The 51,749-nt window shown below is 61.5% G+C and carries 36 protein-coding genes, 2 rRNA genes and 1 pseudogene (2 of these 39 only partly in view); 22 read left to right on the top strand and 17 right to left on the bottom strand.

What is annotated here, in order from left to right; all coding sequences use genetic code 11:
- The 3 genes from WHX55_RS22270 to mrdA all read left to right on the top strand — a co-directional run.
- A 23S ribosomal RNA gene (locus WHX55_RS22270) occupies positions 1–459 on the top strand (it extends 2,435 nt beyond the left edge of the window).
- Between the two features lie 161 nt (positions 460–620).
- Positions 621–736: ribosomal RNA gene (gene rrf / locus WHX55_RS22265) — 5S ribosomal RNA — on the top strand.
- A gap of 199 nt (positions 737–935) precedes the next feature.
- The gene (gene mrdA / locus WHX55_RS22260) at positions 936–2,828 is read left to right on the top strand and encodes a penicillin-binding protein 2 (RefSeq protein WP_353741336.1); all 1,893 of its coding nucleotides are present in this window, start codon (positions 936–938) and stop codon (positions 2,826–2,828) included.
- A 97-nt stretch (positions 2,829–2,925) separates the two neighbouring features.
- Here mrdA and WHX55_RS22255 read toward each other — a convergent pair whose 3' ends face one another.
- The 8 genes from WHX55_RS22255 to WHX55_RS22220 are packed head-to-tail and all read right to left on the bottom strand — an operon-like array spanning position 2,926 to position 11,923.
- Positions 2,926–4,056 carry a glycosyltransferase family 4 protein gene (locus WHX55_RS22255; protein WP_150753238.1) on the bottom strand — a complete coding sequence of 377 codons (1,131 nt, stop codon included), beginning with the start codon at positions 4,054–4,056 and terminating at the stop codon, positions 2,926–2,928.
- Entirely contained in the window at positions 4,057–5,187 is a 1,131-nt protein-coding gene (locus WHX55_RS22250; RefSeq protein WP_353741335.1) for a glycosyltransferase family 1 protein, read from the bottom strand. It abuts the gene before it with no gap.
- Positions 5,171–6,538: a glycosyltransferase family 1 protein gene (locus WHX55_RS22245; RefSeq protein WP_150753236.1), complete on the bottom strand. Its 1,368-nt coding sequence runs from the start codon at positions 6,536–6,538 to the stop codon at positions 5,171–5,173. Before WHX55_RS22245 ends, WHX55_RS22250 begins: the two co-directional genes overlap by 17 nt.
- Positions 6,535–7,788: an ABC transporter ATP-binding protein gene (locus WHX55_RS22240; RefSeq protein ID WP_150759307.1), complete on the bottom strand. Its 1,254-nt coding sequence runs from the start codon at positions 7,786–7,788 to the stop codon at positions 6,535–6,537. The genes WHX55_RS22245 and WHX55_RS22240 overlap by 4 nt, the downstream gene beginning before the upstream one ends.
- Positions 7,788–8,585 (bottom strand): ABC transporter permease, encoded by a 798-nt coding sequence (locus WHX55_RS22235; protein WP_150725691.1) that lies wholly within the window; start codon positions 8,583–8,585, stop codon positions 7,788–7,790. Before WHX55_RS22235 ends, WHX55_RS22240 begins: the two co-directional genes overlap by 1 nt.
- The gene (locus WHX55_RS22230) at positions 8,586–10,028 is read right to left on the bottom strand and encodes a mannose-1-phosphate guanylyltransferase/mannose-6-phosphate isomerase (protein WP_150725692.1); all 1,443 of its coding nucleotides are present in this window, start codon (positions 10,026–10,028) and stop codon (positions 8,586–8,588) included. It abuts the gene before it with no gap.
- 3 nt (positions 10,029–10,031) lie between these two features.
- Complete coding sequence (gmd, locus tag WHX55_RS22225; RefSeq protein ID WP_353741334.1) at positions 10,032–11,012, bottom strand: GDP-mannose 4,6-dehydratase; 981 nt, start codon at positions 11,010–11,012, stop codon at positions 10,032–10,034.
- Positions 11,009–11,923 carry a GDP-mannose 4,6-dehydratase gene (locus tag WHX55_RS22220; RefSeq protein WP_353743075.1) on the bottom strand — a complete coding sequence of 305 codons (915 nt, stop codon included), beginning with the start codon at positions 11,921–11,923 and terminating at the stop codon, positions 11,009–11,011. The genes gmd and WHX55_RS22220 overlap by 4 nt, the downstream gene beginning before the upstream one ends.
- Positions 11,924–12,347: 424 nt before the next feature.
- Between WHX55_RS22220 and WHX55_RS22215 the strand changes: the two genes are divergently transcribed.
- The 5 genes from WHX55_RS22215 to WHX55_RS22195 are packed head-to-tail and all read left to right on the top strand — an operon-like array spanning position 12,348 to position 18,082.
- The gene (locus tag WHX55_RS22215; protein WP_353741333.1) at positions 12,348–13,925 is read left to right on the top strand and encodes a glycosyltransferase; all 1,578 of its coding nucleotides are present in this window, start codon (positions 12,348–12,350) and stop codon (positions 13,923–13,925) included.
- Positions 13,919–15,214, top strand: coding sequence for a glycosyltransferase (locus WHX55_RS22210; protein WP_150725694.1), 1,296 nt, complete (start codon positions 13,919–13,921; stop codon positions 15,212–15,214). Before WHX55_RS22215 ends, WHX55_RS22210 begins: the two co-directional genes overlap by 7 nt.
- Entirely contained in the window at positions 15,211–16,101 is an 891-nt protein-coding gene (locus WHX55_RS22205) for a class I SAM-dependent methyltransferase (protein WP_353741332.1), read from the top strand. Before WHX55_RS22210 ends, WHX55_RS22205 begins: the two co-directional genes overlap by 4 nt.
- Positions 16,098–17,255: an acyltransferase gene (locus WHX55_RS22200; RefSeq protein ID WP_150753231.1), complete on the top strand. Its 1,158-nt coding sequence runs from the start codon at positions 16,098–16,100 to the stop codon at positions 17,253–17,255. The genes WHX55_RS22205 and WHX55_RS22200 overlap by 4 nt, the downstream gene beginning before the upstream one ends.
- Positions 17,249–18,082, top strand: a complete 834-nt coding sequence (locus WHX55_RS22195) for a class I SAM-dependent methyltransferase (RefSeq protein WP_150725697.1) — start codon at positions 17,249–17,251, stop codon at positions 18,080–18,082. The genes WHX55_RS22200 and WHX55_RS22195 overlap by 7 nt, the downstream gene beginning before the upstream one ends.
- Before the next feature lie 316 nt (positions 18,083–18,398).
- Here the strand turns inward: WHX55_RS22195 and WHX55_RS22190 are convergent, their stop codons facing one another.
- The 4 genes from WHX55_RS22190 to WHX55_RS22175 form a co-directional block, all read right to left on the bottom strand.
- Positions 18,399–19,946 carry an amino acid ABC transporter permease/ATP-binding protein gene (locus WHX55_RS22190; protein WP_353741331.1) on the bottom strand — a complete coding sequence of 516 codons (1,548 nt, stop codon included), beginning with the start codon at positions 19,944–19,946 and terminating at the stop codon, positions 18,399–18,401.
- 64 nt (positions 19,947–20,010) lie between these two features.
- Complete coding sequence (locus WHX55_RS22185; RefSeq protein ID WP_150725699.1) at positions 20,011–20,805, bottom strand: ABC transporter substrate-binding protein; 795 nt, start codon at positions 20,803–20,805, stop codon at positions 20,011–20,013.
- Positions 20,806–20,851: 46 nt separating this feature from the next.
- The gene (locus WHX55_RS22180) at positions 20,852–21,922 is read right to left on the bottom strand and encodes a 2-oxoglutarate and iron-dependent oxygenase domain-containing protein (protein ID WP_150725700.1); all 1,071 of its coding nucleotides are present in this window, start codon (positions 21,920–21,922) and stop codon (positions 20,852–20,854) included.
- A 14-nt stretch (positions 21,923–21,936) separates the two neighbouring features.
- A complete protein-coding gene (locus WHX55_RS22175; RefSeq protein WP_150753229.1) occupies positions 21,937–22,788 on the bottom strand; it encodes a TIM barrel protein in 852 nt (283 codons plus the stop codon).
- A gap of 414 nt (positions 22,789–23,202) precedes the next feature.
- Here WHX55_RS22175 and WHX55_RS22170 point away from each other — a divergent pair.
- From WHX55_RS22170 to WHX55_RS22150, 5 genes and pseudogenes are all read left to right on the top strand, one after another.
- Positions 23,203–23,676 (top strand): annotated as a pseudogene (locus WHX55_RS22170) (M20/M25/M40 family metallo-hydrolase); the annotation flags it as partial.
- Positions 23,677–23,971: 295 nt separating this feature from the next.
- Positions 23,972–25,876: a sigma-54-dependent Fis family transcriptional regulator gene (locus WHX55_RS22165; protein WP_353741330.1), complete on the top strand. Its 1,905-nt coding sequence runs from the start codon at positions 23,972–23,974 to the stop codon at positions 25,874–25,876.
- Entirely contained in the window at positions 25,876–27,594 is a 1,719-nt protein-coding gene (locus WHX55_RS22160) for an ABC transporter ATP-binding protein (protein WP_353741329.1), read from the top strand. The genes WHX55_RS22165 and WHX55_RS22160 overlap by 1 nt, the downstream gene beginning before the upstream one ends.
- Positions 27,584–28,261 carry a S8 family serine peptidase gene (locus WHX55_RS22155; RefSeq protein WP_353741328.1) on the top strand — a complete coding sequence of 226 codons (678 nt, stop codon included), beginning with the start codon at positions 27,584–27,586 and terminating at the stop codon, positions 28,259–28,261. Before WHX55_RS22160 ends, WHX55_RS22155 begins: the two co-directional genes overlap by 11 nt.
- On the top strand, positions 28,258–29,556 hold the full coding sequence (locus WHX55_RS22150; protein WP_353741327.1) for a tryptophan 7-halogenase: 1,299 nt from the start codon (positions 28,258–28,260) through the stop codon (positions 29,554–29,556). The genes WHX55_RS22155 and WHX55_RS22150 overlap by 4 nt, the downstream gene beginning before the upstream one ends.
- Before the next feature lie 125 nt (positions 29,557–29,681).
- Here the strand turns inward: WHX55_RS22150 and WHX55_RS22145 are convergent, their stop codons facing one another.
- Positions 29,682–31,172 (bottom strand): aldehyde dehydrogenase family protein, encoded by a 1,491-nt coding sequence (locus tag WHX55_RS22145; protein WP_150753223.1) that lies wholly within the window; start codon positions 31,170–31,172, stop codon positions 29,682–29,684.
- Between the two features lie 545 nt (positions 31,173–31,717).
- On the opposite strand from WHX55_RS22145, the gene peaA reads away from it, so the two are divergent.
- The 4 genes from peaA to peaD all read left to right on the top strand — a co-directional run bounded on the left by peaA (position 31,718) and on the right by peaD (position 36,275).
- The gene (gene peaA, locus WHX55_RS22140) at positions 31,718–33,298 is read left to right on the top strand and encodes a quinohemoprotein amine dehydrogenase subunit alpha (RefSeq protein WP_150753222.1); all 1,581 of its coding nucleotides are present in this window, start codon (positions 31,718–31,720) and stop codon (positions 33,296–33,298) included.
- 81 nt (positions 33,299–33,379) lie between these two features.
- Complete coding sequence (gene peaB, locus WHX55_RS22135) at positions 33,380–34,810, top strand: quinohemoprotein amine dehydrogenase maturation protein (protein WP_008056152.1); 1,431 nt, start codon at positions 33,380–33,382, stop codon at positions 34,808–34,810.
- Between the two features lies 1 nt (position 34,811).
- Entirely contained in the window at positions 34,812–35,135 is a 324-nt protein-coding gene (gene qhpC / locus WHX55_RS22130) for a quinohemoprotein amine dehydrogenase subunit gamma (RefSeq protein ID WP_008016081.1), read from the top strand.
- Positions 35,136–35,156: 21 nt separating this feature from the next.
- Positions 35,157–36,275 (top strand): quinohemoprotein amine dehydrogenase subunit beta, encoded by a 1,119-nt coding sequence (gene peaD, locus WHX55_RS22125; RefSeq protein WP_150753221.1) that lies wholly within the window; start codon positions 35,157–35,159, stop codon positions 36,273–36,275.
- A 130-nt stretch (positions 36,276–36,405) separates the two neighbouring features.
- Here peaD and WHX55_RS22120 read toward each other — a convergent pair whose 3' ends face one another.
- Together WHX55_RS22120 and WHX55_RS22115 are read right to left on the bottom strand one after the other, a co-directional pair.
- Entirely contained in the window at positions 36,406–36,807 is a 402-nt protein-coding gene (locus WHX55_RS22120) for a lysozyme inhibitor LprI family protein (RefSeq protein WP_150753220.1), read from the bottom strand.
- A gap of 62 nt (positions 36,808–36,869) precedes the next feature.
- On the bottom strand, positions 36,870–37,268 hold the full coding sequence (locus WHX55_RS22115) for a GFA family protein (protein WP_150753219.1): 399 nt from the start codon (positions 37,266–37,268) through the stop codon (positions 36,870–36,872).
- 198 nt (positions 37,269–37,466) lie between these two features.
- On the opposite strand from WHX55_RS22115, the gene WHX55_RS22110 reads away from it, so the two are divergent.
- Positions 37,467–37,955 (top strand): SRPBCC family protein, encoded by a 489-nt coding sequence (locus WHX55_RS22110; RefSeq protein WP_150753218.1) that lies wholly within the window; start codon positions 37,467–37,469, stop codon positions 37,953–37,955.
- A gap of 285 nt (positions 37,956–38,240) precedes the next feature.
- Here the strand turns inward: WHX55_RS22110 and inhA are convergent, their stop codons facing one another.
- Positions 38,241–38,927 (bottom strand): isonitrile hydratase, encoded by a 687-nt coding sequence (gene inhA / locus WHX55_RS22105; RefSeq protein ID WP_150725713.1) that lies wholly within the window; start codon positions 38,925–38,927, stop codon positions 38,241–38,243.
- Between the two features lie 89 nt (positions 38,928–39,016).
- Between inhA and WHX55_RS22100 the strand changes: the two genes are divergently transcribed.
- The gene (locus tag WHX55_RS22100; protein ID WP_353741326.1) at positions 39,017–40,000 is read left to right on the top strand and encodes a GlxA family transcriptional regulator; all 984 of its coding nucleotides are present in this window, start codon (positions 39,017–39,019) and stop codon (positions 39,998–40,000) included.
- 39 nt (positions 40,001–40,039) lie between these two features.
- Here the strand turns inward: WHX55_RS22100 and WHX55_RS22095 are convergent, their stop codons facing one another.
- Complete coding sequence (locus WHX55_RS22095; protein WP_353741325.1) at positions 40,040–41,863, bottom strand: glycoside hydrolase family 15 protein; 1,824 nt, start codon at positions 41,861–41,863, stop codon at positions 40,040–40,042.
- A 271-nt stretch (positions 41,864–42,134) separates the two neighbouring features.
- Here WHX55_RS22095 and WHX55_RS22090 point away from each other — a divergent pair, with 271 nt between their 5' ends.
- The 3 genes from WHX55_RS22090 to WHX55_RS22080 form a co-directional block, all read left to right on the top strand.
- Positions 42,135–43,307 (top strand): MFS transporter, encoded by a 1,173-nt coding sequence (locus WHX55_RS22090; RefSeq protein WP_150753214.1) that lies wholly within the window; start codon positions 42,135–42,137, stop codon positions 43,305–43,307.
- Positions 43,308–43,496: 189 nt separating this feature from the next.
- Positions 43,497–44,231, top strand: coding sequence for an alpha/beta fold hydrolase (locus tag WHX55_RS22085; RefSeq protein ID WP_353741324.1), 735 nt, complete (start codon positions 43,497–43,499; stop codon positions 44,229–44,231).
- A gap of 258 nt (positions 44,232–44,489) precedes the next feature.
- Positions 44,490–51,749: the 5' portion of an amino acid adenylation domain-containing protein gene (locus WHX55_RS22080; RefSeq protein ID WP_353741323.1), read on the top strand. It continues 1,989 nt past the right edge of the window; 7,260 of the gene's 9,249 nt are visible here — the first part of the coding sequence; its start codon is at positions 44,490–44,492; the stop codon falls past the right edge of the window.

The following is a 51,749-nucleotide window of genomic DNA, read 5'->3' as shown; positions in this document are numbered from 1 at the left end:
GGATAACAGGCTGATACCGCCCAAGAGTTCATATCGACGGCGGTGTTTGGCACCTCGATGTCGGCTCATCACATCCTGGGGCTGAAGCCGGTCCCAAGGGTATGGCTGTTCGCCATTTAAAGTGGTACGCGAGCTGGGTTTAGAACGTCGTGAGACAGTTCGGTCCCTATCTGCCGTGGACGTTTGAGATTTGAGAGGGGCTGCTCCTAGTACGAGAGGACCGGAGTGGACGAACCTCTGGTGTTCCGGTTGTCACGCCAGTGGCATTGCCGGGTAGCTATGTTCGGAAAAGATAACCGCTGAAAGCATCTAAGCGGGAAACTTGCCTCAAGATGAGATCTCACTGGGACCTTGAGTCCCCTGAAGGGCCGTCGAAGACTACGACGTTGATAGGTTGGGTGTGTAAGCGCTGTGAGGCGTTGAGCTAACCAATACTAATTGCCCGTGAGGCTTGACCATATAACACCCAAGCAATTTGCTTACTTCGAAAGAAGCATCAGATTGCGGTGTGTGAAGACGAAACGAACCGAAAGTTCGAGATGCTCACAAAACACCGAAAACTGTCACATACCCAATTTGCTGAAGCGCGGCCAACCGGCCACGACTCAGTACCCGAATTTCTTGACGACCATAGAGCGTTGGAACCACCTGATCCCATCCCGAACTCAGCAGTGAAACGATGCATCGCCGATGGTAGTGTGGGGTTTCCCCATGTGAGAGTAGGTCATCGTCAAGATTAAATTCCGAAACCCCAATTGCGAAAGCAGTTGGGGTTTTGTTTTTGTCCTCAGAAAATCAGAGGCTCGCCCGCTCAAGGTCAATTGTAAAAAAATCACACAAACCTGACTCCGCGCTTTTGCTAAGGTGCAGCTCATTTTTAATGGACTGAGTTTGCGCCCACGGATCGGCATTCTTTTCATAGAGTTGCTGCACAAGTGCCCGAACCGATACCCATCAAGGACCACGAGAAAGAGACACGCCTGGTCAATAAAAGGCTGCTGGCCTGCGGCTTGTTCGTTGCCGCTGTCACCTGTGCACTGGTGGTGCGCATGTATGTCCTGCAAGTAGTCGAGTTCGACTATCACTCGACCATCTCCGAAAACAATCGCGTACATGTCCTGCCGATTACACCGACCCGCGGGTTGATCTATGACCGCAACGGCGTACTCCTCGCTGACAACCGTCCCAGCTACAACCTGACCATCACCCGCGAACGTGCTTCCAATGTAAACGAAGAACTGGGCGAGGTAGTCAATCTCCTGCACTTGCCCGCTGAAGATCGCACGCAGTTCGACAAGGCAATGAAGCAGGCACGTCATCCGTTCGTACCCGTGACGCTGTTCTATGAGCTGAGCGAAGAACAGATTGCCGTACTCGCCGTCAACGAGTTCCGCCTGCCGGGCCTCGATGTCGAACCGCAGTTCGTTCGACACTATCCGTTGGGCGAGCACTTCGCTCATTCGGTCGGCTACGTCGGACGTATCAACGAGAAAGAGTCAAAGGCTCTGGATACGGTCGAGTACCGAGGCACCCAATCCATCGGCAAGACCGGGATCGAAAAATTCTACGAGTCGCAGCTGCACGGCCATGTCGGGTATGAGGAAGTCGAAACCAATGCCCAGGGCCGTGTGTTGCGAGTGCTCAAACACACTGACCCGGTGCCCGGCGAAAACATTGTCCTGAGCCTCGACGTCAAGCTTCAGGAGGCCGCCGAGCAAGCCCTGGGTGATCGCCGTGGCTCGGTGGTCGCGCTGGATCCGTCGACCGGTGAAGTGTTGGCCATGGTCAGCAACCCGAGTTTCGATCCGAATTTGTTCGTCACCGGTATCAGCTCCAAGGAGTACTCCACACTACGGGACTCCATCGACCGCCCGCTGTTCAACCGTGTACTGCGCGGTCTCTACGCACCGGGTTCGACTATCAAGCCGGAAGTGGCAATCGCCGGCCTCGATGCCGGTGTCGTCACGCCACAGACCCGTGTGTTCGACCCCGGCTATTACCAACTGCCGGATTTCGATCACAAGTACCGCAACTGGAACCACAGTGGCGATGGGTGGGTGGATATGGATGCGGCGATCATGCGTTCCAACGACACCTACTTCTATGACCTCGCACACAAGCTCGGTATCGATCGCCTGCACGACTATATGGCGATGTTCGGGCTGGGTGAGAAAGTGTCCCTGGACATGAATGAAGAATCCCCCGGCCTGATGCCATCCCAAGCCTGGAAACGCACCACCCGCCGTCAGGCCTGGTTTCCGGGCGAGACGGTGATTCTCGGTATCGGCCAGGGCTACATGCAGGTCACACCACTGCAGTTGGCCCAGGCGACGGCGCTGATTGCCAACAAAGGCGTGTGGAATCGCCCGCACCTGGCCAAAACCGTGGACGGTGTCGCGCCGGTGGATGAGCATCCGATGCCGAACATTCTGCTCAAGGACCCTCGTGACTGGGAGCAGGTCAACCACGGCATGCAGATGGTGATGCACGATGCCCGCGGGATTGCCCGGGCCGCAGCGGCGGGCGCGCAATACCGTATCGCTGGCAAGAGTGGTACCGCGCAAGTGGTGGCGATCAAGCAGGGCGAACGTTACAACCGGGAGAAAACCCGCGAGCGTAACCGCGACAATGCCTTGTTCGTCGGTTTCGCCCCGGCCGAACAACCGAAGATCGTGATTTCGGTGATGATCGAAAACGGCGAGGCGGGTGGACGCGTTGCCGGACCGGTCGTGCGGCAGATCATGGACGCCTGGCTACTCGATCAGGACGGCCACCTCAAGCCGCAGTACGCAGCGCCGAGCAAGGCGCCGGGCGATCCTCACGCCTGAACCCCCATGGCTTCACAGCGCAGGCTCACGGATGTTGAGCACGTGCTGGAAGCTCTCGAGGAACTCTGTTTCGGCTTGGCTCATCTTCTGTAAAGCCTCATGCGTAGGCGAGGGCTTTTTCTTCCAGCAGTTCCTCATACAACGCCGCCCATTTGCGGCCCATTTCGTCCGCGGTAAACAGATTTTGATAACGGGCCTGCGCCTTCTCGCCCATTTGCGCCGCCAGCACCGGGTTTTCCCAAAGCGTACGCATCGCCTCACGAAATGCCGATGGATTGCTCGGCGGCACCACCAGCCCAGTCTCGTTATGGATGTTGATGTAACTGGTGCCAGTGCCAATTTCACTGGAGATCATCGGTTTTCCATACATCGCGCCTTCAAGCAGCGAAATGCCGAATGCTTCGGAGCGCAGGTGCGATGGGAACACGATGGCGTAGCTCAGTTGCAGCAGCGCCACTTTGTCCTCGTCCCCCAGACGCCCGAGGAAGTGAACATTGCGTAAACCCAAGGCAGCCGCCTGGGCATGCAGCTCTACTTCCAGTGGGCCGGCACCGACAATCACCGTCGGGTAATCCAGGTCCTTCAGGGCGTCGAGCAGGATGTGCAAACCTTTGTAATAGCGCATCACACCGACAAACAGAAAAAACTTGTCGCCGAGTTTTTGCCGCCAGTGGGCCGTTCGATCACTGTCAGGCTGTGGGTAACCTGCCTTGTTCAGTCCATAGGGAATCACTCGGGTCTTGTCCTGAAACTGTTGCAGCACATCACTGGTGTGCAGGTAATTGGGTGATGCTGCGACGATCCGGTCAGCGCTGTGCAGAAAACGATTCATCAGCGGCCGGTAAAGTTTGAGCAGCTGTTTCTGGCGGATAATGTCCGAATGGTACGTCACCACGCTGGGTTTTTTCAGGCCGTTGGCGAAATGCACCAGGTCCATGAACGGCCATGGAAAGTGGTAATTGACCACGTCGGCCTCGGCTGCCAGCTCGCGAAACTGTTTGAAGACGCTCCAGGAAAACCCAGTGGAGGCGAACTGAATGTCGAGCCTGGCTCGATGGACTTCATGTTGAGCGATCTGCATCACCGGCGGTGTCGGATCGGCACTGAGTGTCAGCACCTTGCCTTCAACGCCGTGCAGGGCACCGCTTTCGCACAACTGGAAAATCACTTGTTCGATCCCGCCGACCGAGTCAGGCAGATACGTCTTGAAAAAATGAAGAACTCGCATTCAACCTCCCATTGCCTGGCGGTAAGCGCTGGCCGTGACTTGCGCGCAGCGTTCCCAGGTAAAAAGCCTTGCCTGTAGCAATCCGGCCTCTCGGCATGCCTGCCAATGCGCTAGATCCTCGATCAGACGACTCATTGCATCGCGCAAGCCGTCGGTTTCATCCGGTTCAACATAGTTACCCGCAGAGCCTGCCACTTCGGGCATGGCCGAACGTCTGGTCAGAATGACCGGTGTGCCACAGGCCATGGCCTCCAGCACCGGCAGGCCAAAACCTTCGTAAAGCGACGGAAAAATCAATGCCCGGGCGCCGGCCAGCAGCTGTGCAACGTGCTCGTCAGGCAGATAGCCGAGCAAACAGACATGACCGCAGGCCAGGGCCTGGTGCAATTCTTCGCTGAACTGCTCGCGCTGCCAGCCGGCCATGCCGACGATCAGCAATGGAAAACGCTGACGGACTGATTCCGGCAATCGGGCGTGGGCGCGCAGGGCCAGGGACAGATTCTTGCGCGGTTCCAGGGTGCCGACACAGAGGAAGTATTCCCGCGCTTCGACGCCATGGGTCTTGAGTACGGCGTCGATAGCCTCGGGGGACCGCGGGTGAAAACGCGCGGCTACACCCAGCGGTGCGACGACAAATCGCTCGGCCGGTAACCCGAAATGCACCTGGGCTTCTTCAGCAATGTATTGCGAGTCGGTAAGAATCAGGCTTGCCTGTCGCACGCCGTCGGCCACGCGCCGTTCGATTTCTCGCAAGCGCGCCGGTGGCTGCGTTTCGGGATAGTGCAGGTGAGTCAGGTCATGCAAGGTGATGACGGTCGGGCCGTCGAACGACAGCGGCCACAGACTCGGTTCGTGGTAGAGGTCGATGGCTTGCGCGCGGCCTTGATCGAAGCGTTTCTGCTCCAGCCACCGTCGGGCCTGATAGGCCCCCGGAATCTGCCGCAGCAATGGCGTCAGTCGGGAATAACCGGGCATGGCCGCTTCAGGCAGCACAGCACTCCAGCCCCAGCCATGAAACAGCGCCAGTTCAATATCCGGTTCACCCGCCAGGGCGTTCGCCAGTTCGGCAACGTAGTGGCCGATGCCGGTGCGCGGCGCCTGGAGGATGCGGGCGTTAAGGGCAATGCGCATGTTGCCTCTCTTGTTCGAGCGGCACGTCCGAGAGATTGCGCAGGGTGCGTGAAGCCAGTTGCGCACTGGCTTCACGCCAGCCGATCCAGCGCCAGTCCGCGACGTCGCGAGTGGCCGGGAATTGACCGCTGCTCTCGAAACGAATGACCAGCTCAGCCAGGCTTTGTGGCTCGGCCAGATCGAAGTACGCCATGAACTCGCCGCCGATTTCGCGAAAGACCGCAATGTCGCTGCCCATGGCCGGCAGTCCACGCTGCATGGCTTCTACCAGCGGCAGGCCGAAGCCTTCCACGAAGGATGGAAACACCAGTGAGCTGGCGTGGGTGTAGGCATGTTCGAGGCTGGTGTCGCTCAGGTCGTTGAACATGAACAGTCGTTGGTTCAGCTGTGGGTGATTACGGACCCGGGCCAGCAGTGCATCGCATTTCCAGCCGACTCGCCCGGCAATGCACAGCCGGGCATTGGAGCCCGCCGCCCAGGCCCGTTCGAAGGCATCCAGCAGGTAGTCGTGATTCTTGCGCGGCTCGATGGTACTGACCATCAGAAACACCGGTTCCGGCGTTTTGAAAATGCGCGTCAGTCGCGGCTCGACGGCGGCCGTGACTTCGCTCAGGTCCAGTTCGGAGCCGAGGTGAAAATAGTCGAACCACAATTCACTGGCCTTGGCAGGACCCAGGCGGCGCTGCAATTCATCACGCACCTGATCGCGCACCGTGGCGGAAATGGCCACATAGCCATCGGCGGTTTTGGTGATCCAGTCAAACCACTCGTTGAAAACCTGCACCAGCCGTGTGTCGTAAAACTGCGGATGCGTCACGGGAATCAGGTCGTAAATCACCGAAACGATGCCTACGCCTTCACGTTTGAGTTGTTCGGCAAACGGGAAGAAATCGGTGTGCCAGGACGAATCCAGCAGCACCAGTTGATCCCCCGGTTGGTGCTGCAGCGGCGTGCAACGTTTGGGCAGTTGATACTGGTTGATGCCCTCGATCGCACGCAGCGGAAGGCTGAAACAGGTGACCGCTGTCACCCGGTAGGCCACGTGCAGCAAACGCTTGATCACCCGCGAGTTGCTTCGGTTGTGCAAGCGCTGATGCAGTTGCCAGAAGCGGTGAGCCAAGCGCCCAAGTCGTCCACCAAAGATCATCAAGGCATCGAAAAACGGGATGTTCAGCGCGCCGAGCATCAGCACTCGGTAGAGTTTGCCCTTAAGCATCACAACCGGGATGCATTCAACACCGTCGACCGATTCCGGTAGCTGGTTGACGACGTTGCGCACCACCCGCTGAATGCCCGAATTGACCTTGGGGTGTTGGAATACGTGCGTGCACTCCACCAAAAGACGCGTCATGGCGTGCTCTCCGAGGTGACCGGCGCGCTCGAGCGCGTGACAGTGGTCTTCGCGGCCAGCCACGAGCAGCCGACAAAATCTTCCTGGCGGTTGTTGATCACATGGAACACCAACCCGTAATCGCGCCACTCGAAGTTGCGGTCCAGGTGCGAATCCAGGCGTGACAAGCTCAACGCCACGGAATAGTTACCCTTGCCCAGTCCCATGACGAAAGCAAAGCGATAGGTCACGCGCTCGCCAGCCTGCAAGTCGGTCAGCGCCTGATCCTGGCGATGGGTGTTGATGCCGTACATGGCCTGGCCCAGGCGATCCTTGATCATGAAGCCCAGTACCAGCCGTTCGATGTCCTGGCGAACCTCGACATTCACCTCCAGCACGACCGGCTGGCCGACTTCGGCGGCGTCGATGGAGCGTTCATGTTGGTCGAGCAAGCGTACGTTCAGGATCCTGGCTTCACCCGTTCCCGAAATGGTACTGACCTGGCCGCCAGCGAGGGCTTCCTGGCGCACGGTCTGTCCTTCACGCTTGGCGAGCAGGGCGTTGTAGTAATCCATGACGGTTTCGGGTGTGTCGTGCATGGCCATGTGGCCGTTTTCCAGGAGGATCGCCGAGTCGCAGATCGACTGAATCGCCCCTCGGTCATGGGAGACGATCAGCAGCGTGGTACCGGCTTTGCGAAAGCTGCGGATGCGGTCGAAACTTTTGTGCTGAAAGTAGGCGTCGCCCACCGACAGTGCTTCGTCGACGATCAAAATGTCCGGGCGCCGCGCGGTGGCCACGCTGAACGCCAGACGCATTTGCATACCGCTGGAATAGGTGCGCACCGGGTGGTCGATGGCGTCGCCTATTTCCGCGAAACGTTCGATTTCCGGCATCAAGGCTTGTATTTCTTCGATCTGCATGCCCAGCAGTTGCCCGGCCATGACCGCATTCTGGCGGCCGGTAAAGTCCGCATGAAAACCCATGCCCAATTCCAGCAGGGCGGCGACGCGGCCTTCGAGTTCAATGGCTCCGCAGGTGGGTTGGGTGGTGCCGGTGATCATCTTCAACAAGGTGCTTTTGCCAGCGCCGTTGACCCCGACGATACCCACCGATTCTCCGGGGGCAATCTGGAAGGTCACGTCCTGCAGCACCCAGTGCTGGTGATGGCGGATCGGCGAGAACGGGACCAGCCATTCAACCAGTCGACTCCAGCGGGTAGGGTATTGTTTATAGGCCTTGCCCAGGCCGGTGACGCGTATGTGCCCCATCAGAGTTCATCCACCATTTCACCGACCCTCTGTCGAAACAGCCGCAGGCCGATGACGAAGAGCAATACGCTGGCGACCATGATCGGCAGCAGCGAACTCCAGACGGGCCATTGGCCGTACAGGAAGATGTTCTGGTAGCTGGTGATCAGGTTGGTCAGGGGGTTGAATTGCAGCAAGCGCTGCACCCAGTCGGGCAGGATGCTCATCGGGTAAACGATTGGCGTCAGCCAGAACCAGAATTGCAGACAGATGGCGAAAAATTGCCCGACATCGCGAAAAAACACATTCAATACGCCAAGAATAATCCCCAACCCGGCACAGAACATCACCTGTAGCGCCAGCAGAGGAATGAGCGCCAACAGCGCCAGGCCCGGTAGTCGACCGGTGATCAACAGAAAACCGAGAAACAAGCCGATGATGATTGCGAAGTTGATACCGGCATTCAACAGCACGATCACCGGCAGGCAGATCCGTGGAAAGCTGATTTTTTTCAGCAGGTTGGCGTTATCCAGAAACATGTTCTGGCTGCGCACGGTGATTTCCGCGAACAAGCCCCAGGTCAGCAACCCGGCGCAGAGGTAGATGCTGTAGGCCATGCCGTCATCTACCCCTGGCAAACGCGCGCGCATGATCTGGGAAAAAATCACGGTGTAGACAATGATCATCGACAGCGGATTGAGCACGGTCCACAGGGCACCGAACAACGAATTGCGATAACGCGCCTGAAACTCTCGCTGGACGCTACCGAGAATGAACCCTCGATAGCTGCTCAGCGTGCGGTAAAGGGAAAGCAGCATTCAATCCGTCCTGCCGTATTGATCTTCGAAGCGGACAATGTCGTCCTCTCCCAGGTACTCGCCGCTTTGCACTTCGATGATCACCAGGTCAATCACGCCGGGATTCTCCAGGCGATGCTTGTGACCGGCAGCAATGAAGGTCGATTCGTTCTTGGCCACCAGGTGCGTGCCGGTGCCATTGTTGGTGACCTTGGCCATGCCTTCGACCACCACCCAGTGTTCATTGCGATGATGGTGCATCTGCAGCGACAACTTGGCGCCGGGCTTGACCACGATGCGTTTGATCTTGAAGCGGGGGCCTTCTTCCAGCACGGTGTAGGTGCCCCATGGCCGGCTGACCGTACGGTGCAGGCGATAGGCTTCGTGCTCTTTGTCCTTGAGTTGCCTGGCCACACGGCGCACATCCTGGGCGCGGTCGGCGTGGGCCACCAGCACCGCGTCGGCGGTGTCGACGATGATCAGGTTATCCACGCCCACGGTCGCGACCAGACGGTTATCGCTCTGGACGAAGTTGTTGTGGCTGTCGATGAAAATCGACTCGCCGACGGCGCGGTTGTTTTGTGCATCCGCCGGTACCAGCGCAGCCACCGCACCCCAGGAGCCGATGTCGCTCCAGTCGAAACGGGCCGGCACGACGACCACCTTGTCGGAGCGCTCCATCAACGCGTAGTCGATGGAAATGTCCATGATTTCGCCAAACAGGGCCGGCGACAGTTCCTGTTGCAGGCTCCCCGCGTTTTCCACCGCAGCGCTGGCGGCCATGCAGGTCTGCGTCTGCTCCAGCAAGGCGGGAGCATGGGTTTGCAGTTCGGCCAGCAGGCTGGCGACCGAGAAGCAGAACATCCCGGAGTTCCACAGGAAGTTGCCGCTTTCAACGTAATGCGTCGCGGTTTGCAGGTCGGGTTTTTCGACGAAGCGCCGCACGCGGGCAGCGCCTTTATCGTCCAGCGATGTGCCGGCTTCAATGTAGCCAAAACCGGTTTCCGCAGCGGTCGGCACGACCCCGAAGGTCACCAGGTGACCGCGCCTGGCCAATGTCACGGCATGCTCGACCGCGTCCTTCAGGGCATCGACATTGACGATCAGGTGGTCGGCGGGCATGACCAGCATGATCGCGTCGTCACCATGCAGGGCCTGCAGGGAGAGGGCGGCGGCGGCAATGGCCGGCGCCGTATTGCGCCCCGTCGGCTCCAGCAGGAAATGCCCGCGATGACGGCCCAGGTGCGCGTCCCGAAAGTGATCCTTGCTCTGGAAGTAGTACTCGCGGTTGGTCACCGTGACGATATCGCCCCAGCCGTCGAGCAGCTCCGCGGCCCGCCGATAGGTCTTGCCCAGCAGCGACTGGCCGTCAGGCAAGGCCATGAACGGTTTGGGATGGCCTTCACGCGACACCGGCCACAACCTTGTCCCGGCACCGCCGGAGAGAATCACGGGAATCAGCATGGCCTACTCCTTGGCGACGCGTTTCATGTCCGCATCCATCATCATGCGGATCAAGGTATCCAGATCGGTTTTAGGTTTCCAGCCCAGCACACGCTGGGCCTTGGCCGGGTTGCCGAGCAGCACTTCGACTTCGGCCGGGCGGAAGAACGCCGGGTCGATCTTCACGTAATCGCGGTAGTTCAGGCCCACGTGATCGAAGGCGATCCGGCACATCTCGCGCACGGTGGTGGTGACGCCAGTGGCCACCACGAAGTCGTCGGGTTTGTCCTGTTGCAGCATCAGCCACATGGCTTCGACGTAATCCCCGGCAAAGCCCCAGTCGCGCTTGGCGTCGATGTTGCCCAGACGCAGTTCCTGCTGCTTGCCCTGCTTGCCCTGCTTGATGCGGGCGGCGGCGTCGGTGACTTTGCGCGTCACGAACTCGATGCCGCGCAGCGGTGATTCATGGTTGAACAGAATGCCGCTGCTGGCGTGCAGGTTGAAGCTTTCGCGGTAGTTCACGGTGATCCAGTGGCCGTACAGCTTGGCCACGCCATAAGGGCTGCGCGGATAGAACGGCGTGTTCTCGTCCTGCTGCTCGGCCTGGATCAGGCCGAACATTTCGCTGGTGGAGGCCTGGTAGAAACGCGTGTGCGGGCTGAACTGACGGATCGCTTCGAGCAGGTGGGTAACACCCAGGCCGTCGACGATGCCGGTGGTCACCGGTTGATCCCAGGAGGCCGCGACAAAGCTTTGCGCGGCAAGGTTGTAGACCTCGTCCGGCGCCGACTTGATCACCGCGCGCTGCACTGAACAGGCATCGGCCATATCGCCGTCCAGGTAGACGATGTCCGCCTCGACCCCCATCTCGCGCAGGCGCCAGCGCGAGTCGCTGCTGCGACGCGCTACCAGGCCGTGGACTTTGTAGCCCTTGTCGAGCAACAGTTTCGCCAGATAAGCGCCATCCTGGCCGGTGATACCTGTGATCAATGCACTTTTAGTCATTCTTGTCGTACTCGCTTCTCCCAGTCGGACAGGATCGCCCGCAGGGATTGTTGTGTTGTGATTTCAGGCTTCCATTCGGTGGTTTGGGCCAGCCTCGCAGGGCTGCCACACACCCGACGCTGATCCGCGCGGCGAAGGCGCGCAGGGTCCTGGACCAGTTGCAGGTCGACCTGGGCAAGATCTGCCAGCTGTTCGATCAAACTGCGAATGCTCTGCTCGCGTCCCGAGCAAATGTTGTAGACCTGCCCCGGCGTACCTTTTTCCAGCAAGGCCAGGTAGGCCGAGACCACGTCCCCGACATCGAGGAAATCGCGCGTGACGTCGATGTCCCCGACCTCCAGCTGTGGCCCTTGCAGGCCTTGCTTGATCCGGCAGATCTGACGGGCGGCGCTGGCGATGACGAAGCTGTCTTTCTGCCCGGTTCCGATGTGGTTGAACGGGCGGGCGACCAGTACGGGCCAGTCTTCGCTCAGGCCCCATTGCAAGCTCAGGAACTCGGCCGACAGTTTGCTCACGGCGTATGGGTTGCGCGGACAGGGTGGCTGCAATTCAGTGATGGGCAAATCGGCTTCAGTGACCTGGCCATAGACATCACCGGAGCTGACGTACAGAAACGTGCCGGTGAATCCGCGCGCCTTGAGGGCTTGCAGCAGGTTCAGGGTGCCCAGCAGATTGATGTTCAGAGTGCGCGCCGGATCACGAAAGGCCTCCGGGACGAAAGTCTGGCCTGCCAGGTGAATCACCGCATCGGGCATTTCCGGCCACAAGCCTTCGAGGCTGTCCGGCGCGGCGAGATCGTAGCGGCCAGGAGCAGGCAGAAGCTCCCATTCCGAGGCATCAGCCTGCAAACGCGATTGGATGTGTTGTCCTACGAATCCAGTCAGGCCCGTGACAAACAGACGTTTTTTCAACAGCGACCCCCCGGTCATACATTTCATCCATTCCTACAGACTTAATGGAAGGGTCTCACGAATCAACAGGATCGCTCGCAAAGACAGGTGAAATGTTTTGTTGTAGTTGTTTGGTAGCCAATCTGTGCCATTTGCTCAGCAATTTCAACAGGTCCAATCGTGACTGATCAGTTCTCGTCAGCGTAGCCTGATTTATTCTCGTCGGGCGGTTCACGAATCCTCAACGGATGTGGTTAGAATGCCCCTCGTCACGATTACCCGGGGTTCGGCAGCGTCGCTTCGAAACTGCGAGAAACTGACCACTAAAACAAGAACGAAGACGGGCAGCAAGACGATGGACGAGCGCCAGTAAACACTGACTCGAACCGTATCCTCCCCGTCATAGCGTGAGGCTGCCGGGATGGCGGCGTCACCGTGGGATGCCATGAATTTCATTCTTTACTCCGACGTCAACGACAGCTCCATCAGCCAGAGTCTCGGCCGTCCCGAGTACAGTTACTACTTCGTGCTCAAGGCGTATCGCCCTGTACTCGAAAGCCTTGGGCGAGTGCATGTGGTGTCCTCCACCGCCGAGGTCGATCCGCTCTACAAACAATTATTGGCCGCCGGCGAAGACAGTCTGTTCCTGTCGTTTACGCCGCCGCAGAAAACCCCGAACGACCTTGAGTGCCCGACGATCTGCGTGGTGGCCTGGGAGTTTGATTCGATTCCCGATGAACAATGGGATAACGACCCGCGCCAGGACTGGACGCAAATGCTGGCGCGGCAGGGCCGGGTGATCACACTCTCCAGCCATACCGCCCGGGCGATTCGTCGGGCCATGGGCGAAGATTTTCCGGTGTTGGTGTTGCCGACGCCGTTGTGGGAAAACTTCGCCGACATTCGTAGTCGCCACACCAGCGCCCCGATCAGCACCGGCTCGACCCTGGACATCAAGGGTTGCATCTTCGATACGCGCACACTCGGGCTGAACGCCGATGCACTGATTCCCGTCGTGCCGACCGCCGAGGAACTGGCGGCGCTCGAGGCTGAACTGAAGGCATTGAAGCCACCGCCGCTGACGCTCAAGCGCCGCTTTGTGATTGCCCGCCATTACCTGCATATGTGGCGCCTGGACAAAGGTAAATCGCTGCCGATCCCGGTGCATCGCACGCATTTTCTAAGCCAGTGGTACTGGGAAGGGATTCGCGACTTGTTGTCGCAAGCCGCCCACGAACGTCTCGCTGACTGGTTGCCGGCCATCGCCGGCCCGCAGACGATTGCAGTACCCGAGCCAGAACCGCGACAGTGGCCGGACACCACCGCCCAGGTCGAAACACAGGTTGACGGTGTGGTGTACGTCACTGTGTTCAACCCGCGTGACGGTCGCAAGAACTGGCATCAATTGATCACCGCATTTTGCTGGGCGTTCCGCGAAACGTCTGACGCGACGCTGGTGCTGAAAATTACCCAAAGCGATCTGTCGTCCTACCACGACGAGCTGATGACGTTGCTCGCGCAGCTTTCGCCGTTCGCCTGTCGGGTGGTAGTCATGCACGGCTACCTGGACGACCCGCAATACGCCAGGCTGTACGAAGCCGCCAGTTACTACGTCAATGCCTCGCGCTGCGAAGGGCTGTGCCTGCCGCTGATGGAGTTCATGGCCAGCGGTAAACCGGTAATTGCCCCGGATCACACGGCCATGGAGGACTACATCGATGAGCGTGTGGCGTTTGTGGTCAAGTCCAGCGAAGAGCTGACCATCTGGCCGCAGGACACTCGCATCATCTACCGCACCCTGCGTTACCGGCCGGATTGGGGTTCGCTGAAAACCGCTTACGAAAACAGCTACCGCCTGGCCAAGGAACAACCGCTGGAGTATCAGCGCATGTCCCTCGCCGCCGTCGAGCGCATGCACGATTACTGCGCTTTCGCCCCGGTGCACAAACGCATGGCAGATTTTTTCGGGCTGGCACCACAGGCTTTGCCGACAGCAACCGTGACGGATACCGCCTCATGCTGATCATCATTCATTCGGAAACCAACCAGCACACCATTGCCCAGAACCTTGGCCGCTCGGAGTACAGCTATTACTTCGTGCTCAAGGAGTACCGACCCGTGCTGGAGCGGTTGGGGCGAGTGGTAGAAGTCAGCGACCCGCAGACCGAAGTCGATGCCTTGTACATGGACTGTTTGTCCCGTGGTGAAGTGTGCGTGTTCCTGTCGTTCTCACCGCCTCACCGCACACCGGTCAATTTCACCTGCCCGACGCTGCCGGTGTTCGCGTGGGAATTCAGCACCATCCCCAACGAACCCTTTGCCGGTGACCCGCTCAATGACTGGCGCACGGTGTTGCGGGCAGCGGGGGCGGCGATTACCCATTCCAGCTACACCGTGAATGCGGTGCGTGAGGCGATGGGCGCCGACTATCCTGTCATCGCGGTACCGGCCCCGGTATGGGACCGGTTTTCCGAGCGCGGCGCCCACTTGCAACGTCAGCCCTTGGCCAGTCAGGTGCGATTGACGCTCAAGGGGTTGCTGGCAGACAGCCGCGAACTCGACTTGCGAGCCTTTGGCCCCGTGGCCACTCGCGAAGGTGTGGGTATTGATTTCGAGGCCCCGCCGAGTGAACACGAGTTGGTCCTCGACGGCGTGATTTACACCTCGGTGTTCAACCCCGGTGATGGGCGCAAGAATTGGGAAGACATGCTCAGTGCCTTTTGCGTGACGTTTCGCGAGGTGGAGGACGCAACGCTGGTGCTCAAATTGACACACCACGATGCCGAAGAAGCGCTGACCGATATCCTTCACCACTTGTACAAAAACCAGTCTTACCGCTGCCGGGTCGTGCTGATTTACGGCTATCTGGCTGACGCGGACTATGAGCAGCTGGTGCAAGCCACGAGTTACGTGGTCAACACGTCCTATGGCGAAGGCCAATGTCTGCCGCTGATGGAGTTCATGTCCTGTGGCAAACCGGCGGTGGCGCCACGGACCACGGCGATGATCGATTATCTGGATGCCGATAATGCATTCCTGATTGACTCCACCGATGAGCTGACGGCCTGGCCACATGACCCGCGCAGGGCGTTTCGTACCTTGCGCTACGTCACCAATTGGGCGTCGTTGTGCAGGGCTTACCAATCAAGCTATGACGTGGCCAAGGGTGATCCAGGGCGTTATGCACAGATGTCCGTGCACGCAGTGGCCAGCCTCAAGAAATTCTGCAGCCAGGCCACTGCCGGACAGCGGCTTGGCGTATTTTTTGAGCGCCTGTTCGAAAACCGTGTCGTGGAAACCCCTGAGGCATGATTCGCGCATTGGTCAGACGTTTCTTTGCAGAGACGAAACCCGAGCTCCGGCCCGCGCCGTCGCCGTCACCGGTCGAGCAATCCCGTGTGTCGCCAAGAGATGTGGGCTTGCACGATGCAATGCATGACGGCTGGTTTTCGGGCGACAGCGGCGAATTGCTCAAGGGGTTTGCCATTACCGCCGACGACACCTTGCTGGATGTCGGCTGCGGCGAAGGGGTCGCGACCTTATTTGCGGTGCGTCAAGGCGCGTCGGTGATCTTCACCGACAGTGAGCACGACAAGGTCCGCGACCTGGCGCGGCAAGTGCGGGCGCAGTCGGATAAAGCGAATCTCGGTCTGGTCAGCAACAGCCTGCCGCTGCCTCTGGCCGATGGTTGCGCGAGCAAAGTCGTGTGCATGGAAGTGCTCGAACACATCGATCAGCCAGAACCCTTCATGGCCGAACTGGTGCGCATGGGCCGTCCCGGCGCGCTGTACCTGCTGAGCGTACCGTCCCCGGTGGGCGAGCATTTGCAGAAAGGCATCGCCCCGGCCAGCTATTTTCAATCGCCCAATCACGTGCAGATTTTCAGCCCCGAGCGATTCGCCGCGCTGGTGGAAGACGCGGGCCTGGTCATCGAGCATCGCCAGGCCACCGGGTTTTTCTGGGTCATGGGCATGATTTTTTTCTGGGCCAGTGAACGTGCCGCCGGGCGCGATCTGGGTGGCGCGGTTCGCGACCGGATTCAGGCGCCGTATCCGCCGCTGATGGAGAGCTGGGCGAAAACCTGGCAGGACTTGCTGGCCCAGCCCGACGGGTTGGCGATCAAGCAGATGCTGGACCGGTTCATGCCCAAGAGCCAGGTGATCATTGCCCGCAAACCTCATGTCCAGGAGGGCGCATGAGCAACGAAAAACGGATCATGGACATCGAGTTGCTGCGCGGTATTGCGGTGCTTGGCGTGCTGTTTCATCACCTGCAGGACAGCCTGTTCGCGGCGGCTGTTCCATTACTGCAGAGCATCACGCTGTACAGCCAGCCGTGGTGGGGCGTGGATCTGTTTTTCGCGATCTCGGGTTTCGTCATTGCCCGCAGCCTGATCCCGGCCCTGCGCCGCTGCACCACGCGTCAGGAGTATTGGCAACAGACGCGCAATTTCTGGTTGCGACGGGCCTTTCGATTGCTGCCGTCGGCCTGGTTATGGCTGGCGCTGATGCTGCTGGCATGCCTTTTTCTCAACCGCTCCGGAGCGTTCGGCACCCTGCACGCGAACCTTCAGGCGACCCTGGCCGGCGTCGCCCAGTACGCCAACTTCCGCTTTGCCGACAGTTTTTATCGCTACGAGTACGGCACCAGTTTCGTGTACTGGAGCCTGTCGCTGGAAGAGCAGTTCTACCTGCTGTTCCCGCTGATGATCGTGCTGTTTCGCAAACACCTGGTGTGGGCGTTGCTGGCGATGGTGGCGGTGCAGTTGTTGACCTTGCGCACGCCGATCCTGATGGTGGTGCGCACCGACGCACTGGCCCTTGGCGTGCTGTTGGCGATGTGGAGTACGCAACCGTCGTACCTACGCTGGGAGCCAAAATTCTTGCGTCGTCCATGGGCGGGTGTTGCCGCACTGATCGCGGTGTCGCTGCTGCTCAGTTTCATGGCGACGGATCGTTTCACCTTCACTTCTTACCGGATCGGCGTGATTGCGGTGCTGTGCGCACTGCTGGTCTGGATCGCGTCTTACAACCGCGATTACCTGTTGCCGCGCGGCGTGTTCAAAAATCTGATGACGTGGGTCGGCAGCCGTTCCTACGGGATTTACTTGATCCATATCCCGGCCTACTTGCTGGTTCGTGAGTTCATTTTCCGTTTACAGGCTGCCGGGCTGCCTAGTCCGGCTGGCCATCCGATTCTGATGTTGCTGATGTCTGGCGGCCTGATCGTGCTGCTGAGCGAACTCAATTATCGCTTCATTGAAATGCCCATGCGCAACCGCGGCGCCTCGCTGGTCAAACGCTTGGGCACCTCCCGAACAGCCGTCCCATCCTCTGGAGCCACCTCATGCTGAGCCTTTTGAAGAAACTCACGGCGGGCACGCCCGCGCCTGTGCAGCCAGAGATACCGCCCGCGGCGCCAGTGGCGGAGAAAGTCGACCCCTACATGCTCGGCTTGCACGACGCGATGCTCAGCGGCTGGTTCAATCAGCAGACCGGCGAACTGTTCACCGGCTTCCCGGTAACCCCCGAGGACACACTGCTGGATGTCGGCTGCGGCGACGGCGGCAACGTGCATTTCTGCGGGATGCGCGGGGCGAAGATCATCATCGCCGATATCGACGCGGCCAAGGTCGAGGCGACCCGCCAGCGCCTGGGCGATACACCGGCCCGCGACGTCGAATGCCATGTCACCGACTGCAACCCGCTGCCGATTGCCGATGCGACCGCCACGCGAGTGGTGTCCACCGAGGTCATCGAGCACGTGGACGATCCGGCCCAGTTCCTCGCTGAACTGGTGCGCGTCGGCAAACCGGGCGCGTTGTATCTGCTGAGCGTCCCGCATCCCAGCTCCGAAGACCTGCAGAAAGATATCGCGGCGGCCGAGTATTTCCAGAAGCCCAACCACATCCGCATCATCAGCGAGGAGCAGTTCAAGGCCATGGTCAGCGATGCCGGCCTGGAAGTGATCAGCCACAGCCAGTACGGATTCTACTGGTCGATGTGGATGCTGTTGTTCTGGGAAGCCAAGGTCGATTTCAGCAACCCGGACCATCCGTTGCTCAACCACTGGGCGGATACCTGGCAGGCGATCCTGGCTTCGCCACGGGGTGCACAGATCAAGCAGGCGCTGGATGCGGTGGTGGCGAAAAGTCAGGTGATCATTGCGCGTAAGCCCTGATTAGCAAAGCTCGCCCGGGCGAGACCTAATGCCAATCAGTCAAGGGATCGACAAGCTCCCTCGCCACGGGTTCAATGTCTCGGCTTAACTGATCGGCATTAACCCTGCGGGGTGCTTTTTTTATGCCTGGAATTCGCCCTTCAAAACACCACCCCCCCTGTGGGAGCGAGCTTGCTCGCGATCGCGGTGCATCAGTCAGCTCATATACTGAATGTGACACCGTCATCGCGAGCAAGCTCGCTCCCACAGGGGATTGGTGGGGGGGCATAAATCGCTGGCACAAAAAAAGCACCCCGCAGGGTGGCTGCACCCATGCTCATGCATGATCCAGCGCTGCAGACAGGTTCGGCGATCGAGTACTGATGCCCATGAAGCGCCGCACGCGTTCTCCTTCGGCATCGCATCGTATGGTTTGCGGTGCGGCATCCAGTTGGATATTACCGTTCTCCATGAACACGACCCGGTCGGATATCGACATGGCAAAGTCCATTTCGTGGGTCACGATCAGCATGGTCATGCCTTCCTTGGCCAGGTCGCGGATCACGTTCAGCACGTCGTTGACCAGTTCCGGGTCGAGGGCCGAGGTCGGCTCGTCGAACAGCATGATCTGCGGCTCCATCGCCAAGGCTCGAGCGATCGCCACGCGCTGTTGCTGCCCGCCGGAGAGCTGGTGCGGGTACTTGTGGGCATGGGCCAGCAGGCCGACCTTGTCCAGTAGCGCATAGGCTCGATGTTCACTCAGCTCGCCCGGCTGGCCGTGGTAACGCGGTGCCAGCGTGACGTTGTCGAGAATGGTGCGATGCGGGAACAGGTTGAAGTTCTGGAACACCATGCCGATGTGCCGCACGCCTTTGCGTAGGCGAGAGCTGTTGGGTTTGTCCGACGCTTCGATGAATTTTTCACCGAACAACAGAATGTCGCCGGTATCGATGGTTTCCAGGCCGTTGACGGTGCGAATCAGCGACGTCTTGCCGGAGCCGGATGGCCCGATGATCGAGACCACCTGGCCATATTCGACATTCAGGTCGATACCCATCAGCACCTGGTGGGTGCCATAGCTTTTCTGGATGTTCTTCAGTTGCAGGATCGGCGTCGCGTTGTTGCCGGCGGCTTTGCGCGCAGTGTCGGGCAAGGCTTCGGCGCTGGCCTTGAACCTGGCGATGGTGGCTGCGTCGAGTGTGTGCGGCTTGCGGAAGTTCAGGTCCAGGTAGCGCTCCAGGCGCTGCAGGAAATAACCGAACACGGTGACGATCAACACGTAATAGACGCCTACGGCCGCCAGGGTTTCCATGACCAGGAAGTTGGTGGCATAGAGGCGTTGGCCGACCGTGAGGATTTCGGTCAGGGAGATGACCGAGACCAGCGAGGTCAGCTTGACCACCGTGATGTATTCATTGATCAGCGTGGGCAGCGAAATACGGAAAGCCTGGGGGATCACGATCAGGCGTTGCATGCCGAACAGGCCGACACCCAGCGCGCGCCCGGCTTCCTTCTGGCCCTTGGCTACGGAGATCAGGCCGCCACGATGGATTTCCGCCATGTACGCAGCTTCCGTGACCACCAGGGCCAGCAACCCTGCGTAGAAGGGGTTGGACAGAATCGGTCCGCTACCGGGAAACAATTGCGGCAGGTTGTAGACGAAGACCACCAGCACCAGCAACGGGATGCTGCGGAAGAACCAGATGTAGACCGCTGCGGGAATGCGCAACAAGGGCGTTTGGGACAACTTGGCCGTGGCCAGGACAAAACCCAGCAGCATGCCGATGAACCAGGCCAGGGCACTGAGCTGGACTACCGTGACGCAGGCCTTCCAGAAGTCCGGGAGGGAGAACAGGGATAGGAAATACGACCAATCGAATTGCATGGGGCACCTCGATCTGCCGCCCCGGTGCAGGGGAGGCAGATGACCAGACTACAAGGACAGGTTCTTAGTTGGCAGTCGGTTCTTCCAGGCCATATTTCTGGAGAATTGCGGCGTATTCACCGCTCTTTTTGCTCTCCTCGAAGGCCTTTTGCACGGCCTGGTAGGTTTCGTCATTACCCTTCTTGACGAAGATGCCCAGGGTTTGTTGATAAATCGGATGCTCGGTGGTGATCACTACCCGGCCATTGGTCTTTTCCGCGATCATTTTTGCCGCGCCAGCGATTTCAACCTGGGCCTGAATGTTCTTGGACAACAGGGCCTGGGTCACTTCGGGTGCCGAGGGGTATTCGCTGACGGTGATCGCGCCTTTGTTGTTCGGCACACAGTATTCATCGGACAGCTTGCGGAATTCCTTGACCCAGGTAGTGCCCTGTTCCAGGCCCAGTTTCAGGCCGCACAGGTCTTCAGGCTTTTTCGCGTTGATCTCGCTGCCCTTGGGCACCATGACCGCGGCACCGGTGTTGGCATAGGCGATGGTCTGGGCCTGGGTCTGGCGCTCCGGCGTGATGTACATGCCGGAAATGACCGCGTCGTACTTGCCGGAGTTCAAGCCGAGGATCAGGCTCGGGAACTTGGTGTCGACGAACTCCACCTTGGCGTTCATGTGTTTGGCCAGTGACGTTGCCAGTTCGGGGTCCGAACCCACTACGTTTTTGTCCTTGTCATAGGACTCGAAGGGCGGGTAGGTGATCTCCATGCCGACCTTGAACGTATCTGCCGCGGCCATGCTCACCGAGGCACCGAACATGCCGGCTGCCAATACAGCCAGGCTCAAAAGGTTTTTCTTGTTGTTTTTCATGATGTGCTGACTCCGGCGTAGGTAGGGGTTTAGCTGAAAACTTCAATCAGGACGGTTGAGCCTGATTTTTCAAATGTCCGAAACTGGCGGGCTTGCGTGCCTTGCCTGGCAGTTGAACGTCCCCGTTGGTCACCCTCTGGCGCAGATACTGATAGGTCTGCAGCGCCTGGCCATACATGTGTTCGCCGATCGTGATTTCTTCGTAGTCGTTGCCAGCCTGGGTGAACCCGGGCAGCGGTCTGATCTGGGTGTGATAGTCGCAGGCGTAAAACAGCGGAAACGAATAACGCTCTTCCTTCACGCTGCGCACCCGGTGCGCGGTGGCAACGAAAGCGCCTGCCGTCATCACTTCCAGCATGTCGCCGATGTTGACCACAAAGGCATCGGCAATCGGTGGTGCATCGATCCATTGGCCAAGATTGTTCATTACCTCAAGGCCCGGTTTGTCGGCCAGAAGGATGGTGAAGCACTCGTAATCAGTATGGGCTCCTAGACCCGGTGCGTCATGGGCGGCGCCGTCGAAGGGGTAGTGGATCAGGCGCAGCTTGGACGGCGGACGGGTGACCAGGCTGTCGAAATAGTTCTCTTCCAGACCCAGGGTCAGGGCGAAGCCACCGAACAAGCGCCGGCCCAAGGCGAAGATGGCTTCATAGTAGGCCTGCACCGACGCCTTGAAACCTTGCAGCTGCGGCCAGTCGTTGGGCCCCAGCAACGGGGTGTTGGCCAGCACCAACGGGTCATCGGCCGGGACTTCGAAGCCGACGTCGAAGGCTTCCTTGTGGTCCGGCTTGCCCTTGGAATAGACCTCTTCGCCTTCGGGCACAAAGCCCTTGTGGGTTTGCGAGGTGCCGATGTAATGGCGCATCTTGGCGTCCAGGGGCTGGTCGAAAAAGTCCTTGGCAGCCTGGCGCAGGTTGGCGATCAGTTGCGGGTCGATACCGTGATCGGTGATATAGAGGAACCCGACCTCGCTGGCGGCGCGCCCCAATTGTTCGGCCACGGCCAGACGGTGTTCCAGTTCAAAACTGAACAGACCGGCGATGTTGACCACCGGGATGCTATTGAAGTTGGCTTTGTGTGTGTCAGTGCTTGCGCTGTTGTTTTTGTTGTCAGGCATGACGCATCGGCTCCCTAAGGATGGCTTGAGTGGCTGAAACGGTCGAAGTGTTCGCGCTCGGTCTGGCCCATCCACACATTCAATGACCACAGGTCGGCGACCGGGACATTGGTGAAGGGCAAATGATGCAGGTAGCCGTCGGCGCCGAATTCCGGGGTCAGGGTGCTGACCTGGTAACCGCGGGCTTGCTGCGAGCGCCAGATGCTTTCCCAGTGCTGCTGGTGGAAGGCCAGTTCCCTTGCATATTCGGGAGCCGCTGGGTGCGGAACCTGAGGCCCCTGGTCATAACCGACCCGGGCCTGGATATGGTGAACCCGCTCGATGAAAGCGCTCAGGTCATCGGCCGGGTCATTCAACAGGCGCTCGCAAGTCACGACCCAATGGCTGATGTCACTGGTGAACAACAGATCGGGCAATTGCCGGATCAACTCCAGGGTCACCCAGGGGTTGAACAGCGAACGCGAGCGGTGGGTTTCGAAACTGCAGACCTGGCCGTGCTTGCGCGCCAGATCCAGCGCCTGGCCGAAAAACTCCACTTGTTGTGGCAAGGACCAGCGATCATTGCCCGCCAGCACGTTGACGAAGCGCGGGCCGAGTTCAGCGGCCCAGGCGAGTTTCCGGTCGAGGTCATCGAGGTGGACGGCAGGCGTTGCCGACTGGTCCGGCAGCACGTCGTACGCGGTGAAGACCGTGCTGATATAGCCCAGGCGATTGGCCTGCAGAAAAGCGCCAAACTCGCTCCGTTCACGGGTGTCCAGTGGCAGGCGTGCCTCCATGCCATCAAAGCCCGCTTGCAGCAACTCCTCGAGCGCTTGAGCCTTGCTGGCGGTATAGCCCCACAGCGTGCGGAAAATTTCCAGCTTCATCGGTGATCCTCAAAAATCCCAAGGCCTACTGCAAATGCACTTCGACGGCGCCAGGCTGCCAAGAGGCTGGTTCGCTGTGGAGTCGATGTTAGGCACAGGCAGCGCACTGAAAGAATCTGAAAGTTCAAATGAATACTTCAGGCTTTCATTAACAAATAGCTAGCTACTTATAGCGCTGGTCAGGTGGGGTTTTATCGGCGAGAACGTGTCTACATTGGCTATTAGCGAGAGACGCCATTATTACGGCATCATTTTGAAGAGTCCCAAGCGACACCGGGCCGCTGAGTGTTCGCTTTTGGTCGATTGCTGCCTGTCGAGAAGGGCAGCGATCTGTAACTGACATTGCAGCCCCCCCGTTTTACATGCTGCTCAACGCTTGTGTGTTGCACGTCGCATTCGGCTGCTGCCCTCAATTATATCGAGCAAGGGCCGATCCTCGAAGACAACGCCAAGAGCATCGGCGTCGTCAGCGGCGGCCAGGCGATTCGCTGGCTCGACGTACGGGTCGAAGGCATGGCAGCCCACGCCGGCACCACGCCTATGCCGCTGCGCAAGGATGCCTTGTACGGCGTGGCGCAGATGATCCAGGCCATCGAAGGCCTGGCGGCGGACTTCGCCCCCGACCTGCGTCATCACCGTGATGAAACCATCGAGGCGATGGAGCAACAGGCCGTGGACGCCCTGGGCTACGCTCAGCAATCGATGGTCAGCGGCGCCGGACATGACGCGATCCACCTGGCGCGGTACTGCCCGACGGCCATGGTGTTCATCCCGTGCGTGGGTGGCTTGAGCCACAACGATGCCGAAGATGTGTTGCCCGAGGATGTGCGGCAGGGCACCGATGTGCTGCTCAACGCGGTGTTGGCCCGCGCCGAAAGCACTGAATAAACGCGATCCCTGTGGGAGCGAGCTTGCTCGCGATAGCGGTGGGTCAGTCACCATCAATTTTGAATGTGCTGGCCTCATCGCGAGCAGGCTCGCTCCCACAATGACTGAGTTGAGTCGCAGATTTGTGGGCGACGCTGAACCTGTGGGAGCGAGCCTGCTCGCGAAGAACGATGACATGGTCCACCTGACGGAACACAAGCGCCGTAAGGCACTTGCCATAGCCCTGACGTTAACGTAAAGATTGCGCCAGGGCGCCGACGTATGAAGGCGCAGGGTGGATGACCCGGAGCGCTTGATGACGCCAATAAAAACAAACTCCCCCAAACTGCATCGCGAAGCCCGGCTGGCCCGGGAAAAGCTGCACCTGGAAGGCGAAGTGCCGGACGGCGTCCTGCGTGCGGAAATCGATGCCTCGTGGCGGCGCAGCCTGAGCCATGGCGTGCATTTCAATGCCAAGCATGAGCTGGCGCTGGAATCGAGTGCCAGCCTCGACGTGCTGCTGGCCAGCAACCGCTTGCTGATCGACGCCGCGCTGCCGGCCATCGATTACCTGGCCGAGCGTCAGGGCAAGGAAGGGCTGATCATCCTCGCCAACTCCAACGCCACCATCCTCGCCGTCGAAGGCCGCGCCGACCGCCTCAAGGGCAGTGGCCTGCAGGACATCACCCTCGGTGCCTGCTGGAGCGAAGCGGTTCGCGGCACCAACGCCCTCGGCACGGCACTGGTGGAAGCCCGGCCGACCCTGATCGATTGCGGTGAACATTATCTGGATCGCCTCAGTGATTTTTCCTGCACTTCGGTGCCGATCCATTGCCCCCAGGGCGACATTCTTGGCGTCCTCGACCTGACCCGCGAAGGCCCCCTCGGCCGCGCACACGACAGCACTACGCTGCTGGCCATGGCGGTCAGCCAGATCGAAAGCCGGGTGTTCAACGCCAGTTATCCGGACGAAATCGTCCTGGCCTTCCACAGCCGCAGGCAATACCTGGAATCCCCGTGGCAAGGCCTGCTGGCCGTGAGCCTCGGCGGGCAGATCTTGGCGGTCAGCGCCCAGGCCTGCCAGTTGCTCCACGCCGAGCGCTCGGCCCTGGTCGGTCGGCGCTGCGAAGAGTTTCTCGGCGTCGACGGCCTGCAGTTGTTGGCGCGCCTGCATCAAGGTGGGGCCGGCAGCCTGCAAACCGCCAAGGGTGAATTCTTCTACAAAACCCTGCGCGCGCCGCAACGCTCGATCAACGTCAGCAATCCGCCGCGCACTGCGGCGAAAACGCCCAAGCCGCAACCGGATCTGGAGGCGCTGGCCGGCAGCAATACGCGCTACGCCCGTGCCTTGCGCATGGCCCGTCAAGGCCTGGCCAACGAGTTGCCGGTCTTGTTGCTGGGCGAAACCGGCACCGGTAAAGAGGTCATCGCCCGCGCCCTGCACATGGCCGGAGCGCGCTGCGAAAAACCCTTCGTGGCGGTGAACTGCGCGGCCATTCCCGAAGGCCTGATCGAGTCCGAACTGTTCGGCTACCGCGAAGGCGCGTTCACCGGTTCACGCCGGGGCGGCATGGTCGGGCGCTTGCAGCAGGCCCACGGCGGCACCTTGTTCCTCGATGAAATCGGCGACATGCCATTGGCCTTGCAGGCCCGGCTGTTGCGGGTGTTGCAGGATCGCAAGGTCGCGCCCCTGGGCGCTGGCGAAGAGCAGGACATCGATGTCGCGCTGATCTGCGCCACCCACCGCGACCTCAAGCGTCTGGTGGAAGAAAAACACTTTCGCGAAGACCTGTTCTACCGGGTCAACGGCATCAGCGTGATGCTCCCGGCCCTACGCGAACGCGAGGATTTCGGCGCGCTGGTCAGTCGCATGCTGACGACACTGGGCGCACCCTCCGTGGTCCTGCATGATGATCTGAATCGCTTGCTCAGCGGCTATCACTGGCCGGGCAACATCCGCCAACTGGAGATGGTCCTGCGCACCGCGCTGGCCATGCGCGAACCGGGTGAAAACGTGCTGACCCTCGACCACTTGCCCGACAGCATGCTCGACGAGTTGACCGCCAGCGAACGGCCCCAGGCCGGCAGCATCCGGGAAAACGAACTGGAGCTGATCCGTCAGTCCCTGGACACGCACCAAGGCAATGTCTCGGCCGCCGCCGACGCCCTGGGCATCAGCCGCGCGACGCTGTATCGCAAGCTCAAACAGTTGCGCTCGTGATGCAGCGCTTGATCGTTCGGCTGATCGACAGCCAGAACCCCGAGGCGCTGCAAGCGTCACTGCGCTGGCTGTACAGCTTCGTGCGACCCCATCGCCTGGCGATTGCCGGGCTATTGGGCCTGTCGGTCTGCGCCTCGGCGCTGGTGCTGGTGCAGCCGTGGCTGACCAAACTGCTGATCGACGATGGCCTGTTGGCGCGCAACTTCCCGATGCTGGTGTTGATTGCTGGGCTGATGATCGTTGCCGGCTTGTTGGGCACAGCGCTTTCGGGCATCAACCGCTACCTGCACACGCGACTGTCCGGGCGCATGCTGTTTGCCCTGCGCGATGACCTGTACCGGCATTTGCAAACCCTCTCGCCGGGCTTTTACGGCCAGCGGCGCATCGGCGACCTGATGTCGCGCCTCGATGGCGACGTCGCGGAAATCCAGCGGTTTGCCGTGGACTCGCTGTTTTCGGCCGTGTCCAGCGTGATCGGCCTGGTGGTGGCCGTGGCAATGCTGCTGACCTTGTCCTGGAAACTTTCGCTGCTGGCTCTGGTGCTGATTCCCCTCGATGTCCTCTGGCTGCGCTGGATGCGGCGCAAGGTCGAGCGCGATGTGCGGCAGTTGCGCGAGCGTTCGGCGGACATGTCGTCGTTCATGGTCGAGACGCTGCCGGTGATGAAATTCATCCAGTCCGCCGGCCAGCAACAGCGCGAAGCGCGGCGCCTCGAGACGCTGGGGCAGGGCTACATGAGCCAGTTGCTGCGCCTGCAGGTCACCGAATTTTTCACCCAGGCCGTGCCCGGTACCCTGACCTCGCTGTCCCGGGCCTGCGCATTTCTGATCGGCGGTTACTGGGTGGTGCAGGGCACCTGGCAACTCGGCGCGCTGATTGCGTTTTCCACTTACCTGGGCATGGCCGTGGGGCCGGTGCAGAGCTTGCTCGGGCTCTACGTCGCGATCCAGCGGATGACCGTCAGCCTCGGCCGGGTCATGGAATTGCGCGGCGAACAACCGACCGTGCTGACGCCCGTCACGCCACGGGCGATGCCCACTGGTGGCGATCTCTGGTTCGACAACGTGCACTTCGCCCATCCCGGCCGCCAATCGACCCTGCGCGGCATCGAAGCGCGGATTCCCTACGGTATGAAAGTGGCCCTCAGCGGCGGCTCCGGCGTAGGTAAATCCACCCTGATCGACCTGCTGCAACGTCATCACGATCCGCAATCGGGCCGGGTACTGCTGGGCGACGTCGATCTGCGCGAACTGGACCTGTTCCAGTTGCGTCGGCGCATTGCCATCGTCAGCCAGGACATCGTGCTGTTTCGCGGCAGCCTCGCCGACAACCTGGCCTATGCGGTGCCGGACGCCAGCCGCGAAGCGATTGCCGACGTGGCGCGGCTGGCGCAACTCGACAGCCTGATCGAGTCCTTGCCCGAGGGCCTCGACAGTCCGTTGGGCGAGCGCGGTCAGCAGTTGTCCGGCGGGCAGAAGCAACGCATCGCGATTGCCCGGGCGCTGTTGCAGGACCCTTTGATTCTGGTACTCGATGAAGCCACGTCCGCGGTGGATGAAGTCACCGAGCGCGAAGTCATCGACGCTATCGACCGCTTGTTTGCCGGACGTACGCGCATCCTGATCAGCCATCGCCCCTCAACCCTGGCCGATGCCGATCTGCGCTTCGAGTTGCTCGACGGCGTGCTGACCTCGAAAACGGTGCTGCATGAAACCTGAGTTGCGCATTGGTGTAGTGGACAGCGGTCACTCGGCGGCACAACGGGTGCAAGTGATCGCCGGTCGGCGTTTTTCATTGCTTGAAGACGGCCTGGCCGAGGGCGACTTGCGCGAAGACCCGCTGGGGCATGGCAGTGCGGTGATCGAGGCGATCGGCCGGCGTGCCCCCTCGGCGCTGTTTTGCGTGGCGCAGGTGTTCGACCAGCGGGGTGTCACCAGCGCCTTGCAGATCGCCACGGCGATTGACTGGCTGCTGACGCAGGACGTGCGACTGATCAATTTGAGCCTTGGCCTGCGCCAGGATCGCAGCCTGCTGCGCGCGGCCTGCGCGGCGGCGGTGGCAAGGGGCGTGCTGCTGTGTGCATCGAGCCCGGCCCAGGGGGAAGGGGTGTTTCCGGCGAACTATCCGCAGGTGCTGCGGGTGACCGGCGATGCGCGGTGCGCCGAGCAGGAATGGTCGTGGCTCAACAGCGCCCAGGCGGATTTCGCCGCCTGTGTGCATGGCACCTACCCGGGGCAATCGGGGGCGAGCCTCGGTTGTGCCGCCTTGAGCGGGCACATCGCCGGATTCCTCGCCGAACAGCCTGACGCCAGCAATGCGCAAGTCATCGAGTGGTTGCGCGACCATGCCCGTTACCGTGGCCCTGAACGGCGCTTCGGGCCATGACCGAGATCGTCATTCTTGGCGCCGGACCGGCCGGTGCCGCCGTCGCGCTGGGACTGCGACGGCTGGGCCATGGCGTCACGCTGATCAGCGAATGGCGCCGGTTTGCGGCGTTTGAAGGCGTGTCCGTGCGCGTTCTGGAAGCCTTGCGCGGCGCGGGCCTGCATCAGGCGTTGGCGCAGGCGACGCTGCCTTCTCAACGCCAGGTGAGCTGGAATGGCCAGCACCATGCGCAGAACATCGAGTACTTGCTCGACCGTCCGCTGTTTGACCGAGGCCTGCGTGAGGATTTGCGCCTGGCGGGGGTCGAGCTGATCGAAGGCCGGGTGCTCACGGTTCAGTCATCGGCCAATGGTCATCGAATCGAAATCGACGGGCGCGAACCGCTGTTCGCGCCATTTCTCGTGGAAGCCCGAGGACGTCAGGCCCCCGCTATCGGCAAGGGCTTGCGTGGGCCAGAGACGGTCAGCTTGCTCAATCGCTGGCAGGGTTCTCCGGGCAGCACCGCCAGCGCCGTGGAAAGCCTCGAGGATGGCTGGGCATGGATGGCGCGGCGCGCCGACGGTCAGTGTTACTGGCAATGGACGGTGGACGTGGCCAGCGCCGGATTGCCGGGCAAGGCGATGTTGCTCGAATACTGCAGGCAGCGGCGCCAGGGTTCGAAGCTGGCCACGGCATTTTTTGCTGGCGAAACGGAAGCGGATCTAAAGCTGCACGCCCGCAGCAGCACAGCGATTCTGAGCCCGCAGATGTGTGGCGAAAACTGGATTCGGGTCGGCGATGCGGCAATGGCGGTCGACCCGTTGTCGGGCAACGGGATCTTTCAGTCCTTGTCTTCGGCGTTGCAGGCGCCGGCAGTGATCAACACGCTGCTGTGCAAACCCGAGCGGGCGGCTCTGGCCCAGCGTTTCCACCAGCAGCGGGTGGAGCAGTTGTTTTTGCGATTTGCGCGGATCGGCCGGGATTTTTATGCCGATGAGCAGCGTTGGCTGGATCAGCCGTTCTGGCAGGCACGACGGAACTGGCCGGACGCCGAGGTGGCCCATGCCGAGGCGGATTTCAATGCGCTGAGAGTTGAGCGGGCGCCGGTGTTGCGTGATGGGCTGGTCGATGAAGCCGAAGTGGTGATCACGGCGGATCAGCCGTTGGGGATCTGGCATGTGCATGGGGTTGAGGTGGCGGCGTTGGTGCAGAGGTTAAAGCAGGGAGAGCCGGCGGATCAGGTGTTGGCCGGGTTGACGGTGGAGCAGGGAAGGATGGTCAGGAGTTGGTTGTTGGCTCAGGGGTTCAAACCTTGAGATTTTAGCTGTCTGAGATGGCCCCTTCGCGAGCAAGCCCGCTCCCACAAGGGGATTTATGATCGACACAAAACCAATGTGGGAGCGAGCCTGCTCGCGATGGCGCCCGAGAGGGCGCCGCCGAATCAAAGTTTGATCAACACTGACTTCAACTCGGTGTAATGCTCGATCGCCGCATACCCCATCTCACGCCCGACCCCGGACATCTTGTAGCCGCCGAACGGCAGCGCCGGGTCCAGGGCGCTGTGGCAGTTGACCCACACCGAGCCTGACTTGATCCGCGGAATCATCCGGTGCACCGCCGCCAGGTCATTGGACCAGATACTCGCGCCCAATCCATACGGACTGTCATTGGCCATGCGCAATGCATCGGCCTCATCATCGAACGGAATCGCCACCAGCACCGGCCCGAAAATTTCTTCCTGCACCAGTGAGTGCTTCTGATCGACGTCGACAATCACCGTCGGCTTGACGAAGAACCCCGGGCCGAACTGCTCACCGCCGCAGGCGATGGTCGCGCCGCTTTCCCGGCCCTTTTCGATGTAGCCGTAGACGCGCTCCTGCTGGCGCGCCGAGATCAATGGCCCCATGTCGACGCTCGGGTCCAGGCCGTTGCCGAGTTTCATGGCGTTGGCGATGTCGCTGATGTCCGCCACCACATTGTCGAAGTGCTTGCGCTGCACATACAGCCTGGAGCCGGCACAGCAGACCTGGCCCTGGTTGAAGAAGATCGCGCTGGCGGCCCCGGCCGCGGCGGTTTTCAGGTCGGCGTCGGCCATGACGATGGTCGGCGATTTGCCGCCCAGCTCCAGGGTGACCCGGGTCATGGAATCCATGGCGATCTTGCCGATCTGCTTGCCCACGGCGGTGGAGCCGGTGAAGGTCAGCTTGTCCACCAGCGGGTTGTGGGTCAGGGCCGAGCCTGCGGTGATGCCGGTGCCGGTGACCACGTTGAACACGCCCTCGGGATAACCGGCTTCCAGCACCAGCTCGGCGAGTTTCAGGGCGGTCAGCGGGGTTTCGTCGGCGGGCTTGAGCACTACGGTGCAGCCGGTGGCCAGAGCCGGACCGAGCTTCCAGCAGGCCAGCAGCAGCGGGAAGTTCCAGGCAACGATGGCACCGACCACGCCCACGGCTTCGCGGCGGATGAAACTGTGGAACTGGTCGTTGGGCATCAGCGGTGCCGACACGTCAACCGTAGAACCTTCTATCTTGGTCGCCCAACCGGCCATGTAGCGCAGGAAATCGATGGCCAGCTGCACGTCCATCACTTGGGCAACCACTGCGCTTTTACCGTTGTTCAGACATTCCAGCTGCGCCAGCAGTTCGGCGTCGCGCTGCATCAGGTCGGCGAGTTTCCACAGCAGGTTCTGCCGCTCCCGGGGGCGGGTGCGGGTCCAGGCGGAATCGTCGAACGCCTGGCGGGCGGCGAGCACCGCGCGGTCGACATCTTCCGGCGCTGCCCGTGGCACCACGCACAACACCTCACCGGTGGCCGGGTTGTGCAGGGGCATGGTCTGGCCGTCGGCGGCCTCGACCCAGTCACCGCCGATGAGCATGCGCGGGGCGCGCTGGATGAATGCCGAAGTGGCGGGAAGCAGGTTTGGGAGCGACATTGGCGAGGCCTCTTGTTGTTTGTGAGAACCGGGCTTTCGCAATGGCTGTGCCAGTTGTGTTTTTTCGGCCCGAAGGCCCGATCCAGTGGGGTGACAGCTATTTTTCGGGTCACCGTGAGATCGATAAACGTCGCAAAATGCGACGACGTGAGATGTCCCGAACAAAATGCGCATCCGGAACGTAATGCTTTTTGTAGGAGCGAGCCTGCTCGCGATGGACTAAAGAGCACTGCGTTTAACCGGTAAGCACGCGTAATCGTTAACGACCATCGCGAGCAGGCTCGCTCCTACAGAAAGCTATGCTTGTCTCAGGCTGAAACAGTTGTCGCGAAATTAAACGTGGAACGCAGACGACACGATTGGAAAAACACCGGCCTTTATCGGCAAGTCATTGATTCATAAATCTATTCATAAGCTGGCACGCTCCGTGTATTGCTCATCGCAGACGTTTCTCTTGCCTCCGTCAGCGGTCCGCCGCCGACGGCAGAAACCATAAAAACGATAAGCCACAACAATAAGAACGCACCGTGCGAGGTTCGACGTTGATGAAGAGAAAACTCCGATCAGGCATGAGCGCCAGCCTGCTGGCCGTAGCCGCTTGTGTAGCGCTGCATTCGCCTCATAGCCTGGCAGCCCGCGACGCCCAGACCATCCTCAAGGAAACCTGTCAGGGCTGTCACACCCCCGAAGCCGATAATGCCCTCAGCCGCATCAGCCACCAGCGCAAAACGCCGGAAGGCTGGTTGATGAGCATCGCCCGCATGCAGACCATGCACGGTTTGCAGATCAGCGATGACGACCGTCGCACGCTGGTCAAGTACCTGGCCGACACCCAGGGCCTGGCGCCGAGCGAAACCGATGGCGTGCGCTATGCGCTGGAGCGGCGGCTCAATACCGTCGAACAGTTCGACGACCAGACAAGTCAGATGTGCGGCCGCTGCCACTCCGGTGCGCGGGTTGCCCTGCAACGGCGTCCGGCCCAGGAGTGGGAACGCCTGGTGAACTTCCACCTCGGTCAGTGGCCGTCCCTGGAGTACCAGGCGCTGTCCCGGGACCGCGACTGGTTCGATATGGCCCGCAAAGAGATGGTGCCGCTGTTGGCCAAGCGCTATCCGCTGGACAACCCGGCCTGGAAAAAATGGCAGAGCGCGGCGCCGAAAGCCGAAGCCCTGGTGGGCGACTGGAGCTTCAGCGGCCACTTGCCGGGCAAGGGTGAGCTGGCCGGTGTCATGACCGTGAGTGCCGATGGCAGCGACACCTTCAAGGTCAGCGTCAAAGGCCAATACGCCGACGGCAGCCCGTTCAATGGCGACGGCAGTGCGATTCTCTACACCGGCTACGAATGGCGCGGCAACGTGACCATCGATGGCGTGACCATGCGCCAGGTGTTCGCCGCCCAGGGCAATGCGATGCAGGGCCGGATGTTCGAGGCCGAGCATGACGAGCGCGGTCTGGACTTCGTCGCCGCCAAACAGGGTTCGAACCGTTTGCTGGCGGTGCAGCCGGGTTATCTGAAGGCCGGCAGCGAAACCGAAGTGACCCTGATCGGCAGCGGCCTGACCGGCAAGCCGGACTTTGGCAAAGGCGTGGAAGTGCTCGAAGTGGTCGAGCAGAGCCCCGAGCGGATCAAGGTCAAGCTCAAGGCGGCGGCCAATGCCCAACCCGGCGTGCGCGTGGTCAGTGTCGGCGCGTTGAAAGGCCCGAGCCTGTCGGTGTACAGCAAGATCGCCTCGGTCAAGGTCGTGCCGGAATTCTCGGTGGCGCGGATCGGCGAGGGCGGTGGTTCGACGCCGAAAGTCCAAGGCCGTTTCGACGCGGAAGCCTGGGGCAAGGGTGCTGACGGCAAGCCGTATCGCATCGGCGTGTTCCCGGCGCAGTGGAAAGTCGAAGCCTTCGACGACCGCGCCAAGGAAGACGAAGACGTCAAGTTCGCCGGCACCATGCAGGCCGACACCGGCGTGTTCACCCCGGGCGATGCCGGGCCGAACCCGGCACGCAAGATGTCCACCAACAATGCCGGCAACCTCAAGGTGATCGCCGCCGTCGACGACGCAGGGAAATCCCTGACCGGCGAAGGCCACATGATCGTCACCGTGCAACGCTGGAACAATCCACCCATTCCATGAGTTGGCTGACAGCACAGGCTTCAGACACTTTTCGGAATGACCGCAAGCCCCGCCAAGCGGGGCCTGCACAGGAGGTTGGCAATGGGCGCTATCTTGAATCTGGTCGAACGCAACCTGCACGAAGTGCAGGTCGATGCCGACCGCATGCTGTTTCACATCCCCAGCAGTTCGCTGTTCGCCAGCGATGAACTGACGGGCACCATCATCGATACCTTGCGCGGCCCCGGCTGCTCCTCGGACGACTTGATCCAGCGCCTGGCCGCGCGTTTCAACGGCGAAGAAATCACCGAGACCCTGCGCGAGCTGATGGCCCTGGAACTGGTCAGCGACGGTTCGCCGCTGACCCCGGACATCGCCACCAAGCGTGTCGAGCGCACGGCAATCAATACCGTGGTGCTCAACGTCAACACCGGCTGCAACCTGAGCTGCACGTATTGCTACAAGGAAGACCTCGACAAGCCGTCGGCGGGCAAGAAGATGGACGTCGAAACGGCGATCGCCTCGGTGGAAATGCTGCTGCGCGAATCCCCGGACGAAGAGCGTTTCACCGTGGTGTTCTTCGGCGGCGAACCGCTGAGCAACCGCAAGCTGATCGAGTACATGGTCGACTATTGTGAAAAGCGTTTTCGCGAGGCGGGCAAGTTCGTCGAATTCGTCATGACCACCAACGCCACGCTGCTCACCGAAGAAACCGTGGACTACCTCAACGCCCACCGTTTCGGGCTGTCGGTCAGCATCGACGGGCCGAAGACCGTGCACGACCGCAACCGCATCACCGTGGGCGGGCAGGGCACCTACGACGTGGTGCGGCGCAAGGCCGAGATGCTGCTGTCGCGCTACAACAGCCGCCCGGTCGGCGCCCGGGTGACCCTGACCACCGGCGTGACCGACGTCGAAACCATCTGGGATCACCTGTTCAACGAACTGGGTTTTGCCGAAGTCGGCTTTGCCCCGGTGACCTCCGGCGACATCAGCAGCTTCAACCTCACCAGCGATGAACTGGTGCAGGTGTTCGCCAACATGAAGGCCCTTGGTCGTCGCTATCTGGAAGCAGCGCTGGAGCACCGCAACATTGGTTTCTCCAACCTGCACCAACTCATCACCGACATCCACGAAGGCCACAAGAAAGCCCTGCCATGCGGCGCGGGCCTGAAGATGCTGGCGGTGGATCACAAGGGCGAGCTGAACCTGTGCCACCGCTTTACCGGTTCGAGCCTGCCGACCTTCGGCAACGTCCACAGCGGTGTGAAACAGGTGGAGTTGAACGACTTCCTGTCCCAGCGCCTGGACCGCACCAACACCGGCTGCGAAGACTGCCAGATCCGCAACCTGTGTTCCGGCGGCTGCTACCACGAGAGCTACGCCCGCTACGGCGACCCGACGCACCCGACCTATCACTACTGCGAACTGATGCGTGACTGGGTCGACTTCGGCATCGAGGTCTACACCCGGATCATGGCCAATAACCCTGCGTTCATCAGCAGTTACATCACTCCGCGCAAGGCTCACTGATATGAAACATCTCAAGGCAATCAATAACAAAGCGTTGAAGCTGGATCAGGCCGCGGATGAAAACCGCATTGAAGAAGTGGTGGCCATGAGTTCCGTGGCGGGTTGTGCCTCGACCACCGACCCGGGCTGGGAAATCGATGCGTTTGGCGGTGTGTCGTCGCTGTGCCAGCCGATGGAGGCCGACCTCTACGGTTGCTCCGACCCGTGCTGGTGGCCGGCCCAGGTGCCCGACATGATGAGCACCTACCCGGACTGGAACAAGGATGCCCAGGCGTCCAACGACAACTGGCGCAACCTCGGCACTGTCTTCCCCAAAGACAAGTGATCACAGAAGAAGGATTCCAGCATGCGTAACCTCAAAGCCTGCGGCCTGGCCGCGTTCGCCGTCCTGAGCAGCTGTTCTGTCAGTGTTCTGGCCGATGAAAACACCGCGCTGCAAGTCGGTCACGAATACATGGTGACCACCAACTACCCGAACAACCTGCACGTGATCGACCTGGCCACCGACACCCTGTTCAAGACCTGCAAGATGCCCGACGCCTTCGGTCCCGGCTCCGTGCAATTGTCGCCGGATCGCAAGACCGCCTACGTGCTGAACAATCACTATGCGGATGTCTATGGTGTCGAACTGGACAACTGCAAGCAGGTGTTCCACGCCAGCATCACCCAGAAGCCGGGTGAGAAGGCCAAGTCGATGTTCGCCTTCACGGTCAGCCACGACGGCAAGGAACTGTACACCGTCGCCAACCCGACGCTGATGATGAACGATCGCTACGAAGTGCAGCAGCCCCGGCTCGACGTGTACAAGACCGACGCCGGTATGGACGCCAAGCCTGTGCGCAGTTTCCCGGCGCCGCGCCAGCTGACCATCATGCAGAGCGGTGACGACGGCACGCTGTACGTGGCCGGGGCGGACGTCTACAAGGTCAATGTGCAAACCGGAAAGTTCGACGTGCTGATCCCCAGTCGCCACTGGAAACGCCCGAACTACAGCGCGCCCGACGTGCTCTACGTGTGGAACCAGCAGACCTACCGGCATGACTTCTCGCTGCTGTACACCGCGGCGAAATTCAAGGACAAGAAACAGGACCCGGCCACCGCCGAATACCTGTACGGCCTGTTCAGTGTCGACCTGAAGACCGGCAAGACCGAAACCACCGACTTCGGGCCCTTGACCGAAATCTACTTCAGCGGCATGCGCTCGCCCAAGGACCCGAACCTGATGTTTGGCGTGCTCAACCGCCTGGCCAAGTACGACATCAAGCAGAAGAAAATGCTCCAGTCCGCCACGCTCGATCATTCCTACTACTGCATTTCCTTCAACAAGGACGGCAGCAAGATCTACCTGGCAGGGACGTTCAACGACGTGGCGATCTTTGATGCCGACAGCCTGAAGCAGACGGGCAGCATCAAGCTGCCGGGCGGGGACATGGCGATTACCACGGCGCAGATTTTTGTCCGGTAATTGCGGCGCCTGACCTGACGCTATCGCGAGCAGGCTCGCTCCCACAGGTTTTGTGAACACCACAAATCCAATGTGGGAGCGAGCCTGCTCGCGATGGGGCCCTCAAAAACACCGCAAAAACAGCACAAAATCAAACCCCCGGCACCGGACAACTCATATCCCCCTCCTGACACTTCAAGTACTGCTTGAAAGTCTGAACCCGTGCCTTGGTCAGCTCCGTGGTGCAGTTGCTGTAGATCAGCGGATACACACTCCCGCCTTCCACCCCGGACGCCGAGAACTTGCACTCGGCATCACGAAACGCCACCCACGCCCGCTGCGCACCCACCAACTGCTTCTTGCTGTCCGGGTTGCTCTTGAGTCGCGAAGTGATCTGCTGGTACAGCGCATTCAATTCCTTGTCGGCGGCCGCATGCTGCTGCGCCGCGCACTGGTTCATCGTCGCCTGGTCGCTGGCGTTGTCGCAGTCCACGGCGAACGCCATGGAGGTGAACAACAGGGGCGTCAGCGCCAAGAGTAAGCGTGGGTTCATGCTGGAGTGCTCGTTGTGACCGAATGAGAGATGCAGTGTAGCGCCGAGGGGTATTCATCCCGCTAGGCCTGCCATTGCGCGTGTTTGTCCACCGAATCGTATTCCAGCCATGGCACGTCATGGGCCGTCCAGATATGCGCCTGGGGCGTCATCCGCGGATCGGTATCCAGTGTCGCCACCCGAACGATCACGTGGGGCTGGGCCGGCCGTTCGGCCATCAGGTGTGAACCGCAGGCCGAACAGAAGTACCGAAACTTGCCCGGCGACGATTCATGGCAGCTCAGGCGATCCTGGCCTTTGGTCCAGCGAAAGTGCTCGCGCATGACCCCGGCGGTCGATGCAAAAGCCGCTGCGTGTGCCTTGCGGCAGGTTTGGCAATGGCAGTGGCTGATGGGCATGTCGAGGCTGTCGAGTTCGTATTCGATGGCCTTGCACAGGCAACTGCCGCGCAGGTTTTCCATGTCGCTATCCTTTTCGATGCTGTTTCGAGGCCGAACGTTAGCAGTTTCGACCTTCTGATTTTGCGGTAGCTCCAGAACTTATCCACGCAAATGCGACCGAATATCTCAGGTATGGTTGATTGCTCATCCCGATTGGTACAACTTTAAAGTTGGTCTTGTGGTCTTACTGACCTACTGTTCATGTACAGGAGGTGACTTATGAACCCAGCATCTGATCGCATTGAAAGGAAAATCCTGCTCAAGGCCAAGCGTTCACAGGTCTGGCGTGTGCTGGCCAATGCCGAAATGTTCGGACAATGGTTTGGCGTGGCACTGGAAGGCAAGCGTTTTGTGGCCGGCGAGTGGACCCAGGGGCAGGTTACCTACCCCGGTTATGAGCATTTGCGCTGGAATGTACTGGTGGAGCGAGTCGAGCCAGAACGGCTGTTTTCGTTTCGCTGGCACCCTTATGCCGTGAGACCGGAAGTCGATTACTCCCAGGAGCCCACCACACTGGTGAAATTCGAGCTCGAAGACATGGACAACGGCACGTTGCTCAAGGTCTCCGAGTCCGGTTTCGATCACATTCCCCAGGCCCGTCGCGAAAGGGCTTTCCGCATGGACAGTCGTGGTTGGGAGGAGCAAATGAACAATATCGAGCAGTTTTTGATCGACAATGCCAAGTCCCACGAGCAACAGAGTGGCTGAAGTCGGCTCGAAACCTGAGGCGTTCAAGGGTTTCGGAAGGCGGCTTATAGCGAATGTCTTACACGCGATGGTAGCAATGTCGCCTGTTACAAATTGGATCCGATGCGTATTCTCGCCTCACCCACTGAAGCACAGGATGTGCTCAGGATCATGGATGATCGACCATCTGCAAGGAACGCTACGACAAGGAGTCGTCATGGTCTTGGAAAAACCCGCTTCGGCGGGTTTTTGTGTGGGCGCAAGAAACGTCGTGGCGGCAAGAAACGGGTTCCCGCCGCCATTTCTTCACTGTCGGTCGAGTTTTGCCGCCGCGCGCTCGGTGATCTGCGCCCGCAGCTTCAACGAGCCGGCAGCCCGCTGGCGAGCCTCTTCCAGCACACTGGCCGGTGCCGTCTCGGGGCTGCCCGCGCTAAACGGCGGGGCCGGGGCGTATTCCAGTTGCAACTGCACCAGCTCGGCGGTGGCCTGGTCGAACAGCTCGGCGGCCAGGGTCAGGGCGAAGTCGATACCGGCGGTGATACCGCCACCGGTCAACAGATTGCCGTCGCGAACCACCCGGCCTTGCACCGCGATTGCACCCAGCGGCTTGAGCAATTCGTGATACGCCCAGTGAGTGGTGGCGCGTTTGCCCTTGAGCAATCCCGCCGCGCCCAGCACCAGCGAGCCGGTGCACACCGAAGTGATGTAGCGGGCGTTGGCGGCCTGGGCCTTGAGAAAGTCCAGGGTCTGGTCATCTTCCATCAAGGGGCCGACGCCACTGCCACCGGGCACACAGATCACATCCAGTGCCGGGCAATCGTCGAAGGTGGTGGTGGGTTTCAACAGCAGGCCGGTGCTGGCGGTGACCGGCATCAGGTCTTTCCAGATCAGATGCACTTTCACATCCGGCAGCGAGGCCAGTACGTCGTAAGGGCCGGTCAGGTCCAGTTGCTGGACCTGTGGAAACAACAGAAAACCGATCTGCAACGTCATGGTGTTCTTTCTCGTGAAGTGGGTGGACGGTTTGACTTTAGGCTCGTAGGCTTTGGCGCATACGCCAATATCCCCACGAATTACGCCAAATGTCGAAAACCATCCATGTGCTCGCTTTCGCCAACGTGCAATTGCTCGACGTCACCGGGCCGTTGCAGGTATTCGCTTCGGCCAACGACATAGCCCGCCAGCAAGGCCTGCCGCCACCCTACGCGCCGACGGTGATTGCCAGCGGCGGCGGGGCGGTGATGTCGTCGGCGGGCTTGGCGCTGTTGGCCGAAACGTTACCGGAGGAGGGCACCGATACCCTGATCATCGCCGGTGGCTGGGGTGTTTACGCAGCGGCTGAAGATGCGCCGTTGGTCGCCTGGGTGCGCGAACATGCCCGTGGTTGCCGGCGGGTTTCCTCGGTGTGCACAGGTGCGTTCTTGCTGGCGGCCAGCGGCTGGCTCGATGGCCGGCGCGTGGTCACCCACTGGACCCGTTGCGAGCAACTGGCGCAGCAGCATCCGAAACTGCACGTGGAGCCCAACCCGATCTTCATCAACGACGGCCCGGTCTGGACCTCGGCCGGGGTGACAGCCGGCATCGACCTGGCGTTGGCCATGGTCGAACAAGACCTCGGGCGCAGTATGGCCCTCGAAGTCGCCCGGCAACTGGTGGTGTTTCTCAAGCGCCCGGGTGGCCAGTCGCAATTCAGCGTGACCCTGTCCCTGCAACAGGAAGGCAACCGTTTCGACGAACTTCACGCCTGGATCAGCGAAAACCTGACCCACGACCTGGGCATCCCGACCCTGGCCTTGCAGGCCGGCATGAGCGAACGCAGCTTCGTGCGCCACTACCGCGCCGACACCGGCCAGACCCCGGCCCGGGCCATCGAACTGATCCGCGTCGAAACAGCGCGGCGTTTGCTCAGCGATACCGGTGTGCCGATCAAACGGGTGGCGGTGCAATGCGGCTTCGGCAGCGAAGAAACCCTGCGCCGCAGCTTCCTGCGGGCCATGGGCGTGACGCCACAGGCTTATCGGGAGCGGTTTTCGGTCAGTGCTGGCGCAGATCCAGTGGTGTCTTGAGCCACCTTCTGCCTGAGTTCGAATATTGTTTACCTGTATTCACGGCTGCCAAATAACCTTCTCCCCACTCAACCTCCGATCCAGAAAGCACGCCGCACTGATCAACGCTAGATGCGTCAGCGCCTGCGGCGTGTTGCCCATGTGCCGCCCATGGCTGTCGAACTCTTCGGCATACAACCCCAGCGGGTTGGCGTACCTGAGCAGTTGTTCGAACTCCAGGTGGGCCTTGTCGAGCTGGCCGGCGCGGGCCAGGCATTCGACGTACCAGAACGAGCAGGCGGCGAAGGCGCCTTCGCTGCCGGGCAGGCCGTCGATCTGGCTGTCATCGTTGCGGTAGCGGTAGATCATGCCGTCGCGCACCAGGCTCTTTTCGATGGCTTGCAGGGTCGCCAGCCAGCGCGGGTCGCGGGCGCTGACGAAACGCACCAGCGGCATCAGCAGCATCGAACCGTCCAGGCCGGTGCCGCCGATGTGCTGGACGAAATGTCCGCGTTCCTCGCACCAGAAGTTCTCCCAGATGTCGGCGTAGATCGCCTGGCGGGTCTGGTCCCAGCGCGCGAAGGGTGCCGGCAGCGAGCGTTTTGAAGCGAGGCGGATGGCGCGGTCCAGGGCGACCCAGCACATCAGCCGTGAATGCAGGAAATGGTATTGCGCGCCGCGCATCTCCCAGATCCCGACATCCTTTTGCTCCCAGGTTTCGCAAACCTGATCGATCACCTCCACCGTGTGTTTCCAGCCTTCATGGGAGATGGCTTCGCCGTATTTGTTGACCAGGTAAATCGCGTCCATCAGCTCGCCAAAGATATCGAGTTGGACCTGTTCGTAAGCCTGATTGCCGATGCGCACCGGTTGTGCGCCACCATGACCGGACAGGTGCGCCAGCTCGATCTCCGGCAGCTCCTGGCGACCGTCGATGGCATACAGGATATTGAGTTTCATCGGCTTGCCCCGGCAGTCGCTGACCCGCCCGCGCAACCAGCGCATGTAGGCGTTGGCTTCTTCGACGAAGCCCAGGCGCATGAATGCATAGACGGTGAACGAGGCGTCGCGGATCCAGGTGAAGCGATAGTCCCAGTTGCGTGCGCCACCCGGGCTTTCCGGCAGGCCGAAGGTGGCGGCGGCGAGAATGGCGCCGTGTTTGCGCGAGGTCAGCAGCTTCATCGCCAGGGCTGAGCGGTTGACCATTTCGCGCCAGCGGCCGCGGTAGTTGGACTGGCCGATCCAGTCGCGCCAGAACTTCAGGGTGCGCTCCAGGCACAATTGCGCCGCGCCTTCCTTGAAGCGCGGATCGTCGAGGGCGCCGAGCAGGAACTGACCGGTCTGGTCCTGTTCGAGGGTGAACTCGGCGACCGCCACATTCGCGTCGATGCGCAATGCCTGATCCGAAGAGAGCCGCAGAGTCGGTTGGCCGACAGCCTCAAACATCACGTCCTGTTTGTTCTGGCGTGCGCGAGTGTGGGCGCGGGCGTAGTCATGGCGCACGGCGCAGCGCATGTGGAAGGTGGCGCGGCCGCTGACCACACGGATCCGTCGCATCAGCAGCGGCAGGTCATCCTCGGTGTCGCCGACGGGCAGCAGGTCGGTGACTTCGACCACGGCGCGATCACTGAGCCAGCGGGTCAGCAGTACATTGGTGTCGGGCAGGTAGATTTGTTCGTGTCGGGCGTCGGGCAAGTCCGGTGACAACTGGAAAATCCCCGCTTCGGGGGTGTCCAACAGCGAGCAGAAGATCGACGGACTGTCGAACTCCGGCCAGCAGAAAAAATCCACGCTGCCCTTGTCGTTGACCAGCGCCGCGCTGCGCATATCGCCGATGATGCCGTGGGCGTCGATGGGGCGTTGGCGTTCGGGGGGATCAACCATTGTCGCGAAACTCCGGGAACCGGGGGCCTAAATAGCTGACTGGTTTGGGTGGCCGAGAGTTCACTTGGCGGGGTGGTTGTGGTGGTTTTGCTGTCCCCTTCGCGGGCAAGTCGGATCGCCGCACCGCCGCTCCCACATTGGACGGCGTACACAAATCAACTGTAGGAGCGAGCCTGCTCGCGAAGGGGCCTTCACATACAGCCAACAATTCCACGCTTCCCCCACAATCAGCCGTTATGGCAACGTGCAGTCCCCTGATGAGACCCGTCCCATGGCCAACCCCTACCGCGAACTATTCAAAGCCCCCGGCAGCGGCGCCTTCGTGCTGGCCGGGATGATCGCGCGCATGCCGATTTCCATGACCGGCATCGGCCTGATCACCATGCTTTCGCAGTTGCAGGGTGGCTACGCAATGGCCGGCGCGGTGGCGGCGACGTTCGCCCTGGCCACGGCCTTTTGTGCGCCGCAGGTTTCGCGGCTGGTGGATCGATATGGCCAGGGGCGGATTCTACCGGTATCGGCACTGCTCGGCGGTGGGGCACTGTTGCTGCTGTTGCTGTGCACGCGGTTGCAGGCACCCAACTGGACGCTGTTTGTCTTCGCCGCGCTGGCTGGTTGCATGCCGAGCATGTCGGCGATGGTCCGTGCACGCTGGACCGAGGTGTATCGCGGCCGTCCCGAGTTGCAGACCGCCTACGCCCTGGAGTCGGTGCTGGACGAAGTCTGCTTCATCGTCGGGCCGCCACTGTCGGTGGGGTTGTGCGTGGTGGCATTCCCCGAGGCCGGGCCGCTGGCGGCCTTGCTGGCGCTGGCCATCGGCGTCACCGCGTTCGTCTTGCAGCGCAGCACGGAACCGCCGGTGCATCCCCATGAAGAACACCATCAAGGCTCGATCATCCGCTCTCGCGACATTCAGCTGCTGATGCTGTTGATGGTGGCCATGGGCACCATCGTCGGCGTGGTCGACGTGGTCAGCGTCGCCTTCGCGCAACATCAGGGCCAACCGGCGGCGGCAAGCATCGTGCTGTCGGTGTACGCCATCGGCTCGTGCCTGGCCGGGTTGGCGTTCGGCGCACTGCGCTCGAAAGTGCCGCTGGCGCGCCTGTTCCTGTACGGCGGGGTGGCGACGGCGGTGACCACCTTGCCGTTGCTACTGGCGACGAACATTTTCGGCTTGTCCCTGGCGGTGTTTGTCGCCGGCCTGTTTTTCGCGCCGACGCTGATTGTCGCCATGGCCCTGGTGGAGCAGATCGTGCCGCCGGCCAAACTCACCGAAGGCCTGACCTGGCTGGTCACCGGCCTGAGCATCGGCGTGGCGATCGGCGCCGCGGGCTCCGGTTGGCTGGTGGACGCCTTCGGCGCGCGCAGCGGGTTCTGGCTGGCGATTGCGGCGGGGGCAGTGGTACTCGGTTCGGCGATTCCGAGTTATCGCCATCTGAAATGAAGATCAAGCCATCGGGGATAGTCCCCTGTAGGAGCGAGCCTGCTCGCGATAGCGGACTATCAGTCGACATCATCAGTGCCTGACACACTGCTATCGCGAGCAGGCTCGCTCCTACAAGGGATCTCTGTATAACTAATTCCCGGCACACCTCATCCGTTCTCTTTACAGACAACTCTCGAGGAAAACCCGGTGACCCCGCTGACATTGCTGTGCCTGCCCTATTCGGGCGCGAGTGCCATGGTCTATAGCCGTTGGCGGCGCAAGCTGCCGCAGTGGCTCACGCTGCAACCGGTGGAACTGCCGGGGCGCGGCGTGCGGTACGGCGAGCCCTTGCACACCGACATGCGCCGCCTGGCGCTGCAATTGGCCCAGGAACAAAAAGCCACGCTGAAGGCGCCTTACGCGCTGTTCGGCCACAGCATGGGCGCGTTGCTGGCCTGCGAGATGGCCCACGCATTTCGCTCCCTGGGTTGCCCGGAACCGGTAGCGCTGTTCGCCTCGGGCACCGCCGCGCCGACCCTGCGCGCCGACTACGACCGGGGCTTTGCCCAGCCTAAAAGCGACGCCGAACTGATCGAGCAACTGCGCACCCTCAACGGCACCAGCGAAGAGATCCTGGCCAACGAAGAGTTGATGAGCCTGACCCTGCCGGTGCTGCGCGCGGACTTCCTGCTGTGCGGACGTTTCGAACCGGTGCAGCGGCCGTTGCTCAAGTGCCCGGTGCACGTGCTCGGCGGCAAGACCGACCGCGCCACCGCTGAACAGTTGATCGGCTGGAGCCAGGAAACCCGTGGCAGTTTTTCGGTGGACATGCTGGCGGGCGGGCACTTCTTCATCCATGAGCAAGAGGCCAAGGTACTGCGGGTGATCAAGGATCAGCTTGAGGTGCATCATCGGCGGTATTCCATGGCTGCCGTGGTTTAACACCACTCCCAAATTTCACCCGCCCCCTGTGGGAGCGAGCTTGCTCGCGATGGCGTCGTGTCAGCCGACAATAATGGTGCCTGACACACTGCTATCGCGAGCAAGCTCGCTCCCACATTTTGATTTTCAGCAACCCTGAATTCCGCGTTTCACTCCCTCCTGATACTTGTCCCCATCCGCTAATTTTTCCCGCCTGCATTCGTTTTATAGGGACGACGCGCCCTTGCGCCTGCTGCCTACTGATGCGGATGCCGATAGATGAATGCTGAAGACTCCTTGAAACTTGCTCGCCGGTTTATCGGGCTGCCCCTGGAAAAGCGCCAGATGTTTCTTGCGGCCTTGCACAAGGAGGGCGTGGATTTCGCCCGTTTTCCGATTCCGGCCGGCATCGAGGCCGAGGATCGCCAGGCGCTGTCGTACGCCCAGCAACGCATGTGGTTTCTCTGGCAACTGGATCCCCACAGCGGCGCCTACAACCTGCCGGGTGCGGTGCGGCTGACCGGGCGCCTGAACCTGTCGGCGCTGGAGCAGGCGTTCGCCAGCCTGGTGGCGCGGCATGAAACCCTGCGCACGGTGTTCGCCCGTCAGGCCGATGACAGCTTGCAGCAAGTGCCGGCCGCTGCGCCGCTGCGGATCGAACAGGTGGATTTCAGCGCATTGCCTGCCAATGAGCGCGAAGGTGCAGTGGCTGAAACCGCCGAACAGCAATCGGTACTGCCGTTCGATCTGTCGACCGGTCCGCTGCTGCGGGTGACCTTGCTCAAGCTCGCCGAGCAGGAACATGTCCTGCTGTTGACCCTGCACCACATAGTGTCCGACGGCTGGTCGATGAACGTGCTGATCGACGAATTCATCCGCTGCTACGACGCCTTCGATGCGGGCGCACAGCCGCAGCTGGCAGCGTTGCCGATCCAGTACAGCGACTACGCACTGTGGCAGCGCCGCTGGCTGGAGGCGGGCGAGCAGGCGCGGCAACTGGCGTACTGGCAGGCGCAATTGGGTGACAAACACCCGGTGCTGGAATTGCCGCTGGATCATTCGCGCCCGGCGATGCCGAGTTATCGCGGTACTCGCTATGAATTCGCGGTGGAGGCGCAACTGGCCGAGCAACTGCGCGGCACCGCGCAGAGGCACAACATCACCCTGTTCATGCTGTTGCTCGGTGCCTTCAATGCGCTGCTGCATCGCTACACCGGGCAAACCGACATCCGCGTCGGCGCGCCCATCGCCAACCGCAACCGCGCGGAAATCGAAGGCCTGATCGGCTTCTTCGTCAACACCCAGGTACTGCGCACGCAACTGGACGGCCAGACCCGGGTCGACGACCTGCTGCGTGCCATCAAGGAAACCGCCCTCGGCGCCCAGGCCCATCAGGACCTGCCGTTCGAGCGCCTGGTCGAGGCGCTGAAACTGGAACGCAGCCTCAGCCACACGCCGCTGTTCCAGGTGATGTACAACCACCAGCCGCACGTGGCAGACATGGCCTCGGTCAGCACCGCGTCCGGCCTGGAGCTGGGCAGCATCGACTGGCAAAGCCGCACCACCCAGTTCGACCTGACCCTCGACACCTGGGAGAAGGGCGGCAAGCTGCACGCCGCGCTGACCTACGCCAGCGACCTGTTCGAGGCCGATACCATTGCGCGCATGGCCGGGCACTGGACGCGCCTGTTGCAGGCGATTGTCGACGACTCGACGCAAGAAATCGGCGAGTTGCCGATGCTGACGGTGGATGAGCAGCAAGTGCTGGTGCGGGACTGGAACCGCACCGCCGAGACCTATCCGGTCGAGCAGTGCATGCATCAGTTGATCCAGGCCCAGGCCCGACGCACCCCCGACGCGCCGGCGCTGGTGTTTGGCGATCGCCGGCTCAGCTACGGGCAACTCGATGCCCGCAGCAATCAACTGGCGCACTGCTTGCGCGAGCAGGGTGTTGGCCCGGATGTGCTGGTGGGGATTTGCGTCGAGCGTTCGCTGGAAATGGTCATCGCCCTGTTGGCGATTCACAAGGCCGGTGGTGCCTACGTACCGCTGGATCCGGAGTACCCGGCCGAACGCCTGGCCTACATGATCGAAGACAGCGCGATTGGCTTGCTGCTCAGCCAAAGCACCTTGATCGGCGCACTGCCCACCGAGGGCGTCAAGATCATCGCCCTGGATCAGGAACAGGACTGGCTCGACGGCTACAGCGAGACCTGCCCGCTGGTTGAAGTGCATCCGTTGAACCTGGCCTATGTGATCTACACCTCCGGCTCCACCGGCAAGCCGAAGGGCGCCGGCAACAGTCACGTGGCGCTGGTCAACCGCTTGTGCTGGATGCAGCAGGCTTACGGGCTGGATGGCAGCGACTCGGTGTTGCAGAAAACCCCGTTCAGTTTTGACGTGTCGGTGTGGGAATTCTTCTGGCCGCTGATGACCGGCGCGCGCCTGGTGGTGGCGCCGCCGGGGGCGCATCGGGAACCGGCGCAGTTGATCCGCCTGATCGGTGACTACGGCATCAGCACGCTGCACTTTGTGCCGTCGATGCTCCAGGCGTTCATCCACGAGCCGGGTGTCGAGGCGTGCACCGGCCTCAAGCGCATCGTCTGCAGCGGAGAAGCCTTGCCGCTGGATGCCCAATTGCAGGTGTTCAAAAAACTGCCGGACGCCGGGTTGTACAACCTGTACGGCCCGACCGAGGCAGCCATCGACGTCACCCACTGGACCTGCATCGACGAAGGCGCCGACAGCGTGCCGATCGGCCGGCCCATCGCCAACCTGCGCACCCATGTGCTGGATGCGCAATTGCTGCCGGTTCCGGCCGGCGTGGCGGGGGAGTTGTACCTCGGCGGCGCCGGGCTGGCGCGCAGTTATCACCGGCGTCCGGCGCTCAGCGCCGAGCGTTTCGTGCCGTGTCCCTTCCATGACGGCGCGCGCTTGTACCGTACCGGCGACCGCGTGCGCCAGCGCGCCGACGGGGTGGTCGAATACCTCGGTCGCCTCGACCATCAAGTCAAATTGCGCGGCCTGCGCATCGAGCTGGGGGAAATCGAAACCCGCCTGATGCAGCATTCCCTGGTGCGTGAGGCCGTGGTGCTGGTGCAGGGCGGCAAGCATCTGGTGGCGTATCTGGTGCTGGAAAATCCCGATGCTGACGCGCAGTGGCCGCAAACCCTCAAGGCCTGGCTGCTCGGCAGCCTGCCGGAATACATGGTGCCCACCTACCTGATGCCACTGGACGCCTTGCCGGTGACCGCCAACGGCAAGCTCGACCGCAAGGCCTTGCCGCCACCCGACGCCGTGCCGCAACAGGCATTCGTCGCGCCGCAGGATGCGCTGCAGACCGCGCTGGCGCAGATCTGGCAGGACGTATTGGGCGCGGACCTCGTGGGCCTCGAAGACAATTTCTTCGAGCTTGGCGGCGACTCGATCATTTCCATCCAGGTGGTCAGTCGTGCCCGTCAGGCGGGCATTCGCCTCAGCCCGCGTGACCTGTTCCAGTACCAGACCGTGCGCAGCCTGGCACTGGTCGCGGCGTTCGACAGCCGCAGCACCATCGACCAAGGCCCGGTCAGTGGCGAGGTGATCCTGACCCCGGCGCAGCATTACTTCTTCGAACAGGCCATCGCCCAGCGCCGGCATTGGAACCAGTCGCTGCTGCTGACACCCCGGGAAGCGTTGAATCCTGAGGCGTTGGAACGGGCTTTGGTTACTGTCATCAACCACCACGACGCCTTGCGCCTGCGCTTTATCGACGGCTCCGAAGACGGCCCCGAAGGCTGGCAGCAGCGCCATGCAGCGCCAGTCGAGTCAGCTGGATTGTGGCTGCGTCAGGCGTCTTCGACCGAAGCCTTGACCGCCTTGTGCGATGAAGCGCAACGCAGTCTCGATCTGGCCGACGGGCCGCTGCTGCGTGCCTTGCTGGTCAGCCTCGACGATGGCAGCCAGCGCCTGCTGCTGGTGGTCCATCACCTGGCCGTGGACGGGGTGTCATGGCGGGTGTTGCTCGAAGATTTGCAACTGGCTTACCGGCAAGTGGCGCTGCCCGAGAAAACCAGCGCCTACCAGACCTGGGCCGCGCACCTGCAACAGCATGCCGGCACCGTGCCTGGGCAAATGCCGTACTGGCAGGCGCAACTGGCGGATGCCCGGGACCTGCCGTGTGACAACCCCCAGGGCAGTTTGCAGCAGCGCCACGGGCACAAGATCGAGTCGACACTGGACGCCGAGCTGACCCGCCTGTTGCTGCAACAGGCCCCGGCGGCCTATCGCACCCAGGTCAATGATCTGTTGCTCACGGCGCTGGCGCGGGTCATCTGCCGCTGGAGTGGGCAGGGCTCGACGCTGATCCAGCTGGAAGGCCACGGCCGCGAAGACCTGGGCGACGACATCGACCTGAGCCGTACCGTCGGCTGGTTCACCAGCCTGTTTCCGTTGCGCCTGCAACCCGAAGCCGGGGCGGCGAATTCGATCAAGTCGATCAAGGAGCAACTGCGCGCCATTCCCGGCAAAGGCCTGGGCTACGGCGTGCTGCGCTACCTCGGTGAACCGGCACAGCGCCAGGCCTTGCAAGACCTGCCGGTGCCACGGATCACCTTTAACTACCTGGGGCAGTTCGACCGTCAGTTTGACGACGCCGCGCTGTTCGTCCCGGCCCCGGAAAGCGGCGGCCAGGCCCAGGGCGACGATGCGCCGCTGGCCAACTGGCTGAGCGTGGAAGGCCAGGTGTATGGCGGGCAGCTCTCGCTGCAATGGGGCTTTAGCCGTGACATGTTTGCCGAGTCCACCGTGCAACGACTGGCCGATGCCTACACCGAAGAACTCAAGACGCTGATCGAACATTGCTGCACGACAACGGCGGGCCAGGTCACGCCGTCGGACTTCCCGCTGGCGCGCGTCACCCAGGCACAACTCGATGCCTTGCCTGTTGCGGCGCTGGCCATCGAGGACGTTTACCCGCTGACACCGATGCAACAGGGCATGCTGTTCCACACCCTGTACGAACCCCAGGCCGAGGCCTACATCAATCAATTGCGCCTGGACATTCAGGGCCTGGAACTGGCGGCATTCGGCCGGGCCTGGCAGGCGGCGATCAACCGTCATGACATCCTGCGCAGCAGCTTCCACTGGCTGGGGCTCGAGTGCGCGCATCAGGTGATTCATCGCCAGATCGACCTGCAACTGCAAGTGATCGAAGCGGCCGACATCGACCTCGATGCACTGGCCGTCGAGGAGCGCAGCCGTGGCTTCGAACTCAGCGCCGCGCCGTTGTTCCGCCTGCTGCTGGTGCGTCGGGGCAGTGAAGACTGGCACCTGATCCATACCAGCCATCACATCCTCATGGACGGCTGGAGCAACGCCCAGTTGCTCGGCGAAGTGATCCAGCACTATGCCGGCCAGACGTTGGCCAGGCCGTTGGGGCAATACCGCGACTACCTGGGCTGGATTCAACAGCAGCCGCTGCTGGCCGCCGAGCAGTTCTGGAAACAGGCGCTGGCGCCGCTGGAAACGCCGACGCTGCTGGCGCAAGCCTTGCCGGCGCCCGCCGAAGGGCGCGGCATGGGCGAACATCAATTGAGCCTTGAAAGTGCCGCACTACAGCGCCTGAGCGATTTCGCCCGCCAGCAGAAAGTCACCCTCAACACGCTGCTGCAAGGCGCTTGGGGCCTGCTGTTGCAGCGCTACACCGGCCAATCCTGCGTGGCCTTCGGCGCAACCATTGCCGGGCGTTCCGCGCCGTTGCCGGGCATCGAGCAGCAGTTGGGGCTGTTCATCAACACCTTGCCGATCATCGCCGCGCCGCAGGCCGGGCAGTCGGTGGCCCAGTGGCTCAACGACCTGCAAGCCCTGAACCTGAGCCTGCGCGAGTTCGAACACGTACCGCTGTATGATATTCAGGGCTGGGCCGGGCAACAGGGGGCGCTGTTCGACAGCCTGCTGGTGTTCGAGAACTTCCCGGTGGCCGAAGCCCTCAAGCAAGGTGCGCCGGCGGGCCTGACCTTTGGCGCGCTGCGCAATCACGAAATCACCAGTTACCCGCTGACCTTGGGCATCGAAGTCGGCGCCACGTTGCGACTGGATTTCAGTTTCGACCGCACCCGGTTCAGTGCTGCGCAGATCAGCCAGTTGGGCGCCAGCCTGTTGCAGGTGCTGGCGCAATTTGTTGCCCAGCCACAACAGACGCTCGGTGCCGTCAGCCTGCTGGACGCTCAGGCCCAAGCCCAGGTAATACGCGGCTCGCATCCACCGGCACCGCAACTGGACAGTCCGTTGCTGGCCCATCAGCGTTTCGAGCAACAAGCGGCACGCACTCCCGATGCGCTGGCGGTGATGGTCGGCGAAGAGCGCCTGACCTATGCCCAGCTCAATGCGCAAGCCAACCAGCTCGCCCATCGCCTGCGCGCCCAGGGTGTGGCGCCGGGGCAGCGGGTGGGGCTGTCGGTGCGGCGCAATGCGCAAATGATCGTCAGCCTGATGGCGATCCTCAAGGCCGGCGCCGGTTATGTGCCGCTGGACCCGGATTACCCGGCCGAGCGCCTGGCCTACATGATCGAAGACAGCGGCATGGACCTGCTGCTGGCGCAACCGGGGTTGCTGGTCGATGTGACGCTACCGCAAGGGTTGCCACGCCTGGCGCTGGAGCCAGACGCAGGCACCGGGTATTGCACCGACAACCTGGTCAACCTCGCCAGCGCCGAAGACCTCGCCTATCTGATCTACACCTCCGGTTCCACCGGACGCCCGAAAGGCGTGTGCCTGGCCCATGCTGCTTTGCGCGAGTTTTGCGTGATCGCAGCGGACTACTCACAACTCACCCCGCAAGACCGCGTGCTGCAATTCGCCACGTTCAGCTTCGACGGCTTTGTCGAACAGTGCTACCCGCCACTGTGCGTGGGTGCGGCGCTGGTGATGCGCGGCGATGAGCTGTGGGACACCGACACCCTCTATCGCCAGATCATCGAACAGGGCGTGACCCTGGCGGATTTGCCGGCGGCGTACTGGTTCCTGCTGACTCAGGAGTGGGCCGCGCAACCGCAGCGGGACAAGGGGCGCTTGCGTCAGGTCCACGTCGGCGGCGAAGCCATGTCGCTGGAAGGCCTGAAGCTGTGGCACGCCGCCGGTTTGGGCGATGTGCGCCTGCTCAACACCTACGGGCCAACCGAAGCCACGGTGGTGTCCAGCACCCATGAGTGCACGCTGGCCGATACCCGCAATCAGATTGGCGTGCCCATCGGCAAAGCCCTGCCAGGACGCGCACTGTATGTGCTGGACAGCGAAGGGCACCTGCTGCCGGCCGGCTGCGTTGGCGAATTGTGCATCGGTGGCGACGCCGGCCTTGCCCAGCATTATCACCAGCGACCGGGCTTGAGCGCCGAGCGCTTCACCGCCGATCCGTTTTCCAGCACTCCGGGGGCACGGCTGTACCGCAGCGGCGACCTCGCGCGCTATCGCGAGGATGGTGCGCTGGAGTACCTGGGGCGCATCGATCATCAGGTGAAAATCCGTGGTTTCCGGGTCGAGCTCGGAGAACTCGAAGCGCAC

Source organism: Pseudomonas fluorescens (assembly GCF_040448305.1).
Lineage (GTDB): Bacteria > Pseudomonadota > Gammaproteobacteria > Pseudomonadales > Pseudomonadaceae > Aquipseudomonas > Aquipseudomonas fluorescens_BH.
The sequence above is the reverse complement of the archived record's forward strand: the minus strand, read 5'-3'. Positions and strand labels throughout refer to the sequence as shown.

What these genes read in the sequence shown, in the direction of transcription:
- inhA (WP_150725713.1), bottom strand. Translation starts at nt 38,927, where the DNA reads ATGACGTTGCAGATCGGTTTTCTGTTGTTTCCACAGGTCCAGCAACTG.
- WHX55_RS22150 (WP_353741327.1), top strand. Translation starts at nt 28,258, where the DNA reads ATGACCGAGATCGTCATTCTTGGCGCCGGACCGGCCGGTGCCGCCGTC.
- WHX55_RS22190 (WP_353741331.1), bottom strand. Translation starts at nt 19,946, where the DNA reads ATGCAATTCGATTGGTCGTATTTCCTATCCCTGTTCTCCCTCCCGGAC.
- WHX55_RS22155 (WP_353741328.1), top strand. Translation starts at nt 27,584, where the DNA reads ATGAAACCTGAGTTGCGCATTGGTGTAGTGGACAGCGGTCACTCGGCG.
- WHX55_RS22115 (WP_150753219.1), bottom strand. Translation starts at nt 37,268, where the DNA reads ATGGAAAACCTGCGCGGCAGTTGCCTGTGCAAGGCCATCGAATACGAA.
- WHX55_RS22110 (WP_150753218.1), top strand. Translation starts at nt 37,467, where the DNA reads ATGAACCCAGCATCTGATCGCATTGAAAGGAAAATCCTGCTCAAGGCC.
- WHX55_RS22175 (WP_150753229.1), bottom strand. Translation starts at nt 22,788, where the DNA reads ATGAAGCTGGAAATTTTCCGCACGCTGTGGGGCTATACCGCCAGCAAG.
- WHX55_RS22185 (WP_150725699.1), bottom strand. Translation starts at nt 20,805, where the DNA reads ATGAAAAACAACAAGAAAAACCTTTTGAGCCTGGCTGTATTGGCAGCC.
- WHX55_RS22210 (WP_150725694.1), top strand. Translation starts at nt 13,919, where the DNA reads ATGCTGATCATCATTCATTCGGAAACCAACCAGCACACCATTGCCCAG.
- WHX55_RS22250 (WP_353741335.1), bottom strand. Translation starts at nt 5,187, where the DNA reads ATGCGCATTGCCCTTAACGCCCGCATCCTCCAGGCGCCGCGCACCGGC.
- WHX55_RS22145 (WP_150753223.1), bottom strand. Translation starts at nt 31,172, where the DNA reads ATGTCGCTCCCAAACCTGCTTCCCGCCACTTCGGCATTCATCCAGCGC.
- WHX55_RS22120 (WP_150753220.1), bottom strand. Translation starts at nt 36,807, where the DNA reads ATGAACCCACGCTTACTCTTGGCGCTGACGCCCCTGTTGTTCACCTCC.
- WHX55_RS22240 (WP_150759307.1), bottom strand. Translation starts at nt 7,788, where the DNA reads ATGGGGCACATACGCGTCACCGGCCTGGGCAAGGCCTATAAACAATAC.
- WHX55_RS22090 (WP_150753214.1), top strand. Translation starts at nt 42,135, where the DNA reads ATGGCCAACCCCTACCGCGAACTATTCAAAGCCCCCGGCAGCGGCGCC.
- WHX55_RS22165 (WP_353741330.1), top strand. Translation starts at nt 23,972, where the DNA reads ATGACGCCAATAAAAACAAACTCCCCCAAACTGCATCGCGAAGCCCGG.
- WHX55_RS22215 (WP_353741333.1), top strand. Translation starts at nt 12,348, where the DNA reads ATGAATTTCATTCTTTACTCCGACGTCAACGACAGCTCCATCAGCCAG.
- WHX55_RS22255 (WP_150753238.1), bottom strand. Translation starts at nt 4,056, where the DNA reads ATGCGAGTTCTTCATTTTTTCAAGACGTATCTGCCTGACTCGGTCGGC.
- WHX55_RS22100 (WP_353741326.1), top strand. Translation starts at nt 39,017, where the DNA reads ATGTCGAAAACCATCCATGTGCTCGCTTTCGCCAACGTGCAATTGCTC.
- WHX55_RS22160 (WP_353741329.1), top strand. Translation starts at nt 25,876, where the DNA reads ATGCAGCGCTTGATCGTTCGGCTGATCGACAGCCAGAACCCCGAGGCG.
- WHX55_RS22200 (WP_150753231.1), top strand. Translation starts at nt 16,098, where the DNA reads ATGAGCAACGAAAAACGGATCATGGACATCGAGTTGCTGCGCGGTATT.
- WHX55_RS22245 (WP_150753236.1), bottom strand. Translation starts at nt 6,538, where the DNA reads ATGACGCGTCTTTTGGTGGAGTGCACGCACGTATTCCAACACCCCAAG.
- gmd (WP_353741334.1), bottom strand. Translation starts at nt 11,012, where the DNA reads ATGACTAAAAGTGCATTGATCACAGGTATCACCGGCCAGGATGGCGCT.
- WHX55_RS22195 (WP_150725697.1), top strand. Translation starts at nt 17,249, where the DNA reads ATGCTGAGCCTTTTGAAGAAACTCACGGCGGGCACGCCCGCGCCTGTG.
- WHX55_RS22230 (WP_150725692.1), bottom strand. Translation starts at nt 10,028, where the DNA reads ATGCTGATTCCCGTGATTCTCTCCGGCGGTGCCGGGACAAGGTTGTGG.
- peaB (WP_008056152.1), top strand. Translation starts at nt 33,380, where the DNA reads ATGGGCGCTATCTTGAATCTGGTCGAACGCAACCTGCACGAAGTGCAG.
- peaA (WP_150753222.1), top strand. Translation starts at nt 31,718, where the DNA reads ATGAAGAGAAAACTCCGATCAGGCATGAGCGCCAGCCTGCTGGCCGTA.
- WHX55_RS22180 (WP_150725700.1), bottom strand. Translation starts at nt 21,922, where the DNA reads ATGCCTGACAACAAAAACAACAGCGCAAGCACTGACACACACAAAGCC.
- WHX55_RS22095 (WP_353741325.1), bottom strand. Translation starts at nt 41,863, where the DNA reads ATGGTTGATCCCCCCGAACGCCAACGCCCCATCGACGCCCACGGCATC.
- WHX55_RS22235 (WP_150725691.1), bottom strand. Translation starts at nt 8,585, where the DNA reads ATGCTGCTTTCCCTTTACCGCACGCTGAGCAGCTATCGAGGGTTCATT.
- WHX55_RS22205 (WP_353741332.1), top strand. Translation starts at nt 15,211, where the DNA reads ATGATTCGCGCATTGGTCAGACGTTTCTTTGCAGAGACGAAACCCGAG.
- peaD (WP_150753221.1), top strand. Translation starts at nt 35,157, where the DNA reads ATGCGTAACCTCAAAGCCTGCGGCCTGGCCGCGTTCGCCGTCCTGAGC.
- qhpC (WP_008016081.1), top strand. Translation starts at nt 34,812, where the DNA reads ATGAAACATCTCAAGGCAATCAATAACAAAGCGTTGAAGCTGGATCAG.